The sequence below is a fragment of the Phenylobacterium aquaticum genome (assembly GCF_022695515.1).
Classification (GTDB): domain Bacteria; phylum Pseudomonadota; class Alphaproteobacteria; order Caulobacterales; family Caulobacteraceae; genus Phenylobacterium; species Phenylobacterium aquaticum.
This window is the reverse complement of record NZ_JALDPT010000004.1, coordinates 1-56,635: the sequence shown is the minus strand read 5'-3', so window position 1 is coordinate 56,635 and position 56,635 is coordinate 1. Positions and strand designations below refer to the sequence as shown.

Genomic DNA, 56,635 nt, shown 5'->3' with positions numbered 1-56,635 from the left:
GATCCCGCCCCGGTCGAGGATCCTGCGCATCTCCACGCCGTCGGCGGCCGCCGACACCTGGTAGCCGGCGTCCGAGAGCTGCTCGGCCACCAGGGTTCGGATGTCACGGTCGTCGTCGACGATCAGCAGATGCTCGGGAGCCGCGGTCATGATCTCCATCATGGCGGCAAACCCCGCCCCATGGGCAGGAATCTTGTGTCGCAGCATGGCTCCGCCCGGGGCCTGACACATGGCGACACACCAAACCCGCCCCCCGTTACATGGCGACACCGAACGGTCGCCCCGTCGCCACACCCGGCCCCCAGTCAGGTCGGGTCCACAAGATCCACAGACCCACGATCCGGCGCCCCATGAAACTGACCCAGAGAAAAACCGTCCTGATCGCCGCCGGCGTCGTCGCCGCCCTGGTCGTGGGCCTGCTGATCAAGACCCTGCTGTTCCCGGCCCCGCCGAAGAACCCCTTCATCACCGCGCCGGCGACCATCGGCTCGGTGGAGCAGACCGTGATGGCCACCGGCACGCTGGAGCCCGTCACACTGGTCAGCGTCGGCGCCCAGGTGTCCGGCCAGCTCACCACCCTGAACGTTGAGCTCGGCCAGACGGTGAAGAAGGGCCAGCTGATCGGCCAGATCGATTCCCAGCCGCAGGAGAACGCCCTGCACACCGCCGAGGCGCAGCTGGCCAATGTCCGCGCCCAGCGCGAGGAAGCGGCCGCGAACCTGGTCCAGGCCGAGGCCGCCTATCGCCGCCAGGCCCAGATGCTGGCGGCGGACGCCACCGCCAAGGCTGACTACGACACCGCCGAGGCCGGCTTCAAATCCGCCCGCGGCCAGCTTGCCGCCCTCGACGCCCAGATCACCAGCGCCTCGGTCTCGGTGCGCACGGCCCAGGTCAATCTCGGCTACACCCGCATCGTCTCGCCGATCGACGGCACGGTCGTCGCCATCGTGACCAAGCAGGGCCAGACGGTGAACGCCAACCAGTCGGCGCCGACCATCGTCAAGGTCGGCCAGCTGGGGACCATGACCGTCCAGGCCGAGATCTCCGAAGCCGACGTGATCAAGGTCCATCCCGGCCAGGAGGTCTATTTCACCGTGCTGGGCGATCCCGATCGCCGCTATACGGCCAGGCTGCGCGCTGTCGAGCCGGCCCCGGAATCGCTGGCCACCGACACCACGAGCTCCAGCTCCAGTTCGTCGAGCTCCAGCTCCACCGCCATCTATTATGACGGGCTGTTCGATATTCCGAATACGGATGGTCGGCTGCGCACCTCGATGACGGCGAACGTCAATATCGTGCTGGCGCGGGTCGACAATGTCCTGACCATCCCGTCGGCCGCCCTGAACGGCAAGAGCCGCGGCGGCCGCTACCAGGTCCAGGTGATCGGCGAAAACGGCAAGCCCGAGCCGCGCACCGTGACCATCGGGGTCAACAACAACGCCGTCGCCCAGGTGCTGTCCGGTCTCAAGGCCGGCGACAAGGTCGTGGTCGCCCAGGCCGCCGCCGGCGCCGCCCCCGCCGCCCAGAGCAATGGCGGCCGCCGTGGACCGCCTAGCCCGATGGGGTTCTGAGCATGACCTCGCCGATCATCGAGATCCGGGGGCTGAGGCGGGAGTTTCCCGCCGGCGACCAGACCCTGGTGGTGCTGAAGGACGTCGACCTGGCCATCGCGGCCGGGGAGATGGTCGCCATCGTCGGGGCGTCGGGATCGGGCAAGTCGACCCTGATGAACATCCTGGGCTGCCTGGACCGGCCGACCGCCGGCTCCTACCGGGTGGCGGGGCGCGAGACCGCCGAGCTGGGCCCCGACGAGCTGGCCGAACTGCGCCGCGAGCATTTCGGCTTCATCTTCCAGCGCTACCATCTGCTGGGCGACCTGACGGCGCTCGGCAATGTCGAGGCGCCGGCCATCTATGCGGGCGTCGGCCGCGAGGCGCGGCGCACCCGCGCCGCCGGCCTGCTCGGCCGGCTGGGGCTCAGCGAGCGCCTGACCCACAAGCCCGGACAGCTGTCCGGCGGACAGCAGCAGCGGGTCTCCATCGCCCGCGCCCTGATGAACGGCGGGGACGTGATCCTGGCCGACGAGCCCACCGGCGCGCTCGACACCACCAGCGGCGCCGAGGTGATCCAGATCCTCAAGGAGCTGCACGAAGAAGGCCGCACGGTCATCATCGTCACCCACGACATGGCGGTCGCCGAGCACTGCCACCGCATCATCGAGATCCGCGACGGCGAGGTGATCTCGGACCGCGCCAATGGCGAGGCCGACATCCGGGCCCGGACTGGGGGCGATCGCGCGACCGCCACGGAATCGAGCCTTCAGGCCGCCGCCGACCGGTTCAGCGAGGCCTTCCGCATGGCGCTGACCGCCATGAACGCCCACCGGCTGCGGACCTTCCTGACCATGCTGGGCATCATCATCGGCATCGCCTCGGTGGTCTCGGTCGTAGCCCTGGGCGAGGGGTCGCGCCGCCAGGTGCTGGCCAATATCGCCTCCATCGGCACCAACACGCTGGACATCATGCCGGGCAAGGATTTCGGCGACATGCGGTCAGGCAAGATCCGCACCCTGGTGGTGTCGGACGCCGACGCGCTCGCCCAGCAGCCCTATGTCGACAGCGTCACCCCGACCGTCCAGACCAGCGTCACCCTGCGCTTCGGCAACATCGCCGCCACCGGCCAGGTGAGCGGGGTCGGCGACCAGTACTTCCGGGTCAAGGGCATGAAGATCGCCTCGGGCCAGTTCTTCGACCGCGACAGCGTGCGCCGCTACAGCCAGGACGCGGTGATCGACCAGAACACCTACAACACCCTGTTCAAGGTCAATGGCGTGGAGCCGATCGGCCAGGTGATCCTGGCCGGCGACGTGCCCGTGCGGGTCGTCGGCGTGATCCAGAAACAGGGATCGAGCTTTGGCGGCGGCGGCGAGAACCTCAGCGTCTATCTGCCCTACACCACCGTCCAGGCCCGCATGCTGGGGACCACCACCCTGCGCAGCGTCACGGTGCGGATGAACGACGCGACCTCCAGCGACATCGCCCAGACGGCGGTGACGCGGCTGCTGACCCAGAGGCACGGGTCCCAGGACTTCTTCATCGTCAACACCGACGACATCCGCCAGACCATCACGGCCACCACCCAGACCATGACCCTGCTGATCGCGGCCATCGCGGTGATCTCTCTGGTGGTGGGCGGGATCGGGGTGATGAACATCATGCTGGTCTCGGTCACCGAGCGCACCGGCGAGATCGGGGTGCGCATGGCGGTCGGCGCCCGCCAGAGCGACATCCTCCAGCAGTTCCTGATCGAGGCCGTGCTGGTCTGCATCATCGGCGGGACCCTGGGCGTGCTGGCCGCGCTCGGCTTCGGCGCGGCGTTCCAGGCGTTCGGCAGCACCTTCAAGCTGGTGTTCTCCGTCTCCTCGATCATCGCCGCCTTCGCCTGCTCCACCCTGATCGGCGTGGTCTTCGGATATCTGCCGGCGCGCAGCGCCGCGCGGCTGGATCCGGTGGCCGCCCTGGCCCGCGACTGAGGCCCCCGCACCCATGATGACCCGACATCCCCTGCTGATCCTGACCCTGGTCGCGACCACCGCGCTCGGCGGCTGCGCGACCGCCTACACCCGACCCTCCGCGCCCCTGCCGGCGGCCTATCCCCACGCAGTCGCCGCGACGGCCGCCCCCGCCGCGACGGGCGAGGCCTGGTGGAGCGCCTTTGGCGACGAGCGCCTCGACCGGCTGGTGACCCAGGTGCTGGCCCGCAACAACAATCTGGCGGCCGCCACCATCCTGGTCCGCCGCGCCCAGCTGGAGGCCGGGATCGCCGGCAATGCGCTCCTGCCGCAAGGCTCGGGCCAGGCGAACTCAACCGTCAGCCTGCAGGACGGAAACGCCCAGTCGCACAGCGTGCAGGCGAGCGTCAGCTATACGGCCGACCTGTTCGGCAAGCTGGGCGCCGAACGCGACGCCGCCCGCTGGGAAGCCCGCGCCACGGCCCAGGACCTGGCCGCCACCCGCCTGGCCCTGGAGGGCACGACGCTCGAGCTCTACTGGACCCTGGCCTATCTCAACCAGCAGATCGCCAGCGGCGAGGCCAGCGTCGCCTATGCCCGCCAGACGCTCACCCTGGTCACCGCCCAGCATGACGCCGGCGCCGTCTCGGCGATCGAGCTGAACGAGGCGCGGCGCAATGTCGAGACCCAGGTCGCGGCCCAGTCGGCCCTGGTGCAGCAAAGGGTCGAGACCCGCAACGCCCTGACCCTGCTGCTGGCCGGAACCCCGTGGCCCGAGGCCGACGAACCCCAGAGCCTCAGCGCAGCGGTCCTGCCGCAGGTCGATCCCGGCGTTCCCGCCGATCTGGTCGCCCGCCGCCCCGATCTGGCCGCCGCCGAGCAGCGGCTGCGCGAAAGCCTCTCGGGCGTGGACGCCGCCAAGGCCAGCTTCTATCCGGCCATCACCCTCACCGCTTCGGGCGGCGGGACCAGCTCCGAGCTCTCCAAGGTGCTGTCTGATCCGACCTCCAGCCTGGGGGTCGGGATCACCCTGCCCTTCCTGAACTGGAACGCACTCAGCCTGAACCTCAAGGTCTCCAAGGCCGACTATGAGCGGGCGGTGGTGCTGTTCCGCCAGTCCCTGCTGCAGGCCTTCGTCGATGTGGACAACGCCCTGTCCTCGCGCCGCCAGCTGGCCGACCAGGGGCGGAGCCTGGAGGCGTCCCAGGTCGCGGCCCGGCGGGCCGAGCAGCTCTATGGCGTGCGCTACAAGGCCGGCGCCGTCGACCTGCGCACCTGGCTGGACGCCCAGGAAAAGGCCCGGGCGGCCGATCTGTCGGCGGCCGCCAACCGCCAGAGCCAGCTCCTGGCGCTCTCGACCCTCTACCAGGCGCTCGGCGGCGCGACCCGCTAGAGGTATTTGGCCAGGCTGAGTGAGGCGAGCTTGGAGATGGTCGAATAGAGCGACTCGATCTGGGTCTGAATCTGCACCACCTGCACGGCCGCGGCGCTCAGGTCCGCGCCGTTCAGGCTGGAGGCCAGGCTGGTCAGGGTGTCGGACTTGGCCTTGTTGCGGGCCGCCAGGTCCTCCAGGGCGTTGGCGTGGACCGACAGGGTCTCCTGCAGGGTTCCCAGCGCATCGACCGACTGGCCGACCAGTTCGAAGGCGGCGGAGGTGACGGTGGCGTCCGCCGGACTGGCGGCGATGGCGGCCAGCGCCCGGGCCAGTTTCTCGAAGGCCGGATTGTCGGCCTGGACCGTCAGGTCGATCGACTGGCCGTCCGAGGTGGTCAGGCTGCGACCGGTCGAGGTCCCGGAAAAATAGCCGTCATTCGCGGTCGCCGCGTCGGTCGAAGAGGTGAAGGCCTCGGCGCTGAAATCGACCGGCGCCTGGTCCGAGGCCTGGCCGGCGAATAGATACGAGCCGGCGTGCTGGGCGTTGAGCATGCCCTGGAGATCCTCCAGCCAGGACTGGGCCTTGGCCTGCAGGGCGCTGGAATCGTCCGTGGACGACACGCTGGCCAGCTGGCTCTTGATGCTGGTGGCCAGGTCGGCGATGTCGCCCACCGCCGAGTATCCGGCCTGGACATAGGCCTGGGCGCTGGTCGCCGCGGCGGTGTCGGCGGCGAGCGCCGTCTGCCGCGCCCCGATCCGCAGGACCTGGGCCGCGTCGCCCCCCAGACCACCCAGGGTCTCGGACTTCACGCCCGAGGCTTCCTGGGCGTGGAGGTCGGCGTACTTGGCCTGCAGCTTCATGCCCGAGGCCACCAGGCTCTGGGCGTGGGCGAATGTGGCGACCCGGCCGATCATCTAGTTCACCATCGAGATCAGGGACTCGAACAGGGTCTTGGCGATGGAGACCAGCTGGGCCGTGGCCTGGTACTGGTTCTGGTAGACCGTCAGATTGGCGAGCTCCTCGTCCATATTGACGCCGGTCTGGTCCGACAGCCGGGTCTTGACCTGGTCGAGCACCGACTGGGTCGAGGTGGCGCTGGTCGAGGCCTGGGACACCAGGCTGGCCGCGGCGGAGACGAACTTGGTCGCATAGCCCTGCAGGGTCCCCGACTCGGCCGCGAAGTCCCCGGCCGAGGGGAAGGTGGTCTTCTGGCCGAACACGGCCGACAGAGCGTCGGTGGTGGTGGTGTCGGCGACCGAGATCACCGCGTCGCCCACGGTCAGGGTCCCCGACCCCAGGGCGGCCGTCGGCAGCTTGGACGGATCCGACTTCAGGGTGGCCGACAGGCCGATGTCGGCGGCGGAGGATCCGGTGAAGACCGCGTTCAGGCCGAAGGCGGCGGCGAAGCCCTGGCTCGGCGATCCCATGGCGCTGTCCAGGCTGGCGACCGCCACGCCGGCGCTCGCGTCGTCGGCGCTGAGCACCAGCTTGCCGTCCGATGACAGCGCGGCCGAGATCCCGTCGATGGCGTCGAGGCCGGCGACCAGATCCCCCACCGTCGCATAGCTGGACAGGTCCAGGTCCTGGCTGGAGACCAGGGTTCCGCTGGACGACACCACGGCCAGGCGCACCGAGCCGGTCGCCCAGAGGGCGTCGGAGCCGGAGACGCTGGTCGCGCCGGTCAGGCTGTTGGGCGGCGGATAGGCGGTCCCGCCGGCGGCGACGGCGTTGGTCTGGCTGATCAGGCCGGCGGCCAGGGCGTCGAGCTTGGCCTGTTCGCCGACCAGGCTGTCGTCGCGCAGGCTGATCAGACCGCCCAGGGTCCCGCCGCTGACCGAGCCGGTGATGTCCTTGCCGTTCAGGGTCAGGGCGGCGATCTGGTCAGGATAGGTCGCATCGGCGTTCAGGCTGGAGGAGACCTGGTAGCCGAGGGTCGCCGCCGTCGCGCCCAGCAGTTGGTCGCCGCCGGCCGAATAGACGGCCACCCGGCCCTGGCTGTCGGTGTAGTAGGAAATCCCGATCAGTCCCGACAGGGTGGTCAGGGCCGTGTCCCTCTGGTCCTGCAGATCGGTGACGTCCGCGCCGCCGGCGCTGGCGATCTGGTCGTTGAGGGATTGCAGGGTCTTCAGGGTGTCGTTGATCTGGCCGACCGTGTCGCCGATGGCGACATTGGCCTCGGTGCGCAGGGTCTGGATCTCGCCGGACAGGGTCTTGATCGCCTGGGCCAGGCTGCCGGCGTCGGACACCACCTGGGTCTTGGCGGCGTCGGAGTCCGGCGACGCCGACAGGGCGGTGAGCGAGGCTTGGAAGGCGCTGACCAGGCTGGAGAGATCGTCGGACTGGGTCGTCGAACCCAGCGCCGCGTCATAGGACTGCATATAGCTGTCGATCACCGCCGCCTGAGCCGAGGCGCCCGAGGCCTTGGTCAGGCTGCGGGTCAGATAGGCGTCGGCCGCGCGGGTGACCGTGGCCTGGTTCAGCGCGGTGTTGGCGGTCGAGGCCTCCGTCGAGACCAGCTTGCGCGAATAACCGGTCTCGCTGGCGTTGGCGACATTGGCGTTGGCGACCGCGATCCGGGTCTGGGTGGAGAGTAGGGCCGATGTCGCCTGGGCGACCACGCCGTTGAGCGACATGACCGTCAGCCCTTCCTGCGGGCGGCGGGGGTCACCGCGCGCAGATAGCTGGCCATGGCCGCGCAGCCCTGGTTGACGGCGGTGAGCTCGCCCCGGGCGGCCGCCATCTCGCGCTCCAGCCAGCTCAGCCGGGCCGACAGCACCGAGCCGATCACGTCGAGATCGGAGAGCAGATCCAGGCGCTCGTCCTCGGTGAGGTCCGCCAGGCCGCGCGCCACCGTCTCGGCCAGGCGCAGGGCCTCTTCCTGGGTCTCCACGACCGGCACGGTGTGGCCCGCCCGGCGGCTCGCCCAGGCCTGCAGCCGCAGGCGCGCCAGATCGCGGGCGGCGGTCACCGGACCGCCTGCAGCAGGGAATCGAACATGTCCTTGGCGGTGGTGACCACCTGGGAGGCGGCGGAATAGGCCTGCTGGGCGACGATCATCTTGTTGAACTCGGTCGCCGTGTCGGTCGCCGAGCCCTCCAGCGCGCTGGCCACCAGGCTGCCGGCCCCGCCGGTCCCGGCCCAGGACAGGGCCACCTGGCCGGCCGCCTGGTTCTCGTCATAGACCGTGCCGGAGATCTGGGTCAGGCCGTTGGGATTGTTGAAGGTGGCGACCGGCACCTTGTAGATCGTGACGCTGAGGCCGTTGTCGAAGGCCGCCGTGACCAGGCCGTCGGCGCCGATGGTGACCGAGGACAGCTGGCCATAGCGCGAGCCATTGGCCTCCACCGTCGGGTTCTCGATCGCCGGGGTCGAGGTGGTCGAGGCGTACTGGGTGAGCCCGTCGGTGCCCCCGACCGTGCCGAGGTTGAGGGTGATGGCCCCGTCCGCCGCCCCGCTGGTGTAGCCGGAGATGGAGAGCGCGATCGGATCGGGATTGGTGGAGGCCAGGACCCCGTTGGAATCGAAGGTCACATCGATGCTGGTCGGCGAGATGGTCCCTGTCTGGGTCGCCGTTGTGTCGGCGCTGGCGTAGGGATTGGCCAGCGCGAGCGTCCAGCTGTTGGCGGCGGTCTTGGTCCAGGTCTGGTCGATGGTCTGGCTGACGCCCAGGGAGTCGATCACCGTCATGGACGAGGTGAAGCTGTCGCCCACCGCCGCGTCGGCCGGGAGATTGGCCGACATGGTGACCTTGTCCGTCGCCTCCGCCGTGCCGCTGATCGAGGAGACGTTGATCGGCTTCAGATTGCTGATGTCGTTGGTGTTGGCCGCCAGGACATTGCCGTCGGAATCCGTCGGGAAGCCCATCAGGTAGTAGCCCTCGCTGTTGACGAGGTAGCCGCTGGCGTCGGCGGCGAAGCTGCCATTGCGGCTGTAGGCGTATTCCGAGGCCTTGGCGGTCGAGGAGTCGGCGACCACGAAGAAGCCGTCGCCCTGGATGGCGGCGTTGGTGGCGACGCTGGTCGAGGACACCAAGCCCTGGACCCGCATGGCCTGGCTCTGCTTGGCCACCACGCTGGAGATGCTGGTCGAGGAGCCCATGGCCCCGGTCACCAGGGCGTCGAAGCTGGTCTCCTTGGTCTTGTAGGCGGTGGTCGAGGAGTTGGCGATGTTCTCCGAGATGGCCGAGAGCGCCAGGCTCTGGGCGGTCAGGCTGGAGACGGCGGAGGAAAGCGCGGAGGACAGGCTCATGGCGACCGCGCTCAGGCTTGCGAGGCGAGCTGGGAGACCTGGGTCAGCAGCGACGACAGGTTGCTGGAGATCGTGTCCAGGGTGGTGTTGGTGTTCATCTGCTGCTCGAGGCCAGCGTACTGGACGAGCTGGCTGGTGAACTCCGACGGATCGGTCGGGTTGAGCGGGTTCTGGTTCTTCAGCTGGGTGGTCAGGAGCTGCAGGAACTGGGTCTTGGCGGCCTCGCTGGTCGAGGCGGAGGTCGTGGCCGCCGTCGTGGTGGCGGTGCTCGTGGCGGATGAAATCGTGGTCATCGGAACCCTCTCCGTCGTCGGATGAACGGGCGGCCGGGCGGCGCGCTCATCGGGTTCAACGGAGCGACCCGCGCCGATGGGGCGGGGTTTTTTCGGGCTGAAGATTTTTTCCGGCCGGCTGCCGATCCCGCGCCCCATCGGCGGAGATCGCCTCGTTCAATGGTCGAGGCCCGAACGCCGAGAACCGCGGCGGGCTTCCCGAACCCCGGGTCCCGGGGCCGGATGTCCAAGCCAGAGAAGCGGATTAGAAAATGCCTGTTATCTCGACCAACACCGCCGCCAACACGGCGCTGCGCTATCTGAACACCAACTCAGCCGCGCAGAGCGACTCGCTGGCCAAGCTGTCCAGCGGCTCGCGTATCCAGTCGGCTTCCGACGACGCCTCGGGTCTGGCCATCGGCACGACCATGGGCGCGGATATCGCTGTCCTGAAGCAAGCCTCGATCAACACCCAGCACGGCCAGGCCGTGCTCCAGACGGCTGATGGCGCTCTGTCCAACATCAGCTCGATCCTGGAACGGATGAAGTCGCTCACCGCCCAGTCCCAGTCGGGCACGGTCAGCGACACCGAGCGGGGCTATATCGACGCCGAGTACCAGCAGCTCACCCAGGAAGTCGACGACATCTCCAGCACCACCAAGTTCAATGGTGTGTCGCTGCTGGACGGCGCCAGCGACTATTCCACCGGCGTGAGCTTCCTGGTCGGCACCGCCAGCACCGACACCATCACGGTGCAACTTGACGGGGCCGACACCACCTCGCTGGGCATCAGCGGATCCTCGGTCGCCACGGCGGCGGACGCGGCCACGGCCATGGACTCTCTCGACACGGCGATCAGCCAGATCTCCGAGCAGCGCGCCAATGTGGGGGCCACGCTCTCCCGCTTCGGCTACCGCGGCGACGTGATCTCGACCTCGCTCGAGAACCTGCAGTCGGCGAAATCCACCCTGATGGACGTGGACGTCGCCGCCGAGCAGACCAACTTCACCAACGCGCAGACCCTGACCAGCGCGGCGATCGCGGCCCTCGGCCAAGCGAACTCCATGACCCAGTCCCTGCTGAAGTTGATGCAGTAGTCCGCCCGGGGCGGGGGAGCCCGAGGGCTTCCCCGCCGCTTGTTCCGCCCGAGCCCCGCTCGCCGTTCCCACCCCGAAGGCCGCGCCCATGAGCACCTCCTCCACGACCAGCACCGGCTCCGTCGTCACCTCGGGGTCGACCACCTATGTCTCGTCCACGGCCTCGGGCCTGGACACCAATTCCCTGGTCACCGCCGCGGTCGCCGCCAAGACCGCGCGGGCCGACACCATCGACGCCAAGGTCACCGCCAACCAGTCGAAGATCACCGCCTATCAGACCCTGCAGGGGCTGGTGAACGCCATCTCCACGGCGCTCACCCCCCTGGCCGCGCCGGCCTATAGCGCGACGGCCACGACCAACGCCTTCGACGCCAAGCAGGTGGGGCTGACCTCGTCGGATGGGACCGACACCGCCAATCTGATGGCGGTGAGCGCCGACGCCGACGCCCAGGCCGGCAGCTATGACATGACGGTCACCCAGCTCGCCAAGGCCATGAAGGTCACCGCCGACGCCACCGTCTCGGACACGGCGCTCGGCTACACGGGCGCCTTCACCCTGGGAACCAGCGCGGGCGGCTCGGCGACCATCAGCGTCACCTCCGACATGACCCTGCAGGACATCGTCGACGCCATGAACGCCGCCAAGGGGGAGACCGGGGTCAACGCCACCCTGATCAAGGTCTCGGACTCCAGCTATCGCATGGTGCTGTCCGGCGCCGAGACCAACCAGACGATCACCGCGGCGACCAGTTCGGGGACCGACATCCTGGCGGCGCTCGGCCTGACCGACAGCTCCGGGGCCTTCGCCAACATCGCCCAGGCCGCACAGCCGGCCATCGTCACCCTGGACGGCGCGACGGTGACCCGCGACACCAACGAGCTGGACGACGTGATCCCCGGGGTCAGCATCTCGCTGGTCGGGGCGACCGCCTCCGGATCGAGCGTCACCCTGCAGGTCGCCCCCAACTATGACGGGGTGAAGACCGCGGTCACCAGCTTCATCACCGCCTATAATGCGCTGCGCACCTTTCTCACCACCCAGCAGACGGTGGGCGCGGACGGCTCCATCTCCAGCGACGCGGTGCTGTTCGCCGACTCCCTGCTGCGCGGGATGAGCCAGTCGCTGTCGGGGCTGATGAACACCCAGACCTCGGCCAATGGCGGCGACATCACCCATATCAGCGACCTGGGGGTCACCTTCGCCTCGGACAACTCCCTGACGCTGTCCAGCGAGAGCACCCTGGACAGCGCGATCCTGTCGAACATCTCCGACCTGGAGGGATTCTTCGAGACGAGCTTCACCCCCTCCGACAGCGCCCTGAAGCTGCTCAAGAACAGCTCGACCCGCTCTCTCGACTTCACCCTTGATGTGACCGCCGATTCCGACGGCAATCTCACCGGCGCCACTGTCGGGGGCCAGAGCGGCCTGTTCACGGTGTCCGGCAACCGGATCGTGGGCGTGGACGGCACGGCCTATGAGGGGCTGAGCTTCGCCCTGGTGGCGACGGGCGACACCTCGATCAAGGTCAAGCTGACCCAGGGCTTCGCCAATGCGGTCAGCGCCCTGATGACCGGCTATGGCGACACCTCCAGCGGCCTGATCCAGAACCAGGTCGCCAGCCTGACCAGCCAGGACGACGACCTCGACACCCAGTCGTCCAAGATCCGCAGCGACGCGGAGACCTACCGCCAGACCCTGATCAACAAGTACGCGAAGATGGAGAACGAGGTCTCGGCCGCGAAGCTTCTCCAGCAACAGATCGCGTCCATCCTCGCAAGCAGCAGCTCCAGTGCCTCCTAACCCTCCCCTCGCCCAGGCGATCGCCGCCTATGGCGCCAGCCAGCGCCTGAACCAAAGGCCCGCCGACGTGCTCCTGCTGGCGCACGAGACCCTGTGCCGGGAGCTCTGGGCGGCAAAAGGCGCCTATGAGCAAAACCGGCTGGATCAAATGTGCCGACACACCGCGCGGTGCACCCAGATCCTGTTTTCCCTGCGCGCGGCGCTGGAGATGGGGGCTTCGGGCGTCGACCGGACACGGCTCGCGGTCTTTTACAATGGTCTCCTATCAAACATAATTGGCCTCCTGAATCGTCCGAGTGTTTCGGAATCGTTGCAAGAGTCGATCGCCAGGTTACGAGAACTTTGCACTGAATTTCAAATCGCGACCTCGCGTTGAAATTCTTCGGATTCAGATCATGGACTCTGGAATATTAGGTCAAAATCGTGTTTTGGCGCCCCAATTGCGTGACGTTGTTCAGCACATCGAGCGAACGGCGTTCTTCACATGTACCTCAACATCGAACACTCGCGACCGGACCTGGACACCCAGGACCTGCGCACGGCGTCGGACGAGGATCTCTTCGAGGCGAGCTGCCGGGGGAGCCAGGCGGCTTTGCGCATCCTGATGGACCGGCACAATCGCTTTATCCGTCGGTTGGCGTTCAACATTCTGGGCGACGCCCAGGAGGCCGAGGACGTCGCTCAGGAGACCTTCCTGTCCGCCTGGCGCCATCAGGCGGGATGGACGCGGGGCGCGGCGAAGTTCACCACCTGGCTAAGCCGGATCGCCATCAACAAGGCCATCGACCAGCGCCGCAAGCGCAAGCCGACCCCGGAACGCGACGAGGTGGTCCAGGCCCTGGCCGACGCCGACGGGCCCCGCGACTTCGCGGCCAGCCAGCACGCCCGGCTGGAGGAAAAGGACGCTTCGGTTGCGCTGAAGGCGGCCTTGGCGAAAATTCCGCACGCCCAGCGCGAAGCTCTAATGCTCTTCTATTTCCAAGATTTCGATGTCGCTAGAATAGCGACCACGATGGATTCGACGGAGCAGGCGGTTCGGTCCCTCCTCAAGCGGGGCCGCCAAGCGCTCAGAACCCAACTCCAAAAGCAGAAGAAGATCTGTGGCCATGGACCTGGACGACCTGAAGGAACAGCTGGCGACGCTGGGGCCTGACCTCTCGCGCTGGCCCAAGGCCGACGCGGATGCGGCGGTGGAGCTGATGGCCGGGTCGGTGGAGGCCCAGGACCTGTTCGCCGCGGCCACGGCCGAGGAGATGGCGATCTTTGGCGAGGACGAGACGCCCTCGGAATCCGCCGCCTGATCCGCCGCTAGACCCCCTCACCCACCCGCGATAGCAGCGCCCGGCCGGCCCCGACCAGGGCGGCGTGCGGATGCAGGATCACCCGCGTCGGTATGCCGGCCAGATAGGACTGGAACCGGCCCTTGGCCTCGAAGCGGCGGCGGAACTCGCCGGCCGCCAGCTCGGGCAGCAGGCCAGGCGCGATGCCGCCGGCGATCAGCACGCCGCCCCGCGCGCCAAGCGTCAGGGCGAGGTCCCCGGCCGCGGCGCCCAGGAGGCCGCAGAACAGGATCACCGCGCTGCGGGCCAGGCGGTCGCCGGCGCGGGCCAGGACGGGAACCTGGTCCGGCCGTGCGCAGGCCGGAGCCGCAGCCTCAATCTCGCAAAGCGTCCGATAGAGGTTCAGCATACCCGGACCGGAGACCAGGCGCTCGACCGACACCCGGCCAAAGCGGTCGGTCAGGCGGCGCACCACCTCCATCTCCAAGGGATCGGTGGCGGCGAAGCTGGCGTGGCCGCATTCGCCAACCAGCACCACCTCGCGGCCGTCGACGCGCCGCCAGCTGGCGGCGTTGAAGCCCGTGCCGGCCCCGACCACCGCGATGGGGGCGGCCGCGGCGCCGGCCAAGTCGGGCCCGATGACCTGCAGATCGCTCTGCGCCAGCTCCGGCGCGGCCCAGCCCACCGCCTCAAGATCATTGATCAGGGCCGCCTGATCCAGGCCGAGCCGGGCGCGCAGGCCGGTCGCCGTCAGGGTCCAGTCGAGATTGGTCAGGGCGACCCGCTCGTCGGTCACGGGCCCGGCGCAGGCGATCATGGCCAGGCTGATCCGCTCGCGCAGACCGATCGCCGCCATATAGGCCATGGCCGCATGTTCGGCGGTACGATGGCCGGCGGCCTTGATGCTCATGGGGTCGCGCAGCATCACCCCGCCCGGCCCGATCTCGGCGATGGCGAACCGGGCATGGGTGCCACCGAGGTCCCCCAGCAGGGCGAAGCGGATCGGGCTGGTCTTCAGACGCGTGGACATGGACGCCTCGGAGCTTGGCGGCCGCGGCGCTTCGCCGGGGCGCCTGCCCCGCGCGAAAAGAACCGTTGTCTCCGCCCATTGAACCGGCGATACATTGACAGCGCTGTCACACACTGTCCAGCCAGGAGACCTTGGTGCGTTCGAGCCCCCGCCTATCGCACGCTGCGGATCGGCAGAACGATCAGGCCGCCCAGGCCGCAGGTGGCGGCGGCGACCAGGAACAGGGCCCGCAGGTCGGCGCCGAGCACGCTGGTCAGCCAGACGGCCAGCAGGGGGGCGATGATCTGGGGGATGGCGTTGGAGAGGTTGATCAGGCCGAGATCCTTGCCTGCGTCATCGGCCGAGGGCAGCACCTGGGTGATCAGGGCCATGTCGACGGCGTTGTAGCAGCCCGCCCCGCAGCCATAGGCGACATAGGCGATCATCGCCGTCGTCCAGTTGGGGGTCAGAGCGAAGGCCGCCAGGGAGAAGGCCAGGACCAGGGCGCCGGCGGCCACGAACAGCTTGCGGCGACCGACCCGGTCGGAAATCAGGCCGCTCAGCAGCGAGAAGACGATATTGGCCACGGCGGAGAGGGCGGTCAGCAGGGCCAGGCCCTGGGCCGGCGTGCGGCCGATCCCCGATCGCCCGATGTGCAGGACGTCCTGCAGGAAATAGAGGGTGTAGCCCTGCACCACCACGAAGCCGAGGATGACCATCAGCCGGCCGGCCCAGGCCAGGGCGAAATCCGGATGGGCGCGGGGATCGATGGAGAAGAACCGCAGCATCTCGCCCAGACTCCGGCGGGGTCGCGCGATCCGCGGTGCGGGACGGTCCTTCAGGGCCAGGGTGAAGGGCAGCAGGGTCGCAACCAGCACCACGGCTATGGCCACGAACCGCAGGCCCTCGCCGGCGATCAACCCGCCTACCACCGAGGTGCCGACCAGGGTTCCCAGCGGATAGCCCAGGCTGAGCATGGCCGAGACCAGGCCCTTCTGGGCGTCGGGCACCTGGTCGGCCATCACCGCCAGCAGGGCGGCGAACAGGAAGTTGAAGCCCAGCTGGAAGACCATGATCGCCCCCATCAGGGCGAAGGCGTTGCTGGCCTGGTAGATCAGGCCATAGGCGGCGAGCGTCCCGGCCCCGCCGATCAGCAGCCAGGGCTTCCGCCGCCCCATGGACCAGGTCGTCCGGTCGCTGATCGCGCCGGCCGCCAGATTGGCCAGAGCCGCCACCACCGCGCCCAGCAGCCCGACCTGGCTGAGCAGCACCGTCTTGTGCGCCGGATCCAGCGCGGCCGCCTTCAGCGGCAGCAGCACCTGGAACAGGGGCATGAACGAGATATAGGCCCCGACCTGGGCCAGGGTGTAGCCGCCGATGAATCCGCGCCCGACCGGTTCGACCGGACGCCCCGCCTCGCGCGCCGTCATGGCCGCCCTCCCCTCGAACCCGCGCCGGTTTCGGGTTGCTCCCGATTCGGCGGCGCGCGCATTTGCAGCTTATCAGGCCTTGCGAACGGCCCCAGGATGCTAGGCTCCAGCTTGAACAGTGTCAGCGGAAGGACCCCATGGCGTCGGTGACGATCTATGATGTGGCCGCCCAGGCGGGCGTGTCGATCAAGACCGTCTCGCGGGTCATGAACGCCGAGCCCAATGTGCGGGCGGCGACGCGGGAGAAGGTCACCGCCGCGGCAGAGGCCCTGGGCTATCACCCCAATCTGTCGGCGCGCAGCCTGGCGGGATCGAAGTCCTTCGTCATCGCCGCATTCGTCGATGCGTCGCTCACCATGGACCATTGGCGCAGCGAGCAGGGCGCCGACTATCTGTCGCGGATCCAGCTGGGGGCCACGGGCCCCTGCCGCGAGCTGGGCTATCATTTCCTGCTGGAGCTGATCGATCACGACACGCCCCGGGTTCGCCAGGAGGTGGGCAATCTGCTGGCCGCCCTGAAGCCGGACGGGGTGCTGCTGACCCCGCCCAGCTCCGACGACCAGACCGTGCTCGACCTGCTGCGGAAGTCCCACACCCCCTTCGTCCGCCTGGGCCCCGAACGGGACGTCGGCGGGGGCCTGCGCCTGAAGATGGACGACCGGGCCGCCGCGGCGAAGATGACCGAGCATCTGATCGGCCTGGGCCACCGGCGCATCGGCTTCGTGCTGGGCGATGCGCGCTACGGCTCCAGCCGCGCCCGCCAGCAGGGCTATGTCGAGGCCATGGCCGCCCATGGGCTGGAGGTTCAGGCGGACTGGATCCAGGCCGGGGACTTCACCTTCCAGTCGGGGGTCGAGGCCGCCCGGCGGCTGCTGAGCCTGGCGGCGCGGCCGACCGCCATCTTCGCCAGCAATGACGACATGGCGCTGGGCTGCCTTTCGGCCATCGCCGACGCGGGCCTGTCGACGCCCGAGCACATCTCGGTGGCGGGGTTCGACGACAGCTCCAGCGCCCGGTTCAGCCGGCCGCAGCTGACCACCATGCGCCAGCCCCTGGTCGAGATGGCGGACTACGCCACCCGGGCCCTGATCCAGGGGGAGGTCGCCGCCGACTGCGACCAGGACGCCGTCGGCCATCTGCCCCCCTCCGAACTGATCCTGCGGAAATCCACCGCCCCGCCCGCCCCCTGATCAGGGGCAGACGGCGTCGCCCTCGTTGGTGACCAGCCTCAGCTCGCTGAAGGCCAAGGCCAGGGGCGCCGAGGCGGTCAGACGCACCGGGGCGTCGACCTGATCCATGCGCGCGCCGGCCGCCTTGAAGCAGGAGAGCTTGATCTTGAGCGTCCGCCATTGGCCCAGCGGCGCGGCGCCGATCAGCCGGCTGACGTCGAGGCTCGCGCCGCATTGCGGGCCGCAGCCCAGGCCGAGGGTGACGGGCGCGGTCCCGCTTCTGTCCAGCCGGTAGCGGATCATCACCGCCATGTCGCCGGTGGTCTGACGCGACAGGTCGGCGGCGGGACCGGTGATGGCCACGGCGCCCGGCCCGGTCCATTCGGCCAGGCGGGCGTTCTCCTGGGCGCCGGCGTCAATGGCGCGGGTGGTGACGGCGCCCTCCAGGGCGAGGCTCCAGGGCGCGGCGACATGGCCGGCGACGAAATAGCGGTCGAGATTAACCTGGGCGGCCACGGCGCCGGGATCCTCCGGCAGCTTCGGGGTCACGGCCCCGTGGGCGTAGCTCAGGCCGTAGCCATAGGCGAACTGCGGGTCATAGCCCGGCTGCCCGTGATCGAGCGGCGCCTGGTCGGCGCGCCTGGGCCAGGAGAACGACAGCCTGCCGGTGAAATCGTGGTTCACGGCGCCGTTGGGGCGGCGGACCAGCACGTCGGCCACGCCGCCGCCCTCCGATCCCGGCAGCCAGGCGGCCACGAAGGCGTCGGCGGCGTTGATCTCGCGGTTCACCCACAGGGGGCGGCCGGACAGGAACACCGCCACCACCGGCACGCCCTGGGACTTCAGCCGCTGGATCAGGGCCAGGTCGATCTTGGCGCCGGGCTGATACTCGACGGTGGGCTGGTCGCCCTGGAACTCGGCATAGGGGTTCTCGCCGAAGACCACGACGGCGACGTCGGGCTTTTGCGAGAACTGTCCGCTTACGGAGAGTTCCGCCTTGCCGCCCCCGGCGGCGAGCGCCTCGGCGATGCCGGCATAGATCGACTGGCCGTGCGGGAAGTCGACATTGGTGTTGCCCGTGCCCTGCCAGCTGTAGGTCCAGCCCCCCGACTGCTTGCCGATGTCGTCGGCCCCGTCGCCGGCCACCAGCACGCGGACGTTCGCTTTGATCGGCAGGACGCCGTCGTTCTTCAAGAGCACCAGGGACTTGCGCACCGCCTCGCGGGCCAGCGCGCGGTGGTCGGGCGAGCCCAGTCGGTCGAAATGGCCGGCGTCCGGACGAGGCCCGGCGAACAGCCCGGCCTTGACCTTGACCCGCAGGATGCGGCGCACGGCGTCGTCCAGCCGCGCCATGGGGATCTCGCCGGACTTCACCTGGGCGAGCGTGTTCTCATAGAGGCCCTTCCAGCTGTCGGGGGCCATGTACATGTCGAGCCCGGCGTTGATCGCCGCCGGGCAGCTGACCGTGGTGCAGCCGGGGACCTGGCCGTGGGCGTTCCAGTCGCCGACCACGAAGCCCTGGAACCCCATCCGACCTTTCAGCACATCGGTCAGCAGGCTCTTGTTCGCCGTGTGCTTGACGCCGTTCCAGCTGGAGAACGAGGCCATCACGGTCAGGATGCCGGCGTCGATGGCGGGGGGATAGCCCTGGGCATGCAGGGCGATCAGGTCGTGCTCGCTGATCTCGGCGTCGCCCTGGTCCTTCCCGCCGGCCGTGCCGCCGTCGCCCAGGAAATGCTTGGCTGAGCCGGCGATATGCCGGGGCCCCAGCGGCTTGCCCGCCTGCAGCGCCCCCTGCAATCCGAGCGTCATGGGGCCGGCATAGGCGCGCGAAATCTCGGGATCCTCGGCGTAGCCCTCATAGGTGCGGCCCCACCGGACGTCGCGGGGCACGGCGACCGTGGGCCCGAAGGTCCAGTCCCAGCCGGTGACGCCCACCTCTTCTGCCGTCGCCGCGCCGATGCGGCGGATCAGGTCGGGATCGCGGGCTGCGCCCAGGCCGATATTGTGCGGGAAGATGGTCGCGCCGGGCACATTGTTGTGCCCGTGGACGGCGTCGATGCCGGTCAGGAGCGGGATCGGGGTGTGGCCGGCCGGGCCTCCATCGCGACGGCGCGATAGGCGTTGGTCAGCGCCAGCCATTTTTCGGCCGGCGCGCGGTTGTCGCCGTCGGGCGCGGAATTGCCGCCGGCCAGGATGGAGCCCAGGGGATGGGCGCGCAGGTCGTCGGGCGTCATGGAGGCGATGTCGCCCTGGATGGTCTGGCCGACTTTCTCCTCCACCGACATCTGGGCCATCAGGCCGGTGATGAAGGCCTCGGTCTTGGCGTCGGTGATCACCTTGGGCGAGGCCGCCCTGGGCCAGATCGCCGGGTGGGCCAGGCCTGAGGCCGTCCCCGCCCCGGCCCCTGGACTCGCCATGGCCAGGGCCAGGAAGGACACACAGGCGGCGAGACGGAACTGCGGCATTCGACAACCCAAAAAGAAAGGCGGCGCGGCGATCTGCGGGCCGCGCCGCCTGGAGACGCGAGGGGCCGGGCGGGGGAACGCCACCCTCGGGGGATAGGGGACGAGGCGGCGCGTCGCCGTACTGGACGGCGCCGCGCCGGCCCCGCTCTCGGTCTAGAAGTCCACCCGCAGATTGGCCCCGACGGTGCGCGGCGGGAGGTACTGGGAGGTGTAGATGTTGTCGCTGGTGACCCCGGCGTTGGTCTTGATCCGACCATCCTCGAGGTTCTGGGCGAACAGTTCGATCGACCAGGGCCGGTCGCCCGGCGCCTTGTAGACCAGGTTCAGGTCCGTCCGGTGATAGGCCTTCTGCTTGTCGCCAGCGCCGTCATTGAACACCGACAGCCAGCTGGCGGTCTCGAAGTGGCTGGAGATCCGCGGCGAGAAGGTCCCGCCGTTCGGCAGGTCGAACTCGTGCTGATAGACCACCTGGAAGGCGGCGTTGGGCGCGTGCGGCAGCTTGTGGCCGGTGACGTCCATGCACGGATTGCTGATCGACTTGTCGGGGCAGACCGGCAGGTTCGAATAGTCGTTCGACCCGGCCAGGAGCTTGCCCAGCTTGGTGTTCAGGAACGAGGCGGCGACCTGGAAGGTGTCCTTGGCGGTCGGGCGGAAGGTGATTTCCGATTCAAAGCCCTTCACCTTGGCGCCGTCGGCGTTGGAGGTGGCCAGACCGCGGTTGCCGCCGGCGAAGGTGACCGGGGCGCTGAACTGGAAGTCCTGGAAGTCCTCGTAGAACAGGGCGTTGTTGAAGGTCATGCGACCGTCCAGCAGCGTCATCTTGGTCCCGATCTCGTAATTGATCAAGGTTTCCGGCCCATAGGGCACGCCGCCGTCCTGCAGACCGCCCGACTTGTAGCCGCTGGAGACGCTGGCATAGATCAGGAAGTCGTGGCTGACGTCATAGTCGGCCCGGGCCAGCCAGGTGGCCTTGGAGTCCGAGTACTTGCCGTCATTGTGCTGGTAGGTGGTGTAGGCCGGCGAGGTCAGCGGGTTGGTGCCCGGATCGAGCGGCACCTGGGGAACCGCCGGATTATAGGCCCAGGCGTTGTTGGTGCCGCCCTTGTTGGCGCGCTGATCATCCGTGTACCGCAGACCGCCGGTGAGCCGGAAGTTGTCGGTCATGTGCCAGGTGGCCTGACCGAACACGGCCTTGGACCGGACCGTCTCCTTGGGCTGGATGAACGAGCCCTGCCAGCCGACCGTGCCCTCCTTGGTCCCGTTGAAGATCGGGATGTCGAAGCGGATCGAGTTGTCTTCCGAGGCGTAGTAGAGGCCCAGGATCCAGTCGACCGTGTTCTCGCCCTTGGACTTCAGCGACACCTCGTGGCTGAAGTTGGAGTAGCGGGAGTTGTTGGTCCGGTCTTCCTGATAGGTGGCGCCGGTCGCGAAGCTGGTCGGGATATGTGCGCCGCCGTCCTGGTCGAAGTTCGACGAGCCGTCGAAGCGCGTGTAGCCGGCGATGTAGCTCAGCGCGACCTTGTCGCTGAGGTCCCAGTTCAGATTGCTGCGGAAGGCGTGGACGTCGCGGTGCAGATAGGGCGCCACGTCGATCAGGGCCGACCAGAAGTCCTCCCCGGCGCGCGGCTGCTGCATCAGGTTCATGCCCGGCGTGCCGCGGTCCTGGAAATATTCGTAGGAGACGTTCCAGGCCAGGCTGTCGCTGGGCTTGTAGAGGGCGCCGACCCGCACCGCGGCCTGGTCCTGGGCGCTGTAGCGCGGCCCGGCCTGGACAAAGGTCCCGGCGTTGATCGGCTTGAAGGTCGCCAGCGTGCCGCCGCCGGCGATATAGGCCGCCTGCTGGCTGGCGATCGAGGGCAGCTTGGGCGTCTGGTACTTCACATAGCCGTCGTGCTGTTCCTTGGCGAAGGCGATCCGCAGCGCGAAGGTGTCGCTGACCGGAATGTTGACCGCGCCGCGGGCGCCGACCCGGTTATAGGTCCCGCCGCCGACCATGATATTGCCGAAGCTGTCGCCGAGGACGGGCTTGGCGGTCTGCATGTTCACCGCGCCGACCGTCGAGTTGCGGCCCCAGAGCGTGCCTTGCGGACCGCGCAGCACTTCGACCGAGTCCAGGTCGAACAGCAGGGACGAGGCGCCCTCGGCGCGCGGCGTATAGATGCCGTCGACGAACAGGGCGACTTCCGGGTCAGCGTATTCGGTCTTGGCGCTGTCATTGCCGATGCCGCGCATCGTCATGGTGATCACGCCGTGGTCGCCCTCGGTGGTGGCCGCGAAGCTCGGCACCAGACGGGTCACGTCGGCGACGGTGTTCACATGCTCCTGCTCAAGGGTCGCCGAGCTGATGGCGGTGATGGCCACAGGGGTTTCCTGCAGTGCGGTGGTCCGCTTGGTGCCGGTGACCAGCACCTCCTCCACCAGAGCGCCCTTGTCGGCGGATTCCGCCGCGGCGGCCGCCTGGGCGCTGCTCAGCAGCGCGATGGCCGCGGCGGACGTACAGAACGCGAGTTTCCTTCGCATGGTTCGCCTCTCCCCTTATGAATTCTCGACGTACGCTGACGGTCGCCGTTGTCTTAGCTCAGGATGCTGCAGGACGGGCGTGGGGCCAACCGAAATTGACAGCGCTTACCGACAGCGCTGTCATTCCTAAGTCAAATGTGATCATCTTGCAACGAGAAGTCTGCATAGGACCGGGAGGAAATTCATCATGAGCGTCAAATCGATCCTCATCGTGGGGGGCGGAGCGGCCGGTTGGCTCACCGCGGCCTATCTCGCCAAGACCCTGGCGACCGGCCAGGGCGGGGTGGCTATCACCCTTGTTGAATCAAAGGAAATCGGAATTCTGGGGGTCGGCGAAGGCACCTTTCCGTCGATCCGCGGGACGCTCTCGGCGATCGGCGCCGACGAGGCGGCCTTCCTCAAGGCCAGCAACGCCACTTTCAAGCAGGGCGTCAAATTCGCCCATTGGGTGCGTCCGCCGGGCGCCCCGGGGGCCGACCACTACTTCCATCCCTTCTCCACCCCGAGCTATCGCGGCGACGGCCTGGAGCTCCTGCCCTATTGGCTGATGGGCGACGCCGGCGAGGCCGGATTCGCCCAGGCCGCCACCCTGCAGAAGACGGTGGCCGATGCGCACCGGGGTCCCAAGCGGATCACCGACCCGGCCTGGCAGGGGCCGATGAACTACGCCTATCACTTCGACGCCGCCCGGTTCGCCGGCTTCCTGGCCGATGAAGCCCGGGCGCTGGGCGTCGCCCATCACTATGCGACGGTGGGTGAGGTGAAGGTCGGCGAGGACGGAAACATCGCCGGCGTGGTCACCCGCGAGGCCGGGACCCTGACCGCCGATCTCTATATCGACTGCACCGGCTTCAGGGCGGCCCTGATCGGCGAGGCCCTGGGCTCGCCCTTCCGGGCGGTGTCGGACAGCCTGTTCGTCGATCGGGCCCTGGCCATCCAGGCGCCATATGCCGATCCCGAGCAACCCATCGCCTCCTACACCATCTCCACGGCGCACGAGGCCGGCTGGACCTGGGACATCGGCCTGCCCGAACGCCGGGGCGTCGGCTATGTCTTCTCCTCGGCCCATACCGACGAGGGCCGCGCCGAAGACGTGCTGCGCGGCTATATCGGCAAGGAGAGCGAGGGGCTGTCCGCCCGGCTGCTGAAGTTCAAGGTCGGCTATCGCGAGACCCAGTGGATCGGCAATTGCGTGGCCGTGGGCCTGTCCGGGGGCTTCCTGGAGCCGCTGGAATCCTCCGGCATCGGGCTGGTGGAAACCGCCGCCTATCTGATCGGCCACCTGTTCCCGTTCGACGGAAACCTCGCCCCGGTCGCGCGGCAGTTCAACGCCCATATGAGCGCGCGCTACGCCCGGGTCGTCGACTTCCTGAAGCTGCACTACTGCGTGAGCCAGAGGGAGGACTCGCCCTTCTGGCGCGACAACCGCGCCGAAAGCTCAATCCCCGAGACCCTACGCGAGAAGCTCGCCATGTGGCGGTCGCGGCCGCCGCACCGGCTGGACTTCACATCCGACCTGGAAATGTACCCCACCTCCAGCTGGCAATGGGTGCTCTACGGCATGGAGTATCCGACCGATCCGGCCGGCTTCGCCCCGGCCTGCCCCGTCGCGACGAGGCGCGGCGCGAGTTCCGCACCATCGCCGAGGTCGCCCGGCGCGCCCTGGCCGACCTGCCCGATCACCGGGCCCTGGTCGCGGCGATGCACGCCCGCGCCGAAGCCGGCGCACCGGCGCGGAGGGTCGCCCCATGAGCGCGCAGCACGCCGCCGAGGCCGCCCTGGTCTCCGTCCTGATCCAGCTGATCATCATGATCGGCGCGGCCCGGGCCATGAACACCCTGTTCCGCCGGCTGGGCCAGCCCGGGGTGATCGGCGAGATCCTGGCCGGCCTGATCCTGGGGCCGTCCCTGTTCGGCCATCTGTTTCCCGCGGCCTCGGCGGCGGTGTTCGGCGCCCATCCTGCGCCGGCCATCTCGGCGATCAGCCAGATCGGCCTGACGCTCTTGATGTTCCAGATCGGCATGGATTTCGAGTTCGGCCTGCTGAAGACCGGACGCAACCGCCGCGCCGTGGGGGTGATCGCCGCCGCCTCGGTGGCGACGCCCCTGGTCCTGGGCCTGGCGGTCGGCTGGATGTCGGCGCCGGTCATGGCGGCGGGGCGGGACCCGGTGGCCTACGCCCTGTTCTGCGCGGTCGCCATGGCCATCACCGCCGTGCCGATCCTCGGCCGCATCCTGCGCCAGTTCGACCTGTCGCGGACCCGCATCGGGGTGGTGGCGATCTCGGCGGCGGCGATCAATGACCTGGTCGGCTGGCTGGCCCTGGCCGCCGTCTCGGCCTTCGCCGCCTCGCGCCTGACGGGGGCGAGCCTGGTCCTGCAGTGGGGCGGGCTGCTGCTCCTGGGACTGGGCCTGCGCTATGCGCTGGCGCCCCTGGCCGCCTGGCTCGTCAGGACGTTCCCCCTGAAGCACGGCGAGCTCGCGCCCAATCTGATGGCCGCGGTCCTGGTCCTGGTCCTGGGTCTCGCGATCTGCACCTCGAGGCTCGGGGTCTTCGCCATCTTCGGCGGCTTCGCGGCCGGCCTCCTGTTCCACGCCCATGAGGCCTTCGTGGCGGCCTGGCGACGGCAGGTGGGGCAGTTCGTGCTGGTGTTCTTCCTGCCGGTGTTCTTCACCTTCACAGGCTTGCGAACCAATGTGCTCGGCCTGACCGGCGCCGACGATCTGGTCTGGCTCGGCGTGATCCTGGCGGCGGCGATCCTGGGCAAGATCGTCCCGGTCTATCTGGCCGGACGGCTCAACGGCTTCGACCGCGACGAGTCGGCGATCCTGGCGGCGCTCATGAACACCCGGGCCCTGATGGAGCTGATCGTGCTCAATGTCGGCTACGACCTGGGCGTCCTGCCGCAGAAGGTCTTCACCATGCTGGTGATCATGGCGGTGACCACCACCATCATGACCGGGCCGCTGCTGAAGGTGCTCTTGCCGCGCACCGGCCATGTGATCCCGGTGGGGGTGGAGGCCTGAGGCCTCCCCCCTTCCCGGCTCAGCCCAGGACCTCGCCCAGGGTCTCGCCCGCATGGGCGGGGCTACGGGCGGTGAGCCAGCCATAGGTGGCGATCCAGACATAGCAGACCACCGGCACGAACAGGGCCAGGCTGAGACCCAGGCGGTCGGCGGCGAAGCCGGTGATCAGGGGGACGACCGCCCCACCGACGATAGCCTGGCAGAGGATCCCCGAGCCCTGCGGCGTCTCCTCGCCCAGCTCCTCGATGGCCAGGGTGAAGATGGTCGGGAACATGATCGAGTTGAACAGGCCGATCGCCAGGATGGTGACCGCCGCAACCATCCCCGTCGACAGGCCCGAGGCCGCGGCCAGGCATCCGGCCCCGATGGCGCAGCCGGTCAGCACCTTGCCCGGCGAGAGCTTGCGCAGGGCCGCCGCGCCGATGAACCGCCCGACCATGGCCAGGCCCCAATAGACCGAGACCAGGGAGCCAGCGACCTGGGGCTTGAGGCCCAGCACATGGCCGCTCATCAGATAGTTGGCGATGGCGCTGCCGATCGAGACCTCGGCGCCGACATAGGCGAAGATCGAGACCGCCCCCAGGGCGAGCCGGCGGTTCTTCAGCAGGCGCAGGGTCGCTCCTCCCCCGCTCTGCGCGGCCGCCACAGGCGCCCAGCGACGCAGGACCCAGCAGAGGGCGGCGAGCGCCAGCAGGGCCACGGCGATGCCCATGAAGGGCAGCTGCACGGCCTGGGCCTCATGCCGGCGCAGGGCGGCGAGCGCCGGCGCCGTCAGGGTCGCCGGCTCCGGCAGGGCGACATTGCCACGCAGGATGAGCGCCGAGCCGAAGATCGGTCCGACCATGGTGGCCAGCGAATTGAAGGCCTGGGCCAGGGTCAGGCGGGCGTGGGACTTGGAGGGATCGCCCAGGCTGGCGGTCATCGGATTGGCCGCCACCTGCACGGTCGTCACGCCGGACGCCAGGATGAACAGGGCGAGCAGGAAACCCGGATAGGTCCCCAGCTCGGCGGCGGGGGTGAACAGCAGGCACCCGCCGGCCATGACCAGGAGGCCCAGGGTCACACCGCGCAGATAGCCGATCTTGGTCAGGAGCCAGCCGGCCGGGGCCGAGACGATGAAATAGGCCAGGAAGAAGCAGAACTGGGTCAGCATCACCTCGGCGTAGGAGAGCTGGAACATGCCCTTCAGCTTGGGGATCAGGGTGTCGACCAGAACGGTGCAGAAGCCGAAGGCGAAGAACAGGCTCATCATCAGCCCGATCAGCTTGTTCTGGTGGGCGAGGCCGGCCGATCCGGCCTGGCCCCCCTGCGGGGTCATCGTCGTCTGCACCTTGGGCTCCTCCGGCTCGGCGCTTGATGCGCCCTTTGGCCGGACCCTAGGCGGTCTGACAGCGCTGTCAACAATCGGCCGCGATCAGCGGACCGGCAGGGCGGTCCGGCGCACCACGGTGCGCAGGGCGATGGACGAGTTGATCCGGGCGACGCCGGGCAGGCGGGTCAGCAGGGTGGCGTGCAGGCGCTCCAGGTCCTCCACGTCGCTCGCCACCAGCCGGATCATGTAGTCGGCCTGACCGGTCATCAGGCAGCATTCCATGATCTCCGGCGCCTCGGCGACCGCCCGCTCGAAGGCGGCCAGCACGTCCTGAGCCTGGCTGGACAGGGTGATGCTGACATAGACGGTGAGCGCCAGGCCCACGGCCGCCGGACTGACATTGGCGGCATAGCCGGTGATCACCCCCTCGGTCTCCAGAACCCGCACGCGGCGGAAGCAGGCGGACTCCGACAGATGAACCGCCTCGGCCAGTTCGGCGTTTGTGGCGCGGCCCCGCGCCTGCAGCCGGCGCAACAGGTTCTTGTCGGTCGAATCGAGGATGACTGAAGATTTCACCATTTGGTGGCCATCTTTCGGTGAAACCTTGCTCAAATCCTTAAGCCGGGGCCCGAGATTTCAAAGTTTTTCCCGCGGGCCGGGCCTAGTCTCAGATCAGTCGAAGCCAGGAGAGACCCATGCGCATCGGTACCGTCACTGAGATCAAGCCGCTTGAACGCCGCGTGGGCCTGACCCCCGCCGTCGTCGCCACCCTCGTCGCCCACGGCCACGAGGTCTTCATCCAGTCCGGCGCCGGCGAAGGCGTGGGCCTGGCGGACGCCGAATACGCCAACGCCGGCGGCAAGATCGTCGCCGACGCCCCGGCGGTGTTCGCCGCCGCCGAGCTGATCGTGAAGGTCAAGGAGCCCCAGGCCTCCGAGATCGCCCTGCTGACCCCGCAGCACACCCTGTTCACCTATCTCCACCTGGCGCCCGATCCGGAACAGACCAAGGGCCTGATGGCCTCGGGCTGCACGGCCATCGCCTATGAGACCATCCTCGACGAGCACGGCGGCCTGCCGCTCTTGACCCCCATGAGCCAGGTGGCCGGCCGCATGGCCGCCCAGGTCGGCGCCCACTACCTGCTGGCCCCGGCCGGCGGTCGCGGCCTGCTGATGGGCGGGGTGCCCGGCGTGGCGCCGGCCAAGGTGATCATCCTGGGCGGCGGCGTCTCCGGCTTCAACGCCGCCGAGATCGCGGTCGGCATGCGCGCCGACGTGACCATCATGGACATCTCCCCGGCCCGCCTGGCCATGCTGGACGCCCATTTCGAGGGCCGCGCCCGCACGGTGCTGTCCTCGCGCGGCGCGCTGCTGGAGCTGCTGCCCACCGCCGACCTGGTGATCGGCTGCGTGCTGGTGGCCGGCGCCTCGGCCCCCAAGCTGATCAAGCGCGAAGACTTGAAGCTGATGCGCAAGGGCGCGGTGCTGGTCGATGTCGCCATCGACCAGGGCGGCTGCTTCGAGACCTCGCACGCCACGACCCATGTCGAGCCGACTTATGTGGTGGACGGCGTGGTCCACTATTGCGTGGCCAACATGCCAGGCGCCGCGCCGCTCACCTCGACCTATGCGCTGGGCGCGGCGACCACCCCCTATGTCCTGGCCCTCGCCGACAAGGGCGTGGAGCGCGCGCTCGCCGAAGTTCCCGGCTTCGCCGCCGGGCTGAACATCCAGGCTGGACGGGTCGTCCATCCTGCGGTGGCTGCGTCCCAGGGCCTCCCCCACGCCTGAGGATGCGACCGGGGCGGGTTCTGACGAGCATCTGGCCCGCCCCGGCCCACCAATTCCCCGCGACAGGGCGCACGGCCGTGCGAATGCCGCTAAGCTCGGGCGAATCTTGACCCGGGAGCGAGACAGGACGTGACGGCCCCGCCGGCGGAAGGACGAAGATCACGCACCCGCCAGGCGTTGCTGGCCGCGGCGGAGGATCTGTTCGCCCAGCACCCCATCGACGCGGTGGCCATCGACGACATCGTCCGCGCCGCCAAGGTCGCCAAGGGCACCTTCTACAATCACTTCACCGACCGGGACGATCTGGTCCGCACCCTGCTGATCGCCATCCGCGGCCGCATCGAGGCCACAGTGGACGCGGTCAACGCCGGGGTGGAGGATCCCGCCCGCCGGGTGGTGCGCGGGGTCTGCGCCTATGTGCGCTACGCCCTGGACGAGCCGCGCAACACCCGCATCCTGCTGCGCGCCCTGACCCCCACCGGGGCGACCGTATCGCGGCTCAACAAGGGGGTGCTGGACGACCTCTCGGCCGGGCTCGCGGTCGGCCGCTTCTCCCTGGCGACGACCGAGGCAGGCCTGCTGCTGCTGATGGGCGTGTCCCAGGTGGCCATGGCCCGGGCGATCGAGGACGGGGCCGTCGCCCTGCCCATCGCCCAGCAGCTCTGCGGCATGATGCTCAAGGGCATGGGCGTGGCGGCCGAGGAGGCCGAGCGGCTGGCCGCCCAGGCCGCCGACGAGATCATCCGCCGTCCGGTCTAGAGCCCTTTCCGATCTGGTTGATTCAACCAGATCGGATAAAAAGGGCTCTAATTCAAAAGATAGAGCATTTTTGAATCCGAAAAGTGCGTCACACTTTTCGGAAAATGCTCTAGGCGCTCTCCGCCGCCAGGATGGCGCGCAGCTCGGCCTTGGCGATCTTCTCCAGGGTGGATCTCGGCAGCTCTGGCACCAGGCGAATCTCGTGCGGCTGCTTGAAGCTGGCCAGGGCCTCGCGGCACAGGGCCATGGCCCGCTCGGGCAGGTCGAGATCGGCGGGATCGACCGGGATCACGAAGGCGACCGGGACCTCGTCCAGCATCGGGTGCCTGCGGCCGACCACGGCCACCTCGCGCACGCCCGGCGTCTGGGCCACGACCCGCTCGATCTCGGAGGCCGCGACGTTCTCGCCCCCCACCTTGAGCATGTCCTTGCTGCGGTCGGCGAAATAGAGCGCCCCGTCCGCGCCGACCCGCACCCGGTCGCCGGTGATGAACAGGCCGTCGGGGGTGAAGGCCCGGGCCGTCGCCTCTGGATCCTCGGCGTATTCGGCGAACAGCGAGACGCCGCGCACGCCCTCGACATAGAGGTCGCCGGTCTCCCCCGGCGCCACAGGGTTCATGTCGGCGTCCAACACATGAATGCCGTAGGCCGGCGAGGGCCGGCCCATCGACATGGGCGCATCGTCATGGAGGGCCGAGCCGACCGTGCCGTGAGCGATGGTCTCGGTCATGCCCCACCAGCCGATGGTCTTCACCCGAAACAGAGCGTCGGTGCGCGGCGCGCAGACCCCATTGCCCCAGAAGCGGTAGCTGTGGGTCTCCGGGATCGGCTGGGTGGCCAGGGCCTGGAGGCAGAAGGGCACCATCGAGGTCCAGGTGCAGCCCCACTTGTGCGAGGTCGGCCAGAAGCGCGAGGCCGAGAACCGCGGATGCAGCACCACGCTGGCGCCGGCCCAATAGGCGGCCATCACCGAATAGACCTGAGCATTGGTGTGGAACAGCGGCAGATAGACCAGGTGCACGTCGTCGGGCCGCAGGTCCTCGTGCATGGCGCAGACCCGCGCGCCCCAGAGCGCATTGGCGTGGGTCCAGAGCACCGCCTTGGGCCGGGCCGTGGTGCCCGAGGTGTACTGGATGCCGAAGGGGGCGAAGGGATCGTGCGGCCGCTGCGCCAGGGTCGCCGGATCGGCGTCGATGGCCGCGAAGGGCTCGGCGCGGGCGGGCAGGTCGGCCGTGGGCGCAGCGCCATTGTCATCGGCCGAGACCGCAATCCAGGCGAGCTGAGGCGCGGCGCGGTCGAGGTCGGCGGCGAACCGTGGCTGGGTCACCCCGCCGATCGCCCGGCTGTGGATGGCGAAATAGCTGAGCTCGTCGACCGAGGACTTGGCGTTGGTGGTCACCGGGACCAGGCCGGCATAGGCGCTGCCGAGCCAGGCGATCAGGCTTTCCGGGCAGTTCTCGAAATGGACGATGACCCGGTCGCCGGGCTGGCCGCCGCGCGCCTGCAGGCCGGCCGCGAACCGCCGCACGGCCTCGGCGAACTCCGCATAGGACCAGGTCCGGCCCTCGCCCTCGAAGGGCTCCCAGATCAGCAGCGGATGCTGCCCTCGCCGGGCGGCCTGGCCGTCGATCAGGGTGCGGATGTCTTGGGCCTCGAAGGGCGAGAGCGGGCGTGGGGTCATGGGGAGATACTGCGACGGCGACGGTCGGCTTGGCAAGAGAGTGACTAATTGGTCATATAATTCGATGCAGCCCACCCACTCCCCGAATCCTTCTCCCCTTGCGGGAGATGGCGGCCTGGCGGAGCCAGGTCGGATGAGGGGTCGCTCCGGACTTGCAGCATGACTTCATAATAGATGAGTTCACAGAGCGGGACCCCTTATCGGTCGTCCGTTCGGACGACACCTTCGCCCGCAAGGGGAGAAGGACGATTCGAGTTCCAAGCCCTTGACGAGTCCCACAATCCATGAAATTTGACTGATCAGTCATTTTTGGGAGGACGCCATGATCCGGATCGAGGACATCGCCCATGTGCGCTTCACCGCGCCCGACCTGGAGCGGATGGCCGGCTTTCTTGAGACCTTCGGCCTGGTCCCGGCCGCCATTGAGACCGACCGCATCTTCTTCCGCGGCGCGGGCGCCGCGCCCTTCGTCCACGCGACCGAGCGCGGCGAGGCCGGCTTCAAGGCGCTCGGCCTGCGCGCCGAGAGTGTGGCGGATCTCGAGACCCTGGCGCGTGAGACCGGCGCGGTGGTCGAGCCCTTCGATGCGCCGGGCGGCGGTCAGGTCGTCCGCCTGACCGATCCGGACGGCAATCTGGTCGAGGTGGTCGCCGGCCAGACCCCGGTCGAGCCCCTGCCCTTCGCCCCGGTCGCGCCGTGGAACTCGGCCGAAGCCCGCCCCCGCCAGCGTCAGGTCAAGCGCACCGGCGCCGGCCCGGCCCAGGTCCTGCGGATCGGGCACGCCGTGCTGGACGTCACCGACTTCCGCGCCTCGGAGCGCTGGTACAAGGACCACTTCGGCTTCCTGACCTCAGACGAGATCCAGCTCGGCCCCGACTTCGCGCTGGGCGCCTTCCTGCGCTGCGACCGGGGCGACGCGCTCACCGACCACCACACCCTGTTCCTGCTGCAGCACCCGAACGGGAAGGGCTTCAACCACGCCGCCTTCGAGGTCCGCGATCTCGACGACCTGATGCGCGGGCACGAGCACCTGAAGTCCACAGGCGCAAAGCCCCAGTGGGGCGTCGGCCGGCATATCCTGGGCAGTCAGGTGTTCGACTACTGGTTCGATCCCTGGGGCCATCCGCTGGAGCACTGGACCGACGGCGACCTGTTCGTCGCCGAAGACCCGCCCGGCGTCGCCGGCCCGCAGGAGCTGCTCGGCGTCCAGTGGGGCCAGCCTTTCCCGCCGCCCGCCGCCTAAACCCCAGAGGAAGCCCATGAAACTCGCGACCTTCACCGCCGGCGGCGCGCCCGAACTGGGCGTCGTCCAGGGCGACCGCATCGTTCCGCTCACGCGCCTCGCGCCCGCCCTGCCCGCCCGCATGATCGACCTGATCGCCCAGTGGGACGCGGTCGAGCCGGAAGTCCGCCGCATCGCCGCGGCGCCCGCCCAGACCCTGGCGCTCGCCGAGGTCCGGCTGGAGGCCCCGATCCCGCGTCCGGGCAAGATCATGGCCATCGGCCTGAACTATGCCGACCATATCGCCGAGAGCGGCCTGGGCACGCCGGAACATCAGATCTGGTTCGCCAAGGCCGCCACCTCGGCCAGCGGCCCCTTCGATCCGATCCAGATTCCCAAGGTCTCGCCCGCCGTCGACTACGAGGCCGAGCTGGTGGCGGTGATCGGCAAGGGCGGACGCCATATCGGCGTCGGCGACGCGCCTTCCGCGGTGTTCGGCTGGAGCGTGGGTAATGACGCCACCGAGCGGGCCTGGCAGCACCGCACGCCGCAGTGGACACTCGGCAAGTCCTTCGACAGCCACGCCCCCTTCGGCCCCTGGATCACCACCGCCGACGAGGTCGCCGATCCCCACGCGCTGGAAATCCGCTGCGTGGTCAATGGCGAGGAACGCCAGCATTCCAACACCCGCCACTTGGTGTTCAAGGTCTGGGACCAGATCGCCCACCTGTCCCAGGCCATGACGCTCGAGCCCGGCGACCTGATCTTCACCGGCACCCCCGGCGGCATCGGGGCGGCGATGAAGCCCATGCGCTTCCTGCAACCCGGCGACCATGTGCGGATCGAGATCGAGGGCCTGGGCGCCATCGACAATCCCTGCGCGGTCGAACCATGAGCGGCTTCGATTGCGACGTCCTGGTCGTCGGACTGGGACCGGTGGGCGCGGCGCTCACCGCCTTCCTGGCCCGCGCCGGGGTGAAGACCCTGGCCGTGGACAAGTCGGCGGAGGTCTATCCCCTGCCGCGCGCCGCCCACTTCGACCACGAGATCATGCGGGTCTTCCAGGCGCTGGGTGTCGCCGAGGTCGCCGCCCAACATTCGCGGCCAGCCCCGGCCTATGAGTTCCGCGCCGCCGACGGCCAGGTGCTGATGCGCTTCGATCTGCCGGTGGGCCGCAGTCCGTCCGGCTGGTCGACCGGCTACATGTTCCATCAGCCGGAGATCGAGCGCGCCCTGCGGGCCGCGGCGCTCGCCTGTCCGGACGGCGAGATCCGCTTGGGCTGGGCCTTCGCCGGCCTGACCCAGGACGCCGACGGGGTGACCGTCACCCTGAGCGGCGTCGCGGGCGAACAGCAGGTTCGCGCCCGCTATGTCGTGGGCTGCGACGGCGCCTCCAGCGCGGTGCGCGGCGCGCTCGGGATCACCCTCGACGACTTCGGATTCGACGAACCCTGGCTGGTGGTCGACGTCCTGGTGGGGCCGGACGCCCACACGCCGGACATCAATCTGCAGCTCTGCGATCCCGAGCGCCCCGTCACCTGCGTGCTGATGGGTCCCGGCCGCCATCGCTGGGAGTTCATGCTGCGCCCCGGCGAGACGGCCGAGCAGGTGCTGGACGACGGCTTCATCCTGCCGCTGATCGCCAAGTGGGACTGCGGCCCCGTCGAGATCGAGCGCAAGGCGGTCTATCGGTTCCATGGGCTGGTCGCCCGCCAGTGGCGATCCGATCGGGTGCTGCTGGCCGGGGATTCCGCCCATCAGACCCCGCCCTTCGCTGGCCAGGGCATGTGCTCGGGCCTGCGCGACGCCGCCAACCTGGCCTGGAAGCTGGAGGCGGTGATCCGCGACGGGGCGGATCCGGCCCTGCTCGACACCTACCAGACCGAGCGCGATCCCCATGCGCGGGCCCTGATCCAGCTGGCGATCGGCATGGGCAAGGTGGTCTGCGCCACCGAGCCGGCCGAGGTCGCGGCCCGCGACGCCCAGATGCTGGCCGCCCAGGCGGCCGGGGCGCCGCCGATCCCCCCCCAGACTCCCCAGCCCTTCGCGGCCGGGGCCATCCTCGCCGGCTCCCCGGCGGCGGGGGCCTATTTCCCCCAGCCCTGGAGCACGGATGCAGGCGCGGTGGAGCGGCTGGACGACGTGCTGGGTCCGGGCGCCTGGCTGATCTCGCGCACCCGTCCCGGCCGGACCGCCAAGGGCGTGCGCAGCGTGGCCCTGGACGATCCGCGTCTCGCCCGCCTGGCGCCCGCCCTGACGTCGTGGCTCGACGCCCAGGGCGCCGCCGCCGTCCTGGTCCGGCCCGACCGCTATGTGTTCGGAACCGGCGAACCGGCAGATCTGCTCGACGCCTACGCAGCCCGGCTGGGCCGCGCGGTCGTCACTTCATCGTCGGAATGACGAAGGAGGAGTCGGTGACGTCGCCTTCCGGCCAGCGGGCGGTGACGGTCTTGACCTTGGTGTAGAAGCGGACGCCTTCCATGCCGTGCTGGTTGGCGTCGCCGAAGGCGCTGCGCTTCCAGCCGCCGAAGGAGTGATAGGCCACCGGCACCGGGATCGGGACATTGATGCCCACCATGCCGACATTGACCCGCGCCGCGAACTCGCGGGCCGCGCGGCCGTTGCGGGTGAAGATGGCGACGCCGTTGCCGTACTGGTGGGCGCTGGGCAGGGCGAGCGCCTCGTCGAAGCTCTCGGCCCGGACGATCTGCAGGACGGGACCGAAGATCTCCTCCTGATAGGTCTTCATCGTGGGCTTCACCTGGTCGAACAGGCTGGGGCCGATAAAGAAGCCCTTCTCATAGCCCTGCATGGAGAAGCCGCGGCCGTCGATCACCAGCTCCGCGCCCTCGTCGACGCCGATCTGGATGTAGTCGCTGATCTTCTGCTTGTGGGCGGCGGTGACCACCGGGCCGTAATGGGCGGCGGGATCGGTGGAGATCCCGACCTTCAGGCTGTCGATCTCGGCGATCATGCGTTCACGCAGGGCGTCGGCGGTCTTCTGACCGACGGGCACCACCACCGGCAGGGCCATGCAGCGCTCTCCGGCCGAGCCGAAGGCCGCGCCGGAGAGGTCCTTGACCACCTGGTCGAGGTCGGCGTCGGGCAGGACGATGCCGTGGTTCTTGGCGCCGCCCATGGCCTGGACGCGCTTCCCGTTCGCCGTGCCGGTCAGATAGACATAGTGGGCGATGTCGGAGGAGCCGACGAAGCTGACCGCCTTGATCTCCGGATGCTCGAGGATCGCGTCGACCGAGACCTTGTCGCCGTGCACCACGTTCAGCACGCCCTTCAGGTCCATGCCCAGATTGGCGCCGGCCTCCATGAACAGCTCGGCCAGACGCACCGGCACGCTGGGGTCGCGTTCCGACGGCTTGAGGATGAAGGTGTTGCCGACCGCGATGGCCACCCCGAACATCCACATCGGGATCATGCCCGGGAAGTTGAACGGGGTGATGCCGGCGGCCACGCCCAGCGGCTGGCGCATGGAATAGACGTCGATGCCGGGGCCCGCGCCCTCGGTGTATTCGCCCTTCAGCGCATGCGGGATGCCGCAGGCGAACTCGATCACCTCAAGCCCGCGCTGGATGTCGCCCTTGCTGTCGGCGACGACCTTGCCGTGCTCGGAGGAGAGCAGGTTGGCGAGCTCGTCCATGTGCAGCTCGACAAGCCGCTTGAACTCGAACATCACCCGCGCCCGGCGTTGGGGATTGGTCGCGCCCCAGGGGCCCTGCGCCCGCACCGCGGCCTGGACGGCGGCGTCCAGCTCGGCCGGGGTCGCCAGCTGGACCCTCGCCTGGATGTCCCCGGTGTTGGGATTGAACACGTCGCCGAAGCGGCCCGAAGCGCCGGCCTTGGCCGCGCCGTCGATGAAATGGGTGATCTCGCGCATGCCGCTGTCTTAGGCCCAAGCGCGGTCGCAGCCTAGCGGCGACGCTACGGAAAGCGCGCGCGGCCGGGGCGCTTCCTGCCGCTTCTTATTTGCGACTCATTCTCAATTGCATTATGGAGGCTTCGATCCAGGAGACCTCAGATGGCCGAACCCCGAACCTTCGCCGCCCCCGCCCCGACCCGCCTCAGCGACCTCCTGCGGGGCGAGCACACCCTGATCTGGGCCATACGCGCCCTGGCTTTCGGAGCCGGCGGCTGTCCGTTGCTGAAGCGGCAGTTCGCCGATTGCTGCGGGCCGATCGGGACCGAGACCCTCAATGCGCTGACGGTGTTCGTGCACGAGCTCGGCCTGCATGGGCGGCGCAAGGTCACCCTCTGCGTTCCCGGCTCCTACGTGCTCAGTTGCGACGAACGCCTGATGCTGGCCCTGTTCGCCGCCGCCCAGGCGGAGGACTATGGGCGGATGGAAGCCCACCTGGCCTGGCTGCTGGCCGACGCGCCGCGCCCGCCGTTCGGCGCCGCCGCCTGCCTGGTCGCCCAGGCCTTCGCCATGAACGACCTGACCCTGCGGGTTCCGGACGAAGGGGCGGCCGAAGATCCGATCCCCCCGCGCTACGAGGACGGCGTCATCGTCCCCTTCCCGATGCGGGCCAGCGCCTAGGTTCCGGGCTGGATATAGGGCACGGCCGCGAACAGCCGCCGCTCGGCGCCGCGGGGATCGTCGACCACCCGGGTGTCGAGGTCGAAGACCATGGTCGCGCGGCGGTCCAGCTCGTACTTCGGCCAGGCCGGCAGCTTGGAATGGTTCGGGTCGCCGGTGCGGGCGAGTGCGATGAAGCTGTCGCTCATCCGATCGGCCACGGCCTGGGCGCCCGGCGACGGGGCGGTCAGCGAGCCCGGCTGGGCCAGATTGTCGAAGGCCAGAGCGATGTCCGACATGTGCATGGCCTTCAGCCGGCCGCCCTCGATCGTGGTCGGCAGGTCCTGCTGATAGACCCAGGCCGGGGCGCCGGCCTTGGCGCGCTCCTCCGCCTCGATGATCGCGCCGCGCCAGGAGCGTCCCGCGGTGGTCGCGGCGAAGAACACCTCGGTCGGGGAATAGGCCGGATAGAGCGCCCGATAGGCGGCGACCACCGCATCGGGATCGATATCCACCCGCATCTCGGCGGCGATCCGCGCCGGAACATCGGCCCAGCCCATGGCGAAGGGATCGGGCTTTGAATGGGCCAGGAAGGCGCGGGTCTCGTCATGGGCGTTGCCGATGACCATCGGGATCTTCAGGCCGAGCGGGCTGGCGTCCGGATAGAAGGGGTGCCGCGGCAGGGCGGCGCCATCCATCACGGGACCGAAATAGAGCCGTCCGGGGGTGAAGGGATCGGCCACCGCCAGCCCCTCGATCAGCTTGGCGGCCGGCAGGGTCGCGACCTCGGCCGCGCGGTCCGGCGTTAGGCCGACGGCGGCGAGGAACAGCTTCATCCGCTCGGTGGCGTGCAGAGGCCCCGATGCGGTCACCTGCTGGCCGCTCATGGTCGCGGCGGCGTGAAACAGACTTTGGGCGCTGGGCATGGCCATCAGGGTGGCGATCTTGGCCCCGCCGCCGGACTGGCCGAACAGCATCACCCGGCCCGGATCGCCGCCGAAGGCTGTGATGTTGTCGCGCACCCACCGGAGCGCCAGGACGATGTCGTCCATGCCGGCGTTGCCGGAGCCCGCGAAGGCCGGGCCGGCGAGCTTGGCGAGATAGCCATAGCCGAAGACGTTCAGGCGGTGATTGATCGTCACCACCACCACATCGCCGCGCCGACAGAGCCGGCCCCCGTCATAGAGCGGCGCGGAGCCGGACCCGCCGGAATAGGCGCCGCCATGCAGATAGACCATCACCGGCCGGCGGCCGCCGTCGGCCAGGCCCGGCGTCCAGACATTGAGGACCAGGCAGTCTTCGCTCTGCGGCCCCTCGTCCCCGCCCGCCTGGGGCGAGGCCGGGCCATAGGCCGTGGCGGCGGCGACCTTGGTCCAGGGCTGGGGCGGCATGGGCGGCCGGAATCGGCGCGGACCGGTGTCGGCGCCGTAGCGCACGCCCCGGAACACCTTGATCCCCGCTTCGAGGCTCCCGCGCACGGGGCCATAGGTCGTCCGGACCACAGGCGAGGCCGGGGCGGCGAAGACGCCGGTCGGGATCATCAGGCCGCCGGCCGCGGCCAGCAGGCTCCGCCGTGTCGCGATCATCTCGGCCTCCCTCGTGCTTGAGAGAAGTCTAGCGCCTCACTGACACCGGTGTCACGCCCTAGGCGCCGAGGCGCTTGGCGTGCCAGGCCACATGGTCGGCGATGAAGCTGGCCATGAAGAAGTAGGAGTGGTCATAGCCCTCCTGCATCCGCAGGGTGACCTTCTGGCCGACCGCCGCGCAGGCCTCGACGAACAGCTGCGGCTTGAGCTGGTTCTCCAGGAAGCTGTCGGCCGTTCCCTGGTCGATCAGGATGTCGTCATAGGCGCCCCGGGCCGCGCCGCCGGCCATCAGCAGGGCGGCGTCGTGGGCGCGCCAGGCGTCATGGTCGGCGCCCAAATAGGCCGTGAAGGCCTTCTCCCCCCAGGGACAGCGGGTGGGCGAGACGATGGGGGCGAAGGCCGAGACCGAGCCAAACAGGTTCGGGTGGCGGAGCGCCAGGGTGAGCGCGCCGTGGCCGCCCATGGAGTGGCCGGAAATCCCCCGCCGCAGCGGATCGACCGGGAACACCGCGTCCACCGCCGCCAGCAGGTCCTGGGTGATGTAGGATTCCATGCGGAAATGCGGGGCCCAGGGGGCCTGCGTCGCATCCAGATAGAAGCCCGCGCCTTGGCCCAGGTCATAGGCCGGATCGTCGGCCACGCCCTCGCCGCGCGGGCTGGTGTCCGGCGCCACGATCGCGATCCCCGCCTGCGCTGCCGCGCCATAGGCTCCGGCCTTGGTGGTGAAGTTCTCCTCCGTGCAGGTCAGGCCCGAGAGCCAGACCAGGACCGGGAACGGCCCCGCGCCGGGCGGGATGAAGATCGAGAACTTCATCGCCCCGCCCGTCGCCGCGCTCTGGTGGCGGCAATAGCTCAGCGTGCCGCCATGGACCCGATGCTGCTGGAGGACCTCGGTCATCAGAAGACCACGACGCTGCGGATGCTCTCGCCCGCATGCATCAGGTCGAAGGCCTTGTTGATGTCTTCCAGCGGCATGACGTGGGTGATCATCGGGTCGATCTCGATCTTGCCGTCCATGTACCAGTCGACGATCTTCGGCACGTCGGTGCGGCCGCGCGCGCCGCCGAAGGCCGTGCCCTTCCAGACCCGGCCGGTGACCAGCTGGAACGGACGGGTGGAGATCTCCTTCCCGGCCTCGGCCACGCCGATGATGATGCTCTCGCCCCAGCCGCGATGGCAGGCCTCCAGAGCCTGGCGCATGACCACGGTGTTGCCGGTGCAGTCGAAGGTGTAGTCCGCGCCGCCGTCGGTGAGGGCCACCAGATGGGCCACCACATCCCCGTCGATCGTCTTGGGATTGACGAAGTGGGTCATGCCGAACCGGCGGCCCCACTCCTCGCGGGCCGGATTGATGTCGACCCCGATGATCATGCCGGCGCCGACCATCTTGGCGCCCTGGATGACGTTGAGGCCGATGCCGCCCAGGCCGAACACCACCACATTGGCGCCCGGCTCCACGCCGGCCGTATTGACCACCGCGCCCACGCCCGTGGTCACGCCGCAGCCGATGTAGCAGGCCTTGTCGAAGGGGGCGTCGGAGCGGATCTTGGCGACCGCGATCTCCGGCAGGACGGTGTGATTGGCGAAGGTCGAGCAGCCCATATAGTGGGCGATCTGCTGGCCCTTATAGCTGAACCGGCTGGTGCCGTCGGGCATCAGGCCCTTGCCCTGGGTGGCCCGGATCGCGGTGCACAGGTTGGTCTTGCGCGACAGGCAGCTTTTGCACTGGCGGCATTCGGGCGTGTAGAGCGGAATCACGTGGTCGCCGGGCTTCACGCTGGTCACCCCGGCGCCGACCTCCAGCACCACGCCCGCGCCTTCGTGGCCGAGGATCGAGGGGAAGATGCCCTCGGAATCCAGGCCGTCCAGGGTGTAGGCGTCGGTGTGGCAGATCCCCGTCGCCTTGATCTCGACCAGGACCTCGCCGGCGCGGGGACCTTCCAGGTCCACCTCGACGATCTCAAGCGGCTTCTTGGCTTCGAAGGCGACGGCGGCGCGGGTCTTCATCGGTGAGCTCTCCCAGATTCGCGGGCGACCATGTCAGGTCCCCCGCGGTCCAGGCAAGCGTCCGAGGCCGCCCATCAGAATTTGAAATGGGCCGCCAGTCTCAGGTCATAGATGGCGGTGGCGTCGCGGGTCTCGGCCCCGCCCTCGACCACGAAGGCGCCGCCGGCGTTCTCGCCCTTGACCGCGATCCGCGCCACGACGCCGCCGCCCTTGATCTCGTCGGCCAGGACGTTGAACGAGGTGGTCCCGGAGAGGAATTTCGCCGTGGTCGAGCCGAGTTCGCCGGAGCCGACCTCGCGGTAGCCCAGCGTCACTTCCGGACCCCACCAGCTGTCCTGATCGCCATAGCGGGTCCCAGTCACGACGCCGGCGAAGCCGGTGCTGCGGCTGGACTGGCGGGCGCTGACGTGCAGGTCGACCGCGTCGCCGCCGTCCTTCTCGGAATAGGCGTCCTCCTCCAGCCGCAGATAGTCCAGGCTGGCGCTGGGGCGGGCGTAAATCGAGCCGATATGGCCCTCATAGGTCGCCGCGACCCGGCCGTTCATCGCCCAGCCGCTCCACTTGGCGTTCGCGACCGCCTTGGCCAGCAGGCCGTCGCCGTCGTCGTTCAGGATGTAGATCGCCCGGTGACTGGAGGTCTGCAGATAGGAGCCGGCGAGCCGGGCGTTGAGGGTCAGGTTGCCGGACACATAGCGCCAGTAGCCGCCGCCCTCGAAGGTGTTGACCGTCAGCTTGCTGGCGCCCGACGCCGCATCCGGGTTCACGTGGGAGGACGAGCCGGCCAGGGTGGCGCCGATCACGCCCAGGGACCCGGCGCTCCATTCCCGACCGCCGATCAGGCCGATGCCGCCGGCCGTATAGCCGGGCGCGTCGTCGCTGCCGTCATGGGTCATGGTGAAGCCGGTCTGCTGGATCCAGAACCCGCCGGCGTCCGGCCCCTGGCGGTCGTCGATGGCGCGGGCGAAGGCGTCGACATTGGCGCTGACCGACTCGAACACCCCGCCGCCGTGTTCCGGCAGCAGCTGGTTATAGGCCTTGGTGAAGCCGCTGCGGGTCTTCAGCGCCAGGAAGGCGTCGCGAACCGTGGTGTCGGTGTCGATGGCCGCGATCATCGGCGCATAGGCCTGGCTGGTGCTGGCCGGCAGACCCAGTTGGGCGGCGGACTTCAGGGCCAGGTCCACGGTCAGGGTCCCGGCGGCGGCGTCCGTCGTCAGGCCCGCGTCATAGAGATAGGGGACATTGCCCAGCAGGCTGGTGTCCAGGACGCCGGAGTTCAGGCTGGTGGACTTCACGATCACATAGGAGGCCTGGCCCACCAGCAGCGAGGTCAGGTTCAGGCCGATCTTGGCGCCGCTGGCCAGGGTGGCGGGGCCGGCCACCACCAGGGAGGTATAGGTCCCGCTGTCCGGATCGATGGTCAGGGTGAGCGTGCTGCTCGACGAGAGGCTCAGGCTGGAGAGGTTCAGCACCCCGACATTGGTGATGTCGAGCGACCCGGAGAGCAGCGACAGGGCCAGAGTCCCGCCGGTCGCGGTCAGATCCCCTTTGACGGTCGAGTCGCCGTCGATGGTCAGGCTGTTGGCCCCGGCCCCGAAACTGATGTCGCCCGTCACCGTGCCGTTCAGGATCTGCACGCTGTCGCCGCCCGAGCCCAGCTCGATGGCGCCCACGATGGCCGGCTCATAGTCGGTGTCGGAGGTGCTCTGGACCAGGCTCACCCCGGTGGTGTTGGCGGTCAGGTCAAGCGCGACGGCCTTGCCGGTCACGGTCTGGGTCGTGCTGTCGGTGCTGCTGACCGAAGTCGGCGTGATGGTCGCCGCGATCGTCCCATTGTTGATGATCGAGGTCAGGGTGCCCGAGAGATCGCGGATCGCCGTGGCGTCGCCGGCCACGGTGGAGGTTCCCGTCACCCCGATGACCGCCGCCGAGATGGTGTGGTCGAGGCTGTTGATCAGATTGGGGACATAGGCGCCGGCCTCGATCTGGACCGCGGTCGTGCTGTGCGCCGTGTCGCCGGTCAGGACGGCGCTGGTGCTGCCCGCATTGACGAAGGTGTAGGCCGAGGAATTGGCGAGAATGTGCAGGGCGATCGAGTCGGCGTCATAGGACGAGGCGCCGATCGAGCCCTGGTTGCTGATGCCGCCGGTCAGGTCGACCACCCCGCCCGCGACCCCGATCTGAAGCCCTGTTGCGGAGACCCCGTCATAGACCCCCGCGCCGGCGACGGTGCCGCGGTTGACGAAGCCATAGGCGTCGCCCCCGGTCCCCACATCGCCGACCGTGACCGTCCGGCCGCTGGCGCCGATCACGATGGCCGGCGCCGCGCCATAGCTGATCACCGAGGCGCTGCCCTCGGCCGTGTCGGTGTAGCCGTCGCCATCCACGTCGGTGTTGGAGGAATCCAGGGTCGGCGGAATCTCCAGCAGGATGCCGCCCGCGACGTCGCCTTTGACCACCAGGGCCGAGCCGCCCTGCAGCAGGTCGTCCGCCCCCAGGGCGTCGAGCACCGACTGGGTCGAACTACGGCTCGTGTAGCGATAGCCGGTCGAGATCACGGAGTTCTGGACGAGCAGCTGGCCGCCGATGTTGTCGTCGAATTCGGCGGCGACGGCGCCCAGGCCCGTGGTGCTGATCGCGCCGCGGAGGCCGACATTGCCGCTGATCGTGCTGAGCGCGTGAATGCCATAGACCCGGTCGCCATAGGCGCCGATCGAGCCGACGTTCAGCAGCGCCCCCTGCAGGGCGGCGTCCAGCTCGACCCCGGCGGAGTCATTGCCGCGAATGGTGATGGTCGAACCGCTGGCGAGCGTGATGTCGCCGACGAAGGCCGAGGTCCCGACCAGGCGGACGCCATAGCGCCCCGTGCCGGTGGCGAAGACCCCGTCATAATTGCCGTCGCTGTTGGAGTCGGTGTCGGTGTGGGTCTCATCGGCCTCCAGCGTGCCGCTGTTGGTGAAGGAGCCGGTGACCCCGCCCTTCAGTAGGACGTCGGTGACGTTGTCGACGTCGCGATAATAGATCGTGCCGGCGTTGGAGACGGCGTTGTTGCTGTCGAGGGTGACGGCCACGCCGGAGGTCGGCTTGATCGAGCCGTCGCTGGTGACGGTGATGTCGTCCGCCGCCCCGCTGTTCACCGTCGAGGTGGCGACCGGGGTCGTGGTCGCCGTCGAGATGGTGGTGGCCGCCCCGGCCGAGGTTCCAACAGCCAGGGCGGTCAGTCCAACGAGGGCGGGCGCCGCGCGGAACCAAAGCTGCGACTGGAGATGCGGCGCCTTTTTCCGGCTCATAAAGACTTCCCTCGTTGGTTCGCGAGTTAAGTCGGGCAAGAATATGTCTACGTAATTTCGGACTTCGTGTATATTTGGGCGTCGAACGGCTAATGTTGCGCCACAGTTTCATTTTTGAATTGGAAAATGAAACAATCCGATGAGCAAATGCTTTCACACAACTTGCATGGCTAGGTCCGGACGATAGCCGGCGACGGTCCGTCGTCCGGCCGGAATCCCCCGGCCGCCCCACGCTTCCACCCGGAGGTGAGCATGCAAATATCAAGTAGCTCAACGAGTTACGCGACCAGTGGCGCCCAGCAAATGCTGAGCATGCTGCTGGCTCAGCGGACTCAGAGCGCTGGGCAAGACTTGCCCGGCGCCACCGATACCGACCGGTCGTCGGGCCCACCGCCTGGACCGCCGCCCGGCCCCCCGCCCGGCGGCGCCAGCCAGGCCTCCAGCCAGTTCTCGGCCAATACGCTGTCGTCGCTGCTGTCCACCCAGCAGTCGCCGCCGTCCTCCACGGACATCGCCAACAAGCTGATCAGCGACACCGACACCGATGGTGACGGATCGCTCAGCCTGTCGGAGATCCAGTCCAAGCTCGGCCAGACCTCGTCCACGGACTCCACCGACCTGTCGGCGAAGTTCAAGACCCTGGACACCGATGGCGACGGCAAGCTGTCGGGCACGGAACTGAGCAGCGCGCTGGATTCGGCGAAGACGGCCCATGGCCATCATCGCCACGCCGACCAGGCCGGTGGGGTCAGCGCCCCGTCGTCCTCGGACATGGCGAGCCAGCTGCTGAAGGACCTGGACACCGACGGCGACGGCTCGCTCGGGCTTGATGAAATCAAGTCCGCCCTGAGCAAGGCCAAGAGCTCCACCAGCACGAGCACGACGACGGACACCTCGTCCTCGTCCGATTCCGTGCAGACGGCGCTCAACAGCCTGGACACCGACGGCGACGGCAAGCTCAGCGCTTCGGAGCTGACGGCGGCGCTGGAAGCCTTCAAGTCGCAGATCGAGAAGTCCTTCCAGGCCGCCTCGACCACGACGGCGTCCCAGACCACCTCGGTCACCGCCTGATCCGCCGGTCGGCCCGGACAATCCGGGCCGAGGGATTGGGATTTGCGGGCCGCGGGGTTCCAACTCGGGACCGGGCGGCGCGTTTCCCGGCTAGAACTGGCCGGGAACACCGCCCTCCCGACGGGGCGACGCGACCTGGGGCCGGCGGGCGGCGCCGGCCTGATCAGGCGTTGGACAGCGGCAGCCGCACCTGTGCGATCAGGCCGCGGGCGCCGGCGGCCAGGGAGACATCGCCCCCATGGGCGCGGGCCAGGGAGCGGGCGACCGCAAGCCCCAGGCCGACGCCGGAGCCGTCGAGCGTGCGCGCGGATTCCGCGCGGTAGAAGGGCTCGAACACCCGCTCCAGCTCACCGGGCGGCAGGCCCGGTCCGTCATCGGTGATCTCGACCACCGCCTCGCCGCCCTGGCGCGACAGGGAGACCCGGGCGCGATCGCCATACTTCACGGCGTTGTCGATCAGGTTGCGGAACAGGCGCTGCAGACCCAGGGCGTCGGCCTCGACCGTCGCGGGCCCCACCGCCTCCATGGCCACGTCCTGGCCCACCTCGACGGCCTCATCGACCAGGCATTCGAGCAGGCTGAGCAGGTCGAGCCGCTCCCTGGGCCGTGAGGCGCTGGCGTAGCGGATGAAGGCCAGGACGGAGGCGATCATCTGCTCCATCTGCTCCAGGTCGACGATCACCGCCTGCTTCAGGGGATCGGACGCCGCCTCCATCTTGAAGCGGATCCGGGCGAGCGGGGTGCGCAGGTCGTGCGAGATCGCGCCCATCATCGCGGTGCGGTCATCCACATAGCGCTTGAGGCGCGCCTGCATGTCGTTGAAGGCCCGGGCCGCCTGGCCGATCTCGGCGGGGCCGCTCAGGGTCATCATCGGCGCATTGGGGTCGCGGCCCAGGGCCTCGGCGGCGCGCGCGAACCGGCCGATCGGGGCGGTGATCCGCCGGGCGAACAGATAGCCCAGGGGCAGGACCAGCAGCAGGCTGCCGGCCAGCCACAGCATCAGCCTCAGTTGCCAGTCATTGGGAAAGGACTCGGGCCTGGGCCGCACGACGACCCAGGCGCCGTCGGACTGGCGCATGGCCGCGGTGAAGTCGCCCATCATCGGCCGCCCGCCCTCGATCATGAAGCGCGTGCGCGGACCATGCGGCCCATCCGGCCCGCGAAACTCGCCGCCGAGGAAATATCGGCCGCCGCCAGGGCCGGACATCACCGGCCCATCGAGCGGCCGTGCCGGTCCGCCCGCCTCCTCCGGCCGGGCGTCCCGCTCCATCCGATCCGGGGACGGACCCCCGCCGCCGCCGAACGCCGCGCCGGGCGGCGGGCCAGGTCCGGCCTGGGTCTCGGGCCCCGACGATCCTCGTACCTCTGACGGCCCGCGGCGCGGAACATGAAGGGGCTGACCGGCGGCTTCTCGATCAACCGGACATCGGCTTCGCGCGCGCCCAGCAGGATCGCCAGCTGGCGCCGCGACCAGTCGCGCGGACCCATCCAGCCCGGATGGGCGGCCGCGGCCTCCGCGGGCGGGCTCGCCTGGACCGTGCGCACCAGCGGTCGGCCATAGCGGGTGGTCAAGGCGCCGCCCTTCAGGGCTTGAGCCACCTCCTCCAACCGATAGACCGCGCGGGCCGGCGGCGGCATCAGCACCAGGACGACGAAGGTCATGGCCTGGGCGGCGATCAGCGAGATCACCAGCAGGGCGACCAGCTGCAGGGCGATCGGCGCGCGGGTGCGTCCGGCGGCGCCCGGCGCGGGGGATGTCACGGTCGGGTGACCTTGGCGTCGAACAGATAGCCGGCGCCGCGATAGGTCTTGATGATCTCCTGCGGCGCGCAGTCGTGCAGCTTGCGGCGCAGGCGGCTGATCTGCACGTCGACGGCCCGGTCGAACACGTCGGCCTCGGCCCCGCGGGCCTTCTCGATCAGCTGGTCGCGCGACAGGATCCGCTGCGGATTGTCGAGGAAGACGCTGAGCAGCGAGAACTCGCCGGCCGTCAGCAGGATCGAAACCCCGTTGGGCGCCCGCAGGGTGCGACGCACGCCGTCCAGGGTGAAGCCCAGGAAGTAATAGGCCTTGCCCTTGGGCGGGGCGCCGGCGGCCGATTCCTCGCGGCGGCGCAGGACCGCCCGGACCCGGGCCAGAAGTTCGCGCGGACTGCAGGGCTTGCCGAGATAGTCGTCGGCCCCGAGCTCCAGGCCCAGGATCCGGTCGATCTCGTCGCCCATGGCGCTGACCATGATGATCGCGGGGCCACCCGCATCGGCCACCCGGCGACAGATGGACAGTCCGTCTTCGCCCGGCAGCATGACGTCCAAGATGATCAGGTCGATCGGCGCGGCGGCCAGGGCCTTTTCCATGGTGACGGCGTCGGAGGCGGCGTGCACCCCGTAGCCGTGCTGTCCCAGATAATCGGCGATGCTGGCGCGGAGGGTGAGATCGTCATCAACGACGAGGATCTGGGGGATCGGAGCGGGATTCGCGGCGAGGCTCATGATGCGTCCCTGACGCTCAACTATGGCCTAGGTATCGCATGTTCGCCACATTTCGCCATGCGACCCCGCGCCCTGCCCCCATGCCCAGGCGCCGGGCATGGGGGCCGGACGAGCGGCGGCGATCCGTCAGTCGCGCGGCGGCGGGGGCGGCCCGCCTTCGCCGGGACCACCATGACCGTCGGGACCGCCCGGCCCCCGCCCGCGCGGCCCGGGACCCATCGGGCCGTGGCCCATGGGGCCGGCGAGCCGCCCGAGTGCGTCGAACGCCTGCTGCTGATCCGGCGAAAGGGCCGCATAGAAGGTCCGCAGGGCGGCCTCGGCCTTGGCCCGGCGGGCGTCGCCCTCGGCGCGATGCTTCGCCATCTCGTCCAGGCGTTGAGGCGTGGTGGCGGAGAGGTCCGGACCCGCGGCGCCGGGCTCACGCGACGGCGGCGGCTCGGGCGGCGCCATGGCGGCGTCGAACGCCTTCCAGGCCGCCTCCTGGTCGGGACGCAGCCGCAACAGGATGTGCAGGTCCCGCGCCATCTGGGCGCGGTGCGCCTCCATGCGCGCCTTGTCCTCGGCCGACGGCGCGTCCTGGGGCGGTCGGGGTTGGGCGTTCACGGGCGCGGCCAGGGCCGCCAGGCCCAGGGCGCAGATCAGGGAAGTCTTCAAGCGAGGAAACATCGACATCTCTCCAGTCGTCGATGCGGTCTTCGCACATGGCGGCGCCAGGGGAATGTCGGCGACTCTTCGGATTTGAAACCTTGCCGCAATGAGCGTTCAGCCAACCGAATCCGGGCTGGCCTGGACGCGCCCGGCATGCTCTCGTCCGCCTTTCCTTGTAAGGGACCGCCCATGACCGACGCTTCGCTGAACGTGATCAACAACCAGGCCGCGCATCGTTTCGAGGTCCGCCTGGGCGACGAGACCGCGTTCGCCGAGTATCGGCTGGAGCCCGACGCCATCGTCTTCCCGCACACCGTGGTGCCCGAGGCCTTCGCCGGCAAGGGCGTGGGCGGCCAGCTGGTCCAGGCGGGCCTGGCCTATGCGCGCGAGCTCCATCTGCTGGTCAAGCCGACCTGCCCGTTCTTCCACGCCTACATCGCCAAGCGGCCGGAGCTGCACGAGCTGGTGCATCCGTCGATGCGCGCGGGCCTGGTGACGCCCTAGTAGCGTCCCCCCGGCAGGTGCGGGGTCTGGTCGTCGGACAGGTCGAGCATGACCTCGTCGACATAGCACCAGCCCCAGCCGTCCGGCGGATCATAGGTCTCCATGATCGGGTGGCCGGTGGCGCGGAAGTGCTTTGTGGCGTGGGTGTTGGGCGAGTCATCGCAGCAGCCCACATGGCCGCATTCGCGGCACAGCCGCAGATGCACCCAGCGCGCGCCGATCTTCAGGCACTCCTCGCAACCATCCGCCGAAGGCGTGACGGCCTTGAGGAATGCGCCGTGGGTGCAGCTCATGGCGTCCTCTCCTGTCGACAAGCCCGCCGGGTGGTTCTCGGCGCGGGCTGAAGCTATGCTTTGAGCTCGGATCGAAAGCTCTGGGGGTCGATCACAATGTATCTCGCCGTCGTCGCCCTGACGATGTTCCTGCTGCCTGCGGTCTCCATCTTCCTTGAGCACGCCGCGAATCCGGGCACGGCCCTGATGTTGCTGGCCGGTCGCTGGTTCGTCTTCTGGGGCGTCGGCGTCCGGCTTGCGCTCGCCGGACTGCGCCAGGTCTTCCAGCCCGCGTTCACGGCGAAGGAGATCTTCCACATGACCAGCGAGGAGGCCTTGCCCCTGGTGCGGGAGCTGGGCGTGGCGAATGTCGCGAGCGGGGTCGTGGGCCTGTTGTCGATCGCCTTCCCGAGCTTCGTTCTGCCCGTCGCCATCTCAGCCGGGATCTTTTACGGCGTCGCGGGGATCCGGCATTTGGCCGAGCGGGGCCGCCTGCGGAACGAGACGATCGCCATGGTCAGCGACCTGTTCATGGCGGCTATCCTGGCGGTCTACGTGGCGTCCTGCTGGACCGGGCGCTGAGGCGCGCGCCTTACGCCGCCAGCCCCTGAATCCGCGCCGCGATCGCGCGAACGCGCTCCGGCCCGCCCAGCAGCTGGCGATCGAGCCCGATCCGCTTGAACCAGAAGTGCAGGCCCAGCAGGTCGGTGATGCCCATGCCGCCATGCACCTCGGTCGCCGTGCGGGCCACGAAGCGGCCGACCTCGGACGTGTGGGCCTTGGCGTGGGCGGCGGTGAGCGAGGCCTCGTCGGGCGCCTCGTCGAAGGCGTAGGCGGCGTACCAGACGAGCGCCCGGCAGGGCTCCAGCTCGGCGGCCATCTCGGCGCACATGTGCTTGACCGCCTGGAAGGAGCCGATCACCCGGCCGAACTGCTTGCGCTCCTGCGCATAGGCGACGGCCTTCTCCAGCATGACGTCGCCGGCCCCCAGCGCATCGGCCGCCAGCAGGGTCCAGCCGGCGTCGCGCAGGGCGTCCAGCGCGCCGGGGCCGCCGGCCAGGGGCTCGGCCTCGACATTGTCAAAGGTCAGTTCCGCCAGGCGTCGGGTCTGGTCGATGCTGGTCATGGCCGAGCGGCCCAGCCCCTTGGCCGCGCCGCGGACCAGGTGCAGGCCGCCGGTCTTGTCGGCCGCGACGATCAGGCCGGCCGTCAGCCCGCCCTCGACGAATAGGGCCTTGCCGGTGAGCCGGCCGCCCGACGCCATGACGCCCGCCCCGTCCCGCGCCCCGGCGATGGGCTCGGAGATCGCCACAGCGCCCTGGACCTCGCCAGAGGCCATGGCGGGCAGCCATTCGGTCTGCTGATCGGCCGATCCCGCCCGCATCAGGGCCAGGGGCGCAAGCGCGCAGGCGCCCAGGAACGGGACCGGCGCCACGGCCCGGCCCATGGCCTCGGCCGCCAGGGCCGCATCGAGCAGCTTCAGGCCCAGGCCGCCGAACTGTTCCGGGATCAGCACGCCGGGCAGGCCGAAGTCGCGCAGGGCGGCCCAGACGTCGGCGCCCTGGTCGCTCACATCGCCGGCATAGGCGCGGACCCGGTCGAGCGGACTGGCGTCGGCGAGCGTGCGGCTGAGGCTGTCTTGCATCAGCTTCTGGTCGGAGGTGATCGAGAAATCCATGTCGGTCCTCAGGCCTTGGCCAGCTTGGGTTCGCGCGGCATGCCGAGGCCCCGCTCGGAGATGATGTTCTTCTGGATCTGGGCGGTGCCGCCGCCGATGATCAGGCCCAGGTCGAACATGTAGTTCCACTGCCACGAGCCCTTGGCGCGCAGGTGGGGGCCGTCCTCATAGAGCACGCCCAGTTCGCCGAGCGCGTCGATGGCCAGCGCCGCGATCTGATGGTTCAGCTCGCAGCCCTGCAGCTTGACCACCAGCCCCGCCATGCCCGGCGCCTCGCCGCGCAGCGCGCTGGTCAGGGTGCGCAGGCCGTTGAACTTCATGGCCAGGACGCGGGACTGCAGCGCCATCAGCCGGTCGCAGAACACCGGGTCGTCGATCAGCCGGCGACCGTCGATCGTCTCAGTCTTCATCAGCTCGATCAGCTGGCCCAGCCTGGCCTCGGTGGCGTTGGGATCGCCCAGCATGCCGCGCTCGTGCTTGAGCGTCGCATTGGCCACGAACCAGCCGCGTCCGCGCCCGCCGACCACAGCGCTCTTGGGCACCCGGACATCGGTGAAGAACACCTCATTGAACTCGGCCGAGCCGGTCATGGTCTTCAGCGGCCGCACCTCGATCCCCGGCGTCTTCATCGAGAACAGCAGGTAGGAGATGCCGTCATGCTTGGGGGCGTCCGGCTCGGTGCGCACCAGGCAGAAGATCATGTCGGCCTGGGCCGCGGTCGAGGTCCAGATCTTGGACCCCTGGATCAGGAAGTCGTCGCCGTCCTCTACCGCCTTGGTCTGCAGTGAGGCGAGGTCAGAGCCCGCGCCCGGCTCGGAATAGCCCTGGCACCAGACCACCTCGCCCCGCAGGGTGGGGCCGATCCAGCGGGTCTTCTGCTCCTCGGAGCCCACCTCCAGCAGGGTCGGCACCAGCATCGAAATGCCCTGGTTGGCGAAGCCGCGCGGCGCGCCGGCCCGGTTAAACTCCTCGGAGATGATCCGGGTCTTCAGGATGTCGGGTTCGGCGCCGTATCCGCCATAGGCCTTGGGGATGGTGCGCGCGGCGTAGCCGTGATCGATCAGCAGCCGCTGCCAGGCGAGCGCCGCCTCGCGGGGGCGATCGGCCCCGGCGCCTTGCGCATAGTGGTCGCGATGAGCCTCGAGGAAGCCGCGCACCTCGGCGCGAAAGGCCTCCATCTCGGGCGTGAGCCTCAGGTCCATGGCGGTTTCCTCCCGGTGTTTGGCCCCAGGCGACCACTCCGCCGGACCCAGCGCAAGTCTGACCCGAGGGAAAGCGGGCCGGGAATCTGCGCGGCTGGAGGACGGGGCCCGGCGGCCGCGCGATGCGCGACGTTCGGTCGCGGCTTAACCCTAGCTCGCGGTAACCATTGAGGGCGCTGGAATCGCCCAGAATCCAAGGGACTGGCGCGCCTACGCCAGAGCTCCGGTAACCATTTCTTCAAGGCCCATGCGCCACCCTCCCGGACGCGTCGCCCCGGTGATCCGCGTCTGTGTCCAGACCGCGGCCTGAGGCCGACGCGAACGCGTTGCGCGGACGGGACATGCGGGTGGCGATCGGAGAACTTCAGACCAGGCCTGAGCGTCAGGAGCCGCTGGCGTGGCTGCCTGCCGCCCTGATCGGTCTGGTCGCCCTGTCCATCGCCGCCGTCGCCCAGGCCGGAGCCCGCGACGCCGCGACCGCGGCCGGGGTGTTTCCGCCCTGGTGGAGCCGGTCGGCGGTGCTTGACGCCGCCAGCCAGGCAGGCGGGGTGGTGGCCGTCGGCGGCGCCCCCTTCATCGTGATCATCCATTCGGCCTCCGGCCCGGCCGCGCCGCGGCTGCGGGCCGCCGGGGCCCTCGTCGCGCTCGACGCCGGCCTCGCCCGGCTGTGCGGAGCCTGACCCCGCAGATGTTCGACAGCCTCGCCGATCAGCGACGTTTCGGGGACCGGGTGCTTCTGGGCGCCCTGTGGACCGCCGCGCCGGTGATCGGGCTGGCCACCTTCGTCGCCCAGGGCCCGTGGATGCTGACCGGGCTCGGCGCCGCCGGCCTGGCCGCGGCCGCCACGGCCATCCACCGGATCAAGGCCGGCGGTCCCGCGACCCGCATGTCCGTGGCCGTGGCCCTGATGGGGTCAGTCTCCCTGCTGGTGGGCGGCCATGCCGGCCACGCCTGGCAGATCGACCTGCACATGGCCTATTTCGCCGCCCTGGCCAGCCTGATCATCTATTGCGACTGGACCGCCGTCGCCGCCGCCGCCGTGGCGGTCGCCGCCCACCACCTGATCCTCAGCTTCGTCCTGCCGGCCGCGGTGTTCCCGGACGGCGGCGACCTGCGCCGGGTGATGATCCACGCCGTCATCCTGGTGATCGAGGCCGCGGCCCTGATGTGGGGATCGCGCAGCGTCGCCCAGATGTTCGATCGCGCCGCCGACAATCTGCGCCAGAGCCGCGAGGCCCAGCGCGAGGCCGAAGAGGCCCGTGAGGCCGCCGACGTCGCGCGCTTCGCCGAATCCCATGCCGCCGAGGAACGCCAGTCCCTGCAGTTCTTCGTCGAGGAAGAGCGGCTGAGCGTCGTCAACGGCCTGGCCCAGGCTCTGGGCCGGCTGGCCCAGGGCGACATGAGCTGCCAGATCGCCGAGACCTTCCCGCCGGAATACGAGCAGCTGCGCGCCGACTTCAATGGTGCGATCGGCCGCCTGTCCGGCGCGCTCACCGACATCATCGCCGCGGCCTCGGCGATCCGCAGCGGGGCCGGACAGATGTCGGTCGCCGCCGACGACCTGGCCCGCCGCACCGAGCGCCAGGCGGCAAGCCTGGAAGAGACCGCCGCGGCCCTGGACCAGATCACCTCCACCGTCCGCAAGACCGCCTCGGGCGCCGAAGCCTGCTCCGACGTGGTGCTGGCCGCCCGCGGCGACGCCCAGACCTCGGGCGAGGTCGTGCGCCAGGCCGTCGAGGCGATGAGCGAGATCGAGACCTCGTCCAGCCAGATCGGCCAGATCATCGGCGTGATCGATGAGATCGCCTTCCAGACCAATCTGCTGGCCCTGAACGCCGGCGTCGAAGCCGCCGCGCGGGCGAGGCCGGCAAGGGTTTCGCCGTGGTCGCCGCCGAGGTGCGGGCGCTGGCCCAGCGCTCGGCCGACGCCGCCAAGGAGATCAAGAGCCTGGTCGGCGCCTCCGGCGCCCAGGTCGAGGCCGGCGTCCGCCTGGTGGGCGAGACCGGCCGGGCCCTGCAACGGATCGTCGACCGCGTGGCCGAGATCGAGGCCCTGGTGGGCGAGATCGCCGCCTCGACCCAGGAACAGTCTGTGAGCCTCGGCCAGGTCAACCAGGCGGTCAATCACATGGACCAGGTGACCCAGCAGAACGCCGCCATGGTCGAGGAATCGACCGCCGCGAGCCATGCGCTCGCCAAAGAGGCCGAGGGCCTGGCCGACGCCGTGGCCCGCTTCCGTGTCGAACAGCCCGCCCAGGCCGCCGCCCCGACGGTCGGACACTCCACGGTCATGGCCGATTACGCCCAGAAGCGCGCGGTGACCCGCGGCGTCGTGGCCGCCATGCTGAAGCCTACCGCCCCGGCCGACGACTGGGAGGAATTCTGAACCCTATGACCAAGTACGCTTTCGCCTCCGGACAGACCTCATGAGCACGACCGATTTCGTCGACAGCGCCGCTCTGGAGACCCGCGTTCGCGCGGCCCTGACCGCGAGCTGGCCCCGGGGCTTCGGGGTCAAGGCCGGCGGTCGCGACAAGGCGACCGATGAGATCCTCGCCCTGATCGCCCAGGCGGTGCGCGACGGCCAGGCGGCGGCGGACCGGCGCATCGAGGCCGCCAACCGCGACCGCGACGCCGCCGAGAGCGCCCTGGCCAAGGTGGCCGACGACCAGCAGGCGGCGATCAGCGTCCTTTCGGAAGCCCTGAGCGCCCTGTCCCGCGGCGACCTGGCGCACCGGATCAATGCGAATTTCAGCGCCGACTACGGACGACTGAAGACCGAGTTCAACAACGCGGTGGCCGGCCTGGAGCAGGTGATGGCCGGCGTGGTGGCCAACGCCCAGGGCATCCGGTCCGGCGCCGACGAGATCAGCCAGGCGGCCGACGACCTGGCCCGGCGCACCGAGAAACAGGCCGCCAGCCTTGAGCAGACCGCCGCCGCCCTCGACCAGATCACCGCCACGGTGCGGCGCGCCACCGAGGGCGCCGTCCAGGCGGAGGCCGCCGCCCAGGACGCCCGCGCCGACGCCCAGGGCAGCGACGAGACCGTCCGCCAGGCGGTCGACGCCATGAGCGCCATCGAGGCCTCGTCCAGCCAGATCGGCCAGATCATCGGGGTGATCGACGAGATCGCCTTCCAGACCAACCTGCTGGCCCTGAACGCCGGGGTGGAAGCGGCCCGGGCCGGGGACGCCGGCAAGGGTTTCGCGGTCGTGGCCTCCGAAGTGCGGGCTCTGGCCCAGCGCTCCGCCCAGGCCGCCAAGGAGATCAAGGAGCTGATCTCCACCTCCAGCCGCCAGGTCGGCGACGGCGCCCAGCTGGTGGGCCGCACAGGCGAGGCCCTGGAGCGCATGGTCAGCCGGGTGAATCAGATTTCGGTGCTGATCACCGAGATCGCCGCCTCGTCCCGCGAGCAGTCGCTAGGTCTTGGTCAGGTGAATGCGGCGATTAACGATATGGACAAAGTGACGCAGCAGAACGCGGCGATGGTCGAGCAGTCGACCGCCGCCAGCCACAATCTGCTGCGCGAGGCCGAGGCGCTGAGCGACAGCATGAGCGCCTTCCGCACCTCCAACGCCCCCTCCCGCAGCTCCCGCCCGGCGCCCCGCGCCCAAGCGCCGGCAGCCGCCCTGAAGACCGTCGGCCACCGTGGATCGGCCGCCGTTCGCCAACCCGCGCCTCGTCAAGGTGCTGATGAATGGGAAGAATTTTGATGTCGAACGATCCGGCGGCCGCACTGGCGGCAGGTCCAACGACCGTGAGCCTCGCGCCAATTCTTGATCTTCAAGCGGCCGAGCCTCTGCGCGCAGAGCTTATGTCCCTGCGCGGACGGCCGCTCGACGTAGACGCATCTCAGGTCACGCGCCTCGGCGGTCTGTGTCTTCAGGTGCTGATGTCGGCGCGGAAAATATGGGCGGAGGACGGCGTGGTCTTAACGCTGAATCAACCGTCTTTGGCGTTTTCAGAACAACTGGCGGCGTTCGGGAATCCCGAGCTTCATTGCGAGCCCGAAGGGGGACTTTCGTGAGCAAGACTGTACTGACCATCGACGATAGCCGCACAATGCGGGAAATGCTGAACCACGCGCTGGTGGAGGCGGGTTACCGCGTCCTTCAGGCCGTGGACGGCGTGGAGGGCCTTGAGGTCCTACAGGCCAACGGCGACGTGATCGATGTCGTGATCACCGACATCAACATGCCGCGCCTCGACGGCTTCGGCGTGATCGAGGGGGTCCGGGCCAGCCCGGCTCACCGCGCGACCCCGATCCTCGTCCTGACCACCGAAAGCGACGCGGCCAAGAAGGAACGCGCCCGGTCCGCCGGCGCCACCGGCTGGATCGTGAAGCCCTTCAATCCGGTCAAGCTGGTCGACGCCGTTCGTCGGGTCGCCGCCTAAACCTTCCAATACGTTTCGGAGAGCGCTCCTTTGGATCCGTTCGAGAGCATCAAGCAGACGTTCTTTCAGGAATGCGACGAGCTCCTGACGGACGCCGAACAGGGGTTGTTGGCCATGGAGTCCGGCGACGCCGACTCCGAGACCATCAACGCGGTGTTCCGGGCGGTTCACTCGGTCAAGGGCGGCGCTGGCGCCTTTGGTCTTGAGGACCTGATCCGCTTCGCTCACGTCTTCGAAACCGTGATGGATGAAGTCCGGTCGGGCCAGATGGCCCTGACCGACGAGGTCGCGAAGACCCTGCTTCGCGCCTTCGACGTCCTCGCCGACCACGTGAACGCCGCCCGCGACGGCGGCAAGGTCGACGAGGCCCGCTCCTCCGGCATGCTCGGCGAACTCAAGGCCCTGATCGGCCAGGAGGGCGAGGAGGAAGAGGATCTGGGCGGCGACGAGGACTTCGGCTTCGTGCCCCAGGCCTTCGCCATGGATCTCGAGGACGACAGCGCCGCGCCCGCCGCCGAGCTGTCGCTCGACGCGCCCGCGCCGGCCCTGGACGCTCCGGCGCCCGACGCCGCCGGCCCGAACGTCTGGCGCATCGAGTTCGCGCCGAAGTCGGAAATGTACGGCAAGGCAAACGAGGCCGGCCTGGTGCTGCGCGAACTGGCGCGGCTGGGCGAGACCGAGGTCGTCTATGACGACTCCAGCCTGCCCCCGCTCGACCAGCTGTCGGCGGAAACCGCCTATCTGCGCTGGACGATCCGCCTGACCTCGGACTGCGACTATGAAGCGGTCCACGAGGTCTTCGAATTCGTCGAGGACGATTGCGACCTGACCATCGTCAACGAGAACGCCGCGGGCGACGCCGCCCCAGCCGCCGAGATGACGGATGACGAGCGCGCCGCGGCCTCGGCTTCGGCCCCGCTCGATCTCGACGCCCTGCTCGCCCGCGTGTCCGGCGGCGGCGCCGCCGAACCGGCCGCGCCGGAGCCCGCGCCCGAG

The 56,635-nt window shown here is 69.3% G+C and carries 48 protein-coding genes and 3 pseudogenes (1 of these 51 cut by a window edge); 26 read left to right on the top strand and 25 right to left on the bottom strand.

Translation table 11 applies throughout. The annotated features are described in order from the left end of the window. Window positions 1-150 carry the start of a response regulator gene (locus tag MQH10_RS04410; protein ID WP_242562855.1) on the bottom strand. It extends 573 nt beyond the left edge of the window, so the window shows 150 of its 723 coding nt (coding positions 1-150); the start codon lies at window positions 148-150; the stop codon falls past the left edge of the window. Window positions 151-350: 200 nt separating this feature from the next. On the opposite strand from MQH10_RS04410, the gene MQH10_RS04405 reads away from it, so the two are divergent. The 3 genes from MQH10_RS04405 to MQH10_RS04395 are packed head-to-tail and all read left to right on the top strand — an operon-like array spanning window position 351 to window position 4,904. After that, window positions 351-1,571, top strand: a complete 1,221-nt coding sequence (locus MQH10_RS04405) for an efflux RND transporter periplasmic adaptor subunit (protein ID WP_242562854.1) — start codon at window positions 351-353, stop codon at window positions 1,569-1,571. A 2-nt stretch (window positions 1,572-1,573) separates the two neighbouring features. Next, on the top strand, window positions 1,574-3,532 hold the full coding sequence (locus MQH10_RS04400; protein ID WP_242562853.1) for a MacB family efflux pump subunit: 1,959 nt from the start codon (window positions 1,574-1,576) through the stop codon (window positions 3,530-3,532). Between the two features lie 16 nt (window positions 3,533-3,548). After that, window positions 3,549-4,904, top strand: coding sequence for an efflux transporter outer membrane subunit (locus tag MQH10_RS04395; RefSeq protein ID WP_242562852.1), 1,356 nt, complete (start codon window positions 3,549-3,551; stop codon window positions 4,902-4,904). Here the strand turns inward: MQH10_RS04395 and MQH10_RS04390 are convergent. The 5 genes from MQH10_RS04390 to MQH10_RS04370 are packed head-to-tail and all read right to left on the bottom strand — an operon-like array spanning window position 4,901 to window position 9,427. Next, window positions 4,901-5,800: a flagellin gene (locus MQH10_RS04390; RefSeq protein ID WP_242562851.1), complete on the bottom strand. Its 900-nt coding sequence runs from the start codon at window positions 5,798-5,800 to the stop codon at window positions 4,901-4,903. The two genes, MQH10_RS04395 and MQH10_RS04390, sit on opposite strands and share 4 nt — an antisense overlap. Beyond that, on the bottom strand, window positions 5,801-7,519 hold the full coding sequence (flgK, locus tag MQH10_RS04385) for a flagellar hook-associated protein FlgK (RefSeq protein WP_242562850.1): 1,719 nt from the start codon (window positions 7,517-7,519) through the stop codon (window positions 5,801-5,803). Window positions 7,520-7,524: 5 nt separating this feature from the next. Further along, on the bottom strand, window positions 7,525-7,854 hold the full coding sequence (locus tag MQH10_RS04380; protein WP_242562849.1) for a hypothetical protein: 330 nt from the start codon (window positions 7,852-7,854) through the stop codon (window positions 7,525-7,527). Further along, entirely contained in the window at window positions 7,851-9,134 is a 1,284-nt protein-coding gene (flgE, locus tag MQH10_RS04375; protein ID WP_242562848.1) for a flagellar hook protein FlgE, read from the bottom strand. Before flgE ends, MQH10_RS04380 begins: the two co-directional genes overlap by 4 nt. An 11-nt stretch (window positions 9,135-9,145) precedes the next feature. Next, window positions 9,146-9,427, bottom strand: a complete 282-nt coding sequence (locus MQH10_RS04370; protein ID WP_242562847.1) for a flagellar hook assembly protein FlgD — start codon at window positions 9,425-9,427, stop codon at window positions 9,146-9,148. Window positions 9,428-9,678: 251 nt separating this feature from the next. Here MQH10_RS04370 and MQH10_RS04365 point away from each other — a divergent pair, with 251 nt between their 5' ends. The 5 genes from MQH10_RS04365 to MQH10_RS04350 all read left to right on the top strand — a co-directional run bounded on the left by MQH10_RS04365 (window position 9,679) and on the right by MQH10_RS04350 (window position 13,605). Beyond that, window positions 9,679-10,503 carry a flagellin gene (locus MQH10_RS04365; protein WP_242562846.1) on the top strand — a complete coding sequence of 275 codons (825 nt, stop codon included), beginning with the start codon at window positions 9,679-9,681 and terminating at the stop codon, window positions 10,501-10,503. Window positions 10,504-10,591: 88 nt separating this feature from the next. Next, a complete protein-coding gene (gene fliD / locus MQH10_RS04360; RefSeq protein ID WP_242562845.1) occupies window positions 10,592-12,304 on the top strand; it encodes a flagellar filament capping protein FliD in 1,713 nt (570 codons plus the stop codon). Next, complete coding sequence (locus MQH10_RS27020; RefSeq protein WP_419720751.1) at window positions 12,294-12,680, top strand: flagellar protein FliS; 387 nt, start codon at window positions 12,294-12,296, stop codon at window positions 12,678-12,680. The genes fliD and MQH10_RS27020 overlap by 11 nt, the downstream gene beginning before the upstream one ends. Window positions 12,681-12,788: 108 nt before the next feature. Beyond that, window positions 12,789-13,457, top strand: a complete 669-nt coding sequence (locus tag MQH10_RS04355) for a sigma-70 family RNA polymerase sigma factor (RefSeq protein WP_242562844.1) — start codon at window positions 12,789-12,791, stop codon at window positions 13,455-13,457. Beyond that, a complete protein-coding gene (locus MQH10_RS04350) occupies window positions 13,411-13,605 on the top strand; it encodes a hypothetical protein (RefSeq protein ID WP_242562843.1) in 195 nt (64 codons plus the stop codon). The genes MQH10_RS04355 and MQH10_RS04350 overlap by 47 nt, the downstream gene beginning before the upstream one ends. Before the next feature lie 7 nt (window positions 13,606-13,612). On the opposite strand, the gene glk is transcribed toward MQH10_RS04350, so the two are convergent. Continuing rightward, the gene (gene glk, locus MQH10_RS04345) at window positions 13,613-14,614 is read right to left on the bottom strand and encodes a glucokinase (RefSeq protein WP_242562842.1); all 1,002 of its coding nucleotides are present in this window, start codon (window positions 14,612-14,614) and stop codon (window positions 13,613-13,615) included. Between the two features lie 152 nt (window positions 14,615-14,766). Continuing rightward, window positions 14,767-16,023, bottom strand: a complete 1,257-nt coding sequence (locus MQH10_RS04340) for an MFS transporter (RefSeq protein ID WP_242562841.1) — start codon at window positions 16,021-16,023, stop codon at window positions 14,767-14,769. Window positions 16,024-16,160: 137 nt separating this feature from the next. On the opposite strand from MQH10_RS04340, the gene MQH10_RS04335 reads away from it, so the two are divergent. Further along, window positions 16,161-17,213 (top strand): LacI family DNA-binding transcriptional regulator, encoded by a 1,053-nt coding sequence (locus MQH10_RS04335; RefSeq protein ID WP_242562840.1) that lies wholly within the window; start codon window positions 16,161-16,163, stop codon window positions 17,211-17,213. Here MQH10_RS04335 and MQH10_RS04330 read toward each other — a convergent pair. Both MQH10_RS04330 and MQH10_RS04325 read right to left on the bottom strand, forming a co-directional pair. Continuing rightward, a pseudogene (locus tag MQH10_RS04330) lies at window positions 17,214-19,660 on the bottom strand (glycoside hydrolase family 3 protein). Between the two features lie 153 nt (window positions 19,661-19,813). Continuing rightward, entirely contained in the window at window positions 19,814-22,180 is a 2,367-nt protein-coding gene (locus MQH10_RS04325) for a TonB-dependent receptor (protein ID WP_242562839.1), read from the bottom strand. A 187-nt stretch (window positions 22,181-22,367) separates the two neighbouring features. Between MQH10_RS04325 and MQH10_RS04320 the strand changes: the two are divergent. Together MQH10_RS04320 and MQH10_RS04315 are read left to right on the top strand one after the other, a co-directional pair. Continuing rightward, window positions 22,368-23,696 (top strand): annotated as a pseudogene (locus MQH10_RS04320) (tryptophan halogenase family protein); the annotation flags it as partial. Between the two features lie 232 nt (window positions 23,697-23,928). Next, window positions 23,929-25,206, top strand: a complete 1,278-nt coding sequence (locus MQH10_RS04315; protein WP_336605041.1) for a cation:proton antiporter — start codon at window positions 23,929-23,931, stop codon at window positions 25,204-25,206. Between the two features lie 19 nt (window positions 25,207-25,225). Here the strand turns inward: MQH10_RS04315 and MQH10_RS04310 are convergent, their stop codons facing one another. Then, the gene (locus tag MQH10_RS04310) at window positions 25,226-26,536 is read right to left on the bottom strand and encodes a sugar MFS transporter (RefSeq protein ID WP_242562837.1); all 1,311 of its coding nucleotides are present in this window, start codon (window positions 26,534-26,536) and stop codon (window positions 25,226-25,228) included. Window positions 26,537-26,620: 84 nt separating this feature from the next. Next, on the bottom strand, window positions 26,621-27,097 hold the full coding sequence (locus MQH10_RS04305; protein WP_242562836.1) for an Lrp/AsnC family transcriptional regulator: 477 nt from the start codon (window positions 27,095-27,097) through the stop codon (window positions 26,621-26,623). Between the two features lie 116 nt (window positions 27,098-27,213). On the opposite strand from MQH10_RS04305, the gene ald reads away from it, so the two are divergent. Together ald and MQH10_RS04295 are read left to right on the top strand one after the other, a co-directional pair. Further along, window positions 27,214-28,308, top strand: a complete 1,095-nt coding sequence (gene ald / locus MQH10_RS04300; protein ID WP_242562835.1) for an alanine dehydrogenase — start codon at window positions 27,214-27,216, stop codon at window positions 28,306-28,308. A gap of 129 nt (window positions 28,309-28,437) precedes the next feature. Continuing rightward, window positions 28,438-29,067 carry a TetR/AcrR family transcriptional regulator gene (locus MQH10_RS04295; protein WP_242562834.1) on the top strand — a complete coding sequence of 210 codons (630 nt, stop codon included), beginning with the start codon at window positions 28,438-28,440 and terminating at the stop codon, window positions 29,065-29,067. A 109-nt stretch (window positions 29,068-29,176) separates the two neighbouring features. Here MQH10_RS04295 and MQH10_RS04290 read toward each other — a convergent pair whose 3' ends face one another. Next, complete coding sequence (locus MQH10_RS04290) at window positions 29,177-30,748, bottom strand: AMP-binding protein (RefSeq protein WP_242562833.1); 1,572 nt, start codon at window positions 30,746-30,748, stop codon at window positions 29,177-29,179. A gap of 322 nt (window positions 30,749-31,070) precedes the next feature. On the opposite strand from MQH10_RS04290, the gene MQH10_RS04285 reads away from it, so the two are divergent. From MQH10_RS04285 to mhpA, 3 genes are read left to right on the top strand one after another with little or no spacing between them, the layout of a single operon-like run. Next, window positions 31,071-31,991, top strand: coding sequence for a VOC family protein (locus tag MQH10_RS04285; RefSeq protein ID WP_242562832.1), 921 nt, complete (start codon window positions 31,071-31,073; stop codon window positions 31,989-31,991). Between the two features lie 16 nt (window positions 31,992-32,007). After that, entirely contained in the window at window positions 32,008-32,865 is an 858-nt protein-coding gene (locus MQH10_RS04280) for a fumarylacetoacetate hydrolase family protein (protein ID WP_242562831.1), read from the top strand. Beyond that, the gene (gene mhpA, locus MQH10_RS04275; protein WP_242562830.1) at window positions 32,862-34,370 is read left to right on the top strand and encodes a bifunctional 3-(3-hydroxy-phenyl)propionate/3-hydroxycinnamic acid hydroxylase MhpA; all 1,509 of its coding nucleotides are present in this window, start codon (window positions 32,862-32,864) and stop codon (window positions 34,368-34,370) included. Before MQH10_RS04280 ends, mhpA begins: the two co-directional genes overlap by 4 nt. Here mhpA and MQH10_RS04270 read toward each other — a convergent pair. Then, window positions 34,351-35,862: a CoA-acylating methylmalonate-semialdehyde dehydrogenase gene (locus tag MQH10_RS04270; RefSeq protein ID WP_242562829.1), complete on the bottom strand. Its 1,512-nt coding sequence runs from the start codon at window positions 35,860-35,862 to the stop codon at window positions 34,351-34,353. The genes mhpA and MQH10_RS04270 overlap by 20 nt on opposite strands. Window positions 35,863-36,003: 141 nt before the next feature. Here MQH10_RS04270 and MQH10_RS04265 point away from each other — a divergent pair, with 141 nt between their 5' ends. Continuing rightward, a complete protein-coding gene (locus tag MQH10_RS04265) occupies window positions 36,004-36,522 on the top strand; it encodes a hypothetical protein (RefSeq protein ID WP_242562828.1) in 519 nt (172 codons plus the stop codon). Here the strand turns inward: MQH10_RS04265 and MQH10_RS04260 are convergent. The 4 genes from MQH10_RS04260 to MQH10_RS04245 form a co-directional block, all read right to left on the bottom strand. Further along, complete coding sequence (locus MQH10_RS04260) at window positions 36,519-38,087, bottom strand: carboxylesterase/lipase family protein (protein WP_242562827.1); 1,569 nt, start codon at window positions 38,085-38,087, stop codon at window positions 36,519-36,521. The genes MQH10_RS04265 and MQH10_RS04260 overlap by 4 nt on opposite strands. A gap of 58 nt (window positions 38,088-38,145) precedes the next feature. Continuing rightward, a complete protein-coding gene (fghA, locus tag MQH10_RS04255) occupies window positions 38,146-38,985 on the bottom strand; it encodes an S-formylglutathione hydrolase (RefSeq protein ID WP_242562826.1) in 840 nt (279 codons plus the stop codon). Then, complete coding sequence (locus tag MQH10_RS04250) at window positions 38,985-40,094, bottom strand: S-(hydroxymethyl)glutathione dehydrogenase/class III alcohol dehydrogenase (protein WP_242562825.1); 1,110 nt, start codon at window positions 40,092-40,094, stop codon at window positions 38,985-38,987. Before MQH10_RS04250 ends, fghA begins: the two co-directional genes overlap by 1 nt. A 74-nt stretch (window positions 40,095-40,168) precedes the next feature. Beyond that, entirely contained in the window at window positions 40,169-43,381 is a 3,213-nt protein-coding gene (locus MQH10_RS04245) for an autotransporter outer membrane beta-barrel domain-containing protein (protein WP_242562824.1), read from the bottom strand. Window positions 43,382-43,684: 303 nt separating this feature from the next. On the opposite strand from MQH10_RS04245, the gene MQH10_RS04240 reads away from it, so the two are divergent. Continuing rightward, window positions 43,685-44,452: an EF-hand domain-containing protein gene (locus MQH10_RS04240; protein WP_242562823.1), complete on the top strand. Its 768-nt coding sequence runs from the start codon at window positions 43,685-43,687 to the stop codon at window positions 44,450-44,452. A gap of 163 nt (window positions 44,453-44,615) precedes the next feature. Here the strand turns inward: MQH10_RS04240 and MQH10_RS04235 are convergent, their stop codons facing one another. The 4 genes from MQH10_RS04235 to MQH10_RS04220 form a co-directional block, all read right to left on the bottom strand. After that, window positions 44,616-45,659, bottom strand: a complete 1,044-nt coding sequence (locus tag MQH10_RS04235) for an ATP-binding protein (RefSeq protein WP_242562822.1) — start codon at window positions 45,657-45,659, stop codon at window positions 44,616-44,618. After that, entirely contained in the window at window positions 45,659-46,213 is a 555-nt protein-coding gene (locus MQH10_RS04230; RefSeq protein ID WP_242562821.1) for a hypothetical protein, read from the bottom strand. The genes MQH10_RS04235 and MQH10_RS04230 overlap by 1 nt, the downstream gene beginning before the upstream one ends. Beyond that, window positions 46,210-46,941: a response regulator gene (locus tag MQH10_RS04225; RefSeq protein ID WP_242562820.1), complete on the bottom strand. Its 732-nt coding sequence runs from the start codon at window positions 46,939-46,941 to the stop codon at window positions 46,210-46,212. The genes MQH10_RS04230 and MQH10_RS04225 overlap by 4 nt, the downstream gene beginning before the upstream one ends. A 126-nt stretch (window positions 46,942-47,067) precedes the next feature. Further along, window positions 47,068-47,607, bottom strand: coding sequence for a Spy/CpxP family protein refolding chaperone (locus tag MQH10_RS04220; protein ID WP_242562819.1), 540 nt, complete (start codon window positions 47,605-47,607; stop codon window positions 47,068-47,070). Window positions 47,608-47,778: 171 nt separating this feature from the next. On the opposite strand from MQH10_RS04220, the gene MQH10_RS04215 reads away from it, so the two are divergent. Next, window positions 47,779-48,093, top strand: coding sequence for a GNAT family N-acetyltransferase (locus tag MQH10_RS04215; protein WP_242562818.1), 315 nt, complete (start codon window positions 47,779-47,781; stop codon window positions 48,091-48,093). Here MQH10_RS04215 and MQH10_RS04210 read toward each other — a convergent pair. Then, window positions 48,090-48,386 (bottom strand): UBP-type zinc finger domain-containing protein, encoded by a 297-nt coding sequence (locus MQH10_RS04210; RefSeq protein WP_242562817.1) that lies wholly within the window; start codon window positions 48,384-48,386, stop codon window positions 48,090-48,092. The genes MQH10_RS04215 and MQH10_RS04210 overlap by 4 nt on opposite strands. Window positions 48,387-48,446: 60 nt before the next feature. Here MQH10_RS04210 and MQH10_RS04205 point away from each other — a divergent pair, with 60 nt between their 5' ends. Further along, on the top strand, window positions 48,447-48,947 hold the full coding sequence (locus MQH10_RS04205) for a DUF6790 family protein (protein WP_242562816.1): 501 nt from the start codon (window positions 48,447-48,449) through the stop codon (window positions 48,945-48,947). A 10-nt stretch (window positions 48,948-48,957) separates the two neighbouring features. Here MQH10_RS04205 and MQH10_RS04200 read toward each other — a convergent pair whose 3' ends face one another. Together MQH10_RS04200 and MQH10_RS04195 are read right to left on the bottom strand one after the other, a co-directional pair. Next, window positions 48,958-50,043, bottom strand: a complete 1,086-nt coding sequence (locus MQH10_RS04200; RefSeq protein ID WP_242562815.1) for an acyl-CoA dehydrogenase family protein — start codon at window positions 50,041-50,043, stop codon at window positions 48,958-48,960. An 8-nt stretch (window positions 50,044-50,051) separates the two neighbouring features. Then, the gene (locus tag MQH10_RS04195; protein ID WP_242562814.1) at window positions 50,052-51,245 is read right to left on the bottom strand and encodes an acyl-CoA dehydrogenase family protein; all 1,194 of its coding nucleotides are present in this window, start codon (window positions 51,243-51,245) and stop codon (window positions 50,052-50,054) included. 341 nt (window positions 51,246-51,586) lie between these two features. Between MQH10_RS04195 and MQH10_RS04190 the strand changes: the two genes are divergently transcribed. The 6 genes and pseudogenes from MQH10_RS04190 to MQH10_RS04165 form a co-directional block, all read left to right on the top strand. Then, complete coding sequence (locus MQH10_RS04190; RefSeq protein ID WP_242562813.1) at window positions 51,587-51,925, top strand: hypothetical protein; 339 nt, start codon at window positions 51,587-51,589, stop codon at window positions 51,923-51,925. An 8-nt stretch (window positions 51,926-51,933) separates the two neighbouring features. Next, window positions 51,934-53,630: pseudogene (locus MQH10_RS04185) on the top strand (methyl-accepting chemotaxis protein). 40 nt (window positions 53,631-53,670) lie between these two features. Next, complete coding sequence (locus tag MQH10_RS04180) at window positions 53,671-54,957, top strand: methyl-accepting chemotaxis protein (RefSeq protein ID WP_242562812.1); 1,287 nt, start codon at window positions 53,671-53,673, stop codon at window positions 54,955-54,957. After that, window positions 54,957-55,271 carry an STAS domain-containing protein gene (locus MQH10_RS04175; RefSeq protein ID WP_242562811.1) on the top strand — a complete coding sequence of 105 codons (315 nt, stop codon included), beginning with the start codon at window positions 54,957-54,959 and terminating at the stop codon, window positions 55,269-55,271. Before MQH10_RS04180 ends, MQH10_RS04175 begins: the two co-directional genes overlap by 1 nt. Continuing rightward, window positions 55,268-55,639 carry a response regulator gene (locus MQH10_RS04170; RefSeq protein ID WP_242562810.1) on the top strand — a complete coding sequence of 124 codons (372 nt, stop codon included), beginning with the start codon at window positions 55,268-55,270 and terminating at the stop codon, window positions 55,637-55,639. Before MQH10_RS04175 ends, MQH10_RS04170 begins: the two co-directional genes overlap by 4 nt. A gap of 30 nt (window positions 55,640-55,669) precedes the next feature. Beyond that, window positions 55,670-56,635 (top strand): Hpt domain-containing protein (locus tag MQH10_RS04165; protein ID WP_242562809.1); only part of this gene is annotated, 966 nt, incomplete at its 3' end.

Bases quoted from the DNA above. Each gene is read 5' to 3' on its own strand.
- MQH10_RS04195 (WP_242562814.1), bottom strand. From the start codon at position 51,245: ATGGACCTGAGGCTCACGCCCGAGATGGAGGCCTTTCGCGCCGAGGTG.
- MQH10_RS04405 (WP_242562854.1), top strand. From the start codon at position 351: ATGAAACTGACCCAGAGAAAAACCGTCCTGATCGCCGCCGGCGTCGTC.
- MQH10_RS04225 (WP_242562820.1), bottom strand. From the start codon at position 46,941: ATGAGCCTCGCCGCGAATCCCGCTCCGATCCCCCAGATCCTCGTCGTT.
- MQH10_RS04355 (WP_242562844.1), top strand. From the start codon at position 12,789: ATGTACCTCAACATCGAACACTCGCGACCGGACCTGGACACCCAGGAC.
- MQH10_RS04365 (WP_242562846.1), top strand. From the start codon at position 9,679: ATGCCTGTTATCTCGACCAACACCGCCGCCAACACGGCGCTGCGCTAT.
- MQH10_RS04350 (WP_242562843.1), top strand. From the start codon at position 13,411: ATGGACCTGGACGACCTGAAGGAACAGCTGGCGACGCTGGGGCCTGAC.
- MQH10_RS04190 (WP_242562813.1), top strand. From the start codon at position 51,587: ATGCGGGTGGCGATCGGAGAACTTCAGACCAGGCCTGAGCGTCAGGAG.
- MQH10_RS04340 (WP_242562841.1), bottom strand. From the start codon at position 16,023: ATGACGGCGCGCGAGGCGGGGCGTCCGGTCGAACCGGTCGGGCGCGGA.
- MQH10_RS04325 (WP_242562839.1), bottom strand. From the start codon at position 22,180: ATGCGAAGGAAACTCGCGTTCTGTACGTCCGCCGCGGCCATCGCGCTG.
- MQH10_RS04370 (WP_242562847.1), bottom strand. From the start codon at position 9,427: ATGACCACGATTTCATCCGCCACGAGCACCGCCACCACGACGGCGGCC.
- MQH10_RS04215 (WP_242562818.1), top strand. From the start codon at position 47,779: ATGACCGACGCTTCGCTGAACGTGATCAACAACCAGGCCGCGCATCGT.
- MQH10_RS04175 (WP_242562811.1), top strand. From the start codon at position 54,957: ATGTCGAACGATCCGGCGGCCGCACTGGCGGCAGGTCCAACGACCGTG.
- MQH10_RS04395 (WP_242562852.1), top strand. From the start codon at position 3,549: ATGACCCGACATCCCCTGCTGATCCTGACCCTGGTCGCGACCACCGCG.
- MQH10_RS04180 (WP_242562812.1), top strand. From the start codon at position 53,671: ATGAGCACGACCGATTTCGTCGACAGCGCCGCTCTGGAGACCCGCGTT.
- MQH10_RS04210 (WP_242562817.1), bottom strand. From the start codon at position 48,386: ATGAGCTGCACCCACGGCGCATTCCTCAAGGCCGTCACGCCTTCGGCG.
- MQH10_RS04235 (WP_242562822.1), bottom strand. From the start codon at position 45,659: ATGTCCGGCCCTGGCGGCGGCCGATATTTCCTCGGCGGCGAGTTTCGC.
- MQH10_RS04305 (WP_242562836.1), bottom strand. From the start codon at position 27,097: ATGGTGAAATCTTCAGTCATCCTCGATTCGACCGACAAGAACCTGTTG.
- fghA (WP_242562826.1), bottom strand. From the start codon at position 38,985: ATGACCGAGGTCCTCCAGCAGCATCGGGTCCATGGCGGCACGCTGAGC.
- MQH10_RS04400 (WP_242562853.1), top strand. From the start codon at position 1,574: ATGACCTCGCCGATCATCGAGATCCGGGGGCTGAGGCGGGAGTTTCCC.
- MQH10_RS04200 (WP_242562815.1), bottom strand. From the start codon at position 50,043: ATGGATTTCTCGATCACCTCCGACCAGAAGCTGATGCAAGACAGCCTC.
- MQH10_RS04270 (WP_242562829.1), bottom strand. From the start codon at position 35,862: ATGCGCGAGATCACCCATTTCATCGACGGCGCGGCCAAGGCCGGCGCT.
- MQH10_RS04335 (WP_242562840.1), top strand. From the start codon at position 16,161: ATGGCGTCGGTGACGATCTATGATGTGGCCGCCCAGGCGGGCGTGTCG.
- MQH10_RS04245 (WP_242562824.1), bottom strand. From the start codon at position 43,381: ATGAGCCGGAAAAAGGCGCCGCATCTCCAGTCGCAGCTTTGGTTCCGC.
- flgE (WP_242562848.1), bottom strand. From the start codon at position 9,134: ATGAGCCTGTCCTCCGCGCTTTCCTCCGCCGTCTCCAGCCTGACCGCC.
- MQH10_RS04240 (WP_242562823.1), top strand. From the start codon at position 43,685: ATGCTGAGCATGCTGCTGGCTCAGCGGACTCAGAGCGCTGGGCAAGAC.
- MQH10_RS04265 (WP_242562828.1), top strand. From the start codon at position 36,004: ATGGCCGAACCCCGAACCTTCGCCGCCCCCGCCCCGACCCGCCTCAGC.
- MQH10_RS04260 (WP_242562827.1), bottom strand. From the start codon at position 38,087: ATGATCGCGACACGGCGGAGCCTGCTGGCCGCGGCCGGCGGCCTGATG.
- MQH10_RS04285 (WP_242562832.1), top strand. From the start codon at position 31,071: ATGATCCGGATCGAGGACATCGCCCATGTGCGCTTCACCGCGCCCGAC.
- fliD (WP_242562845.1), top strand. From the start codon at position 10,592: ATGAGCACCTCCTCCACGACCAGCACCGGCTCCGTCGTCACCTCGGGG.
- MQH10_RS04290 (WP_242562833.1), bottom strand. From the start codon at position 30,748: ATGACCCCACGCCCGCTCTCGCCCTTCGAGGCCCAAGACATCCGCACC.
- MQH10_RS04390 (WP_242562851.1), bottom strand. From the start codon at position 5,800: ATGATCGGCCGGGTCGCCACATTCGCCCACGCCCAGAGCCTGGTGGCC.
- MQH10_RS04250 (WP_242562825.1), bottom strand. From the start codon at position 40,094: ATGAAGACCCGCGCCGCCGTCGCCTTCGAAGCCAAGAAGCCGCTTGAG.
- ald (WP_242562835.1), top strand. From the start codon at position 27,214: ATGCGCATCGGTACCGTCACTGAGATCAAGCCGCTTGAACGCCGCGTG.
- MQH10_RS04280 (WP_242562831.1), top strand. From the start codon at position 32,008: ATGAAACTCGCGACCTTCACCGCCGGCGGCGCGCCCGAACTGGGCGTC.
- flgK (WP_242562850.1), bottom strand. From the start codon at position 7,519: ATGTCGCTCAACGGCGTGGTCGCCCAGGCGACATCGGCCCTACTCTCC.
- MQH10_RS04315 (WP_336605041.1), top strand. From the start codon at position 23,929: ATGAGCGCGCAGCACGCCGCCGAGGCCGCCCTGGTCTCCGTCCTGATC.
- mhpA (WP_242562830.1), top strand. From the start codon at position 32,862: ATGAGCGGCTTCGATTGCGACGTCCTGGTCGTCGGACTGGGACCGGTG.
- glk (WP_242562842.1), bottom strand. From the start codon at position 14,614: ATGTCCACGCGTCTGAAGACCAGCCCGATCCGCTTCGCCCTGCTGGGG.
- MQH10_RS04220 (WP_242562819.1), bottom strand. From the start codon at position 47,607: ATGTTTCCTCGCTTGAAGACTTCCCTGATCTGCGCCCTGGGCCTGGCG.